At 67.0% G+C, this 57,198-nt stretch carries 52 protein-coding genes, 1 tRNA gene and 2 pseudogenes (1 of these 55 cut by a window edge); 9 read left to right on the top strand and 46 right to left on the bottom strand.

The features are described 5' to 3' along the window. The 21 genes from AB0I54_RS04070 to AB0I54_RS03970 all read right to left on the bottom strand — a co-directional run. A protein-coding gene (locus AB0I54_RS04070) for a F0F1 ATP synthase subunit delta (protein WP_363294276.1) crosses the window boundary here: on the bottom strand, nt 1-746 show its 5' portion. 70 nt of this gene lie to the left of the window's left edge; only the first 746 of its 816 coding nucleotides appear in the window; its start codon is at nt 744-746; the stop codon falls past the left edge of the window. After that, nucleotides 743-1,288, bottom strand: a complete 546-nt coding sequence (locus AB0I54_RS04065) for a F0F1 ATP synthase subunit B (protein WP_363294275.1) — start codon at nt 1,286-1,288, stop codon at nt 743-745. Before AB0I54_RS04065 ends, AB0I54_RS04070 begins: the two co-directional genes overlap by 4 nt. A gap of 42 nt (nt 1,289-1,330) precedes the next feature. Beyond that, nucleotides 1,331-1,564, bottom strand: coding sequence for an ATP synthase F0 subunit C (gene atpE / locus AB0I54_RS04060; RefSeq protein WP_031181218.1), 234 nt, complete (start codon nt 1,562-1,564; stop codon nt 1,331-1,333). Nucleotides 1,565-1,639: 75 nt separating this feature from the next. Continuing rightward, the gene (atpB, locus tag AB0I54_RS04055) at nt 1,640-2,461 is read right to left on the bottom strand and encodes a F0F1 ATP synthase subunit A (protein ID WP_363294274.1); all 822 of its coding nucleotides are present in this window, start codon (nt 2,459-2,461) and stop codon (nt 1,640-1,642) included. A 225-nt stretch (nt 2,462-2,686) separates the two neighbouring features. Beyond that, nucleotides 2,687-3,109 (bottom strand): hypothetical protein, encoded by a 423-nt coding sequence (locus AB0I54_RS04050; protein ID WP_363294273.1) that lies wholly within the window; start codon nt 3,107-3,109, stop codon nt 2,687-2,689. A gap of 315 nt (nt 3,110-3,424) precedes the next feature. Then, nucleotides 3,425-4,768 carry an MraY family glycosyltransferase gene (locus AB0I54_RS04045; protein WP_363294272.1) on the bottom strand — a complete coding sequence of 448 codons (1,344 nt, stop codon included), beginning with the start codon at nt 4,766-4,768 and terminating at the stop codon, nt 3,425-3,427. A 219-nt stretch (nt 4,769-4,987) separates the two neighbouring features. After that, the gene (gene glyA, locus AB0I54_RS04040) at nt 4,988-6,238 is read right to left on the bottom strand and encodes a serine hydroxymethyltransferase (protein ID WP_363294271.1); all 1,251 of its coding nucleotides are present in this window, start codon (nt 6,236-6,238) and stop codon (nt 4,988-4,990) included. Between the two features lie 840 nt (nt 6,239-7,078). Next, on the bottom strand, nt 7,079-7,759 hold the full coding sequence (locus AB0I54_RS04035) for a protein-tyrosine-phosphatase (protein ID WP_316748537.1): 681 nt from the start codon (nt 7,757-7,759) through the stop codon (nt 7,079-7,081). Then, nucleotides 7,756-8,403 carry an L-threonylcarbamoyladenylate synthase gene (locus AB0I54_RS04030; RefSeq protein ID WP_363294270.1) on the bottom strand — a complete coding sequence of 216 codons (648 nt, stop codon included), beginning with the start codon at nt 8,401-8,403 and terminating at the stop codon, nt 7,756-7,758. The genes AB0I54_RS04035 and AB0I54_RS04030 overlap by 4 nt, the downstream gene beginning before the upstream one ends. 52 nt (nt 8,404-8,455) lie before the next feature. Further along, a complete protein-coding gene (gene prmC / locus AB0I54_RS04025; protein WP_363294269.1) occupies nt 8,456-9,295 on the bottom strand; it encodes a peptide chain release factor N(5)-glutamine methyltransferase in 840 nt (279 codons plus the stop codon). A gap of 79 nt (nt 9,296-9,374) precedes the next feature. Beyond that, the gene (prfA, locus tag AB0I54_RS04020; protein WP_363294268.1) at nt 9,375-10,442 is read right to left on the bottom strand and encodes a peptide chain release factor 1; all 1,068 of its coding nucleotides are present in this window, start codon (nt 10,440-10,442) and stop codon (nt 9,375-9,377) included. Between the two features lie 109 nt (nt 10,443-10,551). Beyond that, the gene (gene rpmE / locus AB0I54_RS04015) at nt 10,552-10,776 is read right to left on the bottom strand and encodes a 50S ribosomal protein L31 (RefSeq protein WP_014675000.1); all 225 of its coding nucleotides are present in this window, start codon (nt 10,774-10,776) and stop codon (nt 10,552-10,554) included. 191 nt (nt 10,777-10,967) lie between these two features. Next, the gene (locus tag AB0I54_RS04010; protein WP_363294267.1) at nt 10,968-12,194 is read right to left on the bottom strand and encodes an LCP family protein; all 1,227 of its coding nucleotides are present in this window, start codon (nt 12,192-12,194) and stop codon (nt 10,968-10,970) included. A gap of 207 nt (nt 12,195-12,401) precedes the next feature. Continuing rightward, nucleotides 12,402-14,123, bottom strand: a complete 1,722-nt coding sequence (locus AB0I54_RS04005; protein ID WP_363294369.1) for a trypsin-like serine protease — start codon at nt 14,121-14,123, stop codon at nt 12,402-12,404. A 233-nt stretch (nt 14,124-14,356) separates the two neighbouring features. After that, a complete protein-coding gene (gene rho, locus AB0I54_RS04000; protein WP_363294266.1) occupies nt 14,357-16,390 on the bottom strand; it encodes a transcription termination factor Rho in 2,034 nt (677 codons plus the stop codon). A 406-nt stretch (nt 16,391-16,796) separates the two neighbouring features. Continuing rightward, on the bottom strand, nt 16,797-17,714 hold the full coding sequence (gene thrB, locus AB0I54_RS03995; protein WP_263212677.1) for a homoserine kinase: 918 nt from the start codon (nt 17,712-17,714) through the stop codon (nt 16,797-16,799). A 331-nt stretch (nt 17,715-18,045) separates the two neighbouring features. Continuing rightward, nucleotides 18,046-19,104, bottom strand: coding sequence for a threonine synthase (thrC, locus tag AB0I54_RS03990; RefSeq protein WP_363294265.1), 1,059 nt, complete (start codon nt 19,102-19,104; stop codon nt 18,046-18,048). Between the two features lie 6 nt (nt 19,105-19,110). Next, complete coding sequence (locus AB0I54_RS03985; protein WP_363294368.1) at nt 19,111-20,400, bottom strand: homoserine dehydrogenase; 1,290 nt, start codon at nt 20,398-20,400, stop codon at nt 19,111-19,113. A gap of 216 nt (nt 20,401-20,616) precedes the next feature. Continuing rightward, a complete protein-coding gene (lysA, locus tag AB0I54_RS03980) occupies nt 20,617-22,008 on the bottom strand; it encodes a diaminopimelate decarboxylase (RefSeq protein WP_363294264.1) in 1,392 nt (463 codons plus the stop codon). An 80-nt stretch (nt 22,009-22,088) separates the two neighbouring features. After that, a complete protein-coding gene (gene nrtL / locus AB0I54_RS03975) occupies nt 22,089-23,105 on the bottom strand; it encodes an ArgS-related anticodon-binding protein NrtL (protein ID WP_363294263.1) in 1,017 nt (338 codons plus the stop codon). A 275-nt stretch (nt 23,106-23,380) separates the two neighbouring features. Then, the gene (locus AB0I54_RS03970; protein WP_363294262.1) at nt 23,381-23,857 is read right to left on the bottom strand and encodes a response regulator; all 477 of its coding nucleotides are present in this window, start codon (nt 23,855-23,857) and stop codon (nt 23,381-23,383) included. Between the two features lie 185 nt (nt 23,858-24,042). On the opposite strand from AB0I54_RS03970, the gene AB0I54_RS03965 reads away from it, so the two are divergent. Next, nucleotides 24,043-24,114 (top strand) — tRNA-Arg (locus tag AB0I54_RS03965). Between the two features lie 275 nt (nt 24,115-24,389). On the opposite strand, the gene AB0I54_RS03960 is transcribed toward AB0I54_RS03965, so the two are convergent. The 15 genes from AB0I54_RS03960 to AB0I54_RS03890 all read right to left on the bottom strand — a co-directional run bounded on the left by AB0I54_RS03960 (nt 24,390) and on the right by AB0I54_RS03890 (nt 33,088). Beyond that, on the bottom strand, nt 24,390-25,244 hold the full coding sequence (locus AB0I54_RS03960; RefSeq protein ID WP_363294261.1) for a nuclease-related domain-containing protein: 855 nt from the start codon (nt 25,242-25,244) through the stop codon (nt 24,390-24,392). 187 nt (nt 25,245-25,431) lie between these two features. Next, on the bottom strand, nt 25,432-26,805 hold the full coding sequence (locus tag AB0I54_RS03955) for a site-specific integrase (RefSeq protein WP_363294260.1): 1,374 nt from the start codon (nt 26,803-26,805) through the stop codon (nt 25,432-25,434). Then, nucleotides 26,802-26,972: a helix-turn-helix domain-containing protein gene (locus tag AB0I54_RS03950; RefSeq protein WP_360973688.1), complete on the bottom strand. Its 171-nt coding sequence runs from the start codon at nt 26,970-26,972 to the stop codon at nt 26,802-26,804. Before AB0I54_RS03950 ends, AB0I54_RS03955 begins: the two co-directional genes overlap by 4 nt. Nucleotides 26,973-26,988: 16 nt before the next feature. Next, nucleotides 26,989-28,365, bottom strand: coding sequence for a replication initiator protein RepSA (repSA, locus tag AB0I54_RS03945; protein ID WP_363294259.1), 1,377 nt, complete (start codon nt 28,363-28,365; stop codon nt 26,989-26,991). Beyond that, a complete protein-coding gene (locus tag AB0I54_RS03940) occupies nt 28,362-29,021 on the bottom strand; it encodes an SAM-dependent methyltransferase (protein WP_363294258.1) in 660 nt (219 codons plus the stop codon). Before AB0I54_RS03940 ends, repSA begins: the two co-directional genes overlap by 4 nt. 5 nt (nt 29,022-29,026) lie before the next feature. Next, nucleotides 29,027-29,209: a hypothetical protein gene (locus AB0I54_RS03935; protein WP_363294257.1), complete on the bottom strand. Its 183-nt coding sequence runs from the start codon at nt 29,207-29,209 to the stop codon at nt 29,027-29,029. An 88-nt stretch (nt 29,210-29,297) separates the two neighbouring features. Further along, nucleotides 29,298-29,615, bottom strand: coding sequence for a SpdD-like protein (locus AB0I54_RS03930; protein ID WP_363294256.1), 318 nt, complete (start codon nt 29,613-29,615; stop codon nt 29,298-29,300). 24 nt (nt 29,616-29,639) lie between these two features. Continuing rightward, the gene (locus AB0I54_RS03925; protein ID WP_363294255.1) at nt 29,640-29,795 is read right to left on the bottom strand and encodes a hypothetical protein; all 156 of its coding nucleotides are present in this window, start codon (nt 29,793-29,795) and stop codon (nt 29,640-29,642) included. 12 nt (nt 29,796-29,807) lie between these two features. Then, nucleotides 29,808-29,999, bottom strand: a complete 192-nt coding sequence (locus AB0I54_RS03920) for a mobile element transfer protein (RefSeq protein WP_363294254.1) — start codon at nt 29,997-29,999, stop codon at nt 29,808-29,810. Between the two features lie 14 nt (nt 30,000-30,013). After that, complete coding sequence (locus AB0I54_RS03915; protein ID WP_363294253.1) at nt 30,014-30,691, bottom strand: DUF2637 domain-containing protein; 678 nt, start codon at nt 30,689-30,691, stop codon at nt 30,014-30,016. Between the two features lie 78 nt (nt 30,692-30,769). Beyond that, nucleotides 30,770-30,955 (bottom strand): hypothetical protein, encoded by a 186-nt coding sequence (locus AB0I54_RS03910; RefSeq protein WP_363294252.1) that lies wholly within the window; start codon nt 30,953-30,955, stop codon nt 30,770-30,772. A gap of 2 nt (nt 30,956-30,957) precedes the next feature. Further along, nucleotides 30,958-31,164 carry a hypothetical protein gene (locus AB0I54_RS03905; protein ID WP_363294251.1) on the bottom strand — a complete coding sequence of 69 codons (207 nt, stop codon included), beginning with the start codon at nt 31,162-31,164 and terminating at the stop codon, nt 30,958-30,960. 5 nt (nt 31,165-31,169) lie between these two features. Continuing rightward, nucleotides 31,170-31,292 (bottom strand): hypothetical protein, encoded by a 123-nt coding sequence (locus AB0I54_RS03900; protein ID WP_363294250.1) that lies wholly within the window; start codon nt 31,290-31,292, stop codon nt 31,170-31,172. Nucleotides 31,293-31,373: 81 nt separating this feature from the next. Next, the gene (locus tag AB0I54_RS03895) at nt 31,374-32,729 is read right to left on the bottom strand and encodes an FtsK/SpoIIIE domain-containing protein (RefSeq protein ID WP_363294249.1); all 1,356 of its coding nucleotides are present in this window, start codon (nt 32,727-32,729) and stop codon (nt 31,374-31,376) included. A gap of 2 nt (nt 32,730-32,731) precedes the next feature. Then, nucleotides 32,732-33,088, bottom strand: a complete 357-nt coding sequence (locus AB0I54_RS03890) for a hypothetical protein (RefSeq protein WP_363294248.1) — start codon at nt 33,086-33,088, stop codon at nt 32,732-32,734. 192 nt (nt 33,089-33,280) lie between these two features. Here AB0I54_RS03890 and AB0I54_RS03885 point away from each other — a divergent pair, with 192 nt between their 5' ends. Next, nucleotides 33,281-33,601 (top strand): putative quinol monooxygenase, encoded by a 321-nt coding sequence (locus AB0I54_RS03885; RefSeq protein WP_363294247.1) that lies wholly within the window; start codon nt 33,281-33,283, stop codon nt 33,599-33,601. Next, complete coding sequence (locus AB0I54_RS03880) at nt 33,598-34,836, top strand: helix-turn-helix transcriptional regulator (RefSeq protein WP_363294246.1); 1,239 nt, start codon at nt 33,598-33,600, stop codon at nt 34,834-34,836. Before AB0I54_RS03885 ends, AB0I54_RS03880 begins: the two co-directional genes overlap by 4 nt. A 472-nt stretch (nt 34,837-35,308) precedes the next feature. On the opposite strand, the gene AB0I54_RS03875 is transcribed toward AB0I54_RS03880, so the two are convergent. Then, nucleotides 35,309-36,802: a hypothetical protein gene (locus AB0I54_RS03875; RefSeq protein WP_363294245.1), complete on the bottom strand. Its 1,494-nt coding sequence runs from the start codon at nt 36,800-36,802 to the stop codon at nt 35,309-35,311. A 589-nt stretch (nt 36,803-37,391) separates the two neighbouring features. On the opposite strand from AB0I54_RS03875, the gene AB0I54_RS03870 reads away from it, so the two are divergent. From AB0I54_RS03870 to AB0I54_RS03860, 3 genes are all read left to right on the top strand, one after another. Further along, the gene (locus tag AB0I54_RS03870) at nt 37,392-38,447 is read left to right on the top strand and encodes an HNH endonuclease (RefSeq protein WP_363294244.1); all 1,056 of its coding nucleotides are present in this window, start codon (nt 37,392-37,394) and stop codon (nt 38,445-38,447) included. Nucleotides 38,448-38,670: 223 nt separating this feature from the next. After that, nucleotides 38,671-40,623, top strand: coding sequence for an ATP-binding protein (locus AB0I54_RS03865; protein WP_363294243.1), 1,953 nt, complete (start codon nt 38,671-38,673; stop codon nt 40,621-40,623). After that, nucleotides 40,616-41,812: a hypothetical protein gene (locus tag AB0I54_RS03860; RefSeq protein ID WP_363294242.1), complete on the top strand. Its 1,197-nt coding sequence runs from the start codon at nt 40,616-40,618 to the stop codon at nt 41,810-41,812. Before AB0I54_RS03865 ends, AB0I54_RS03860 begins: the two co-directional genes overlap by 8 nt. 1,182 nt (nt 41,813-42,994) lie before the next feature. On the opposite strand, the gene AB0I54_RS03855 is transcribed toward AB0I54_RS03860, so the two are convergent. From AB0I54_RS03855 to AB0I54_RS03840, 4 genes are all read right to left on the bottom strand, one after another. Then, on the bottom strand, nt 42,995-43,666 hold the full coding sequence (locus tag AB0I54_RS03855; protein WP_363294241.1) for a hypothetical protein: 672 nt from the start codon (nt 43,664-43,666) through the stop codon (nt 42,995-42,997). A 3,209-nt stretch (nt 43,667-46,875) separates the two neighbouring features. Beyond that, a complete protein-coding gene (locus tag AB0I54_RS03850; protein ID WP_363294240.1) occupies nt 46,876-47,406 on the bottom strand; it encodes a hypothetical protein in 531 nt (176 codons plus the stop codon). A 353-nt stretch (nt 47,407-47,759) separates the two neighbouring features. After that, complete coding sequence (locus tag AB0I54_RS03845; protein ID WP_363294239.1) at nt 47,760-48,086, bottom strand: hypothetical protein; 327 nt, start codon at nt 48,084-48,086, stop codon at nt 47,760-47,762. A 4-nt stretch (nt 48,087-48,090) separates the two neighbouring features. After that, nucleotides 48,091-48,402: a hypothetical protein gene (locus tag AB0I54_RS03840; protein WP_363294238.1), complete on the bottom strand. Its 312-nt coding sequence runs from the start codon at nt 48,400-48,402 to the stop codon at nt 48,091-48,093. A gap of 953 nt (nt 48,403-49,355) precedes the next feature. Here AB0I54_RS03840 and AB0I54_RS03835 point away from each other — a divergent pair. Next, a complete protein-coding gene (locus AB0I54_RS03835; protein WP_363294237.1) occupies nt 49,356-50,603 on the top strand; it encodes a hypothetical protein in 1,248 nt (415 codons plus the stop codon). A gap of 22 nt (nt 50,604-50,625) precedes the next feature. On the opposite strand, the gene AB0I54_RS03830 is transcribed toward AB0I54_RS03835, so the two are convergent. Then, the gene (locus AB0I54_RS03830) at nt 50,626-51,555 is read right to left on the bottom strand and encodes an aminoglycoside phosphotransferase family protein (protein ID WP_363294236.1); all 930 of its coding nucleotides are present in this window, start codon (nt 51,553-51,555) and stop codon (nt 50,626-50,628) included. Between the two features lie 531 nt (nt 51,556-52,086). Here AB0I54_RS03830 and AB0I54_RS03825 point away from each other — a divergent pair. Continuing rightward, on the top strand, nt 52,087-52,542 hold the full coding sequence (locus tag AB0I54_RS03825; RefSeq protein WP_363294235.1) for a GNAT family N-acetyltransferase: 456 nt from the start codon (nt 52,087-52,089) through the stop codon (nt 52,540-52,542). A 112-nt stretch (nt 52,543-52,654) separates the two neighbouring features. Here the strand turns inward: AB0I54_RS03825 and AB0I54_RS03820 are convergent, their stop codons facing one another. The 3 genes and pseudogenes from AB0I54_RS03820 to AB0I54_RS03810 all read right to left on the bottom strand — a co-directional run bounded on the left by AB0I54_RS03820 (nt 52,655) and on the right by AB0I54_RS03810 (nt 54,883). Then, complete coding sequence (locus AB0I54_RS03820) at nt 52,655-53,038, bottom strand: DUF6083 domain-containing protein (protein WP_363294234.1); 384 nt, start codon at nt 53,036-53,038, stop codon at nt 52,655-52,657. Between the two features lie 194 nt (nt 53,039-53,232). After that, nucleotides 53,233-53,739 (bottom strand): annotated as a pseudogene (locus tag AB0I54_RS03815) (site-specific integrase); the annotation flags it as partial. Nucleotides 53,740-53,770: 31 nt separating this feature from the next. Next, nucleotides 53,771-54,883, bottom strand: a complete 1,113-nt coding sequence (locus tag AB0I54_RS03810) for an AAA domain-containing protein (RefSeq protein ID WP_363294233.1) — start codon at nt 54,881-54,883, stop codon at nt 53,771-53,773. 20 nt (nt 54,884-54,903) lie between these two features. Between AB0I54_RS03810 and AB0I54_RS03805 the strand changes: the two genes are divergently transcribed. Next, a complete protein-coding gene (locus AB0I54_RS03805) occupies nt 54,904-55,119 on the top strand; it encodes a hypothetical protein (protein ID WP_363294232.1) in 216 nt (71 codons plus the stop codon). Between the two features lie 138 nt (nt 55,120-55,257). Here AB0I54_RS03805 and AB0I54_RS03800 read toward each other — a convergent pair. Beyond that, nucleotides 55,258-56,673 (bottom strand): annotated as a pseudogene (locus tag AB0I54_RS03800) (AAA domain-containing protein); the annotation flags it as partial. Nucleotides 56,674-57,198 lie beyond the last annotated feature (525 nt).

Genomic DNA, 57,198 nt, shown 5'->3' with positions numbered 1-57,198 from the left:
ACCTGCACCCGGATCCCGCCGACGACCTCGGGGTCGACGTCGAGGTTGAGGTGCATCTTGCGGCCGTAGAGCTTCGCGAGGGCGGCGCCCAGGCGCTGCTTCTGCGTGTCACTAAGCGGCACCGCCGAGGTGACGACGGCGACCATGCGGTCCCGGCGCTCGGCGGCGAGCTTGGACAGGGACTCCAGTCCCGCTTCCAGGCTACGTCCCCGCGGCACGGTCACAAGACGCGTCACCAGACGCTCGGTGGCCGGCTTGGCACGGCCGCCGAGCAGCCGGTGCAGCAGCTCGATCTTGGCCGCCGTGCCGGCCTTGCGGTCGGTCAGCGCGGCGCGCAGCTCGGTGTTCGAGGCGATGATCCGGCCGAACCGGAACAGCTCGTCCTCGACGTCGTCGAGCGTGTGCGCCTTCTCCGCCGCCGTGAGGTCGGCGACGTCCGCCAGCACCTCCAGCGCGTCCACCAGGTCGCGAGGCTGCGACCAGCGGGAACGGACCAGGCCGGACACCAGGTCGGCGGCCTCGCCGCTGACCTGGCCGCCGATCAGACGGCGCACCAGCTCGGCCTTGGCCTCGCCGGCCTGCGCCGGGTCGGTGAGGACCCGACGCAGCGACGCCTCGCGGTCGAGCAGCGCGGTGACGGCCGCCAGCTCGTCGGCGAGCTGCGCCGCGTCCACGGACGTGGTGTCCGTCAGCGCGTCGAGACGCTCACGTGCGGCTGCCAGTGCCTCGCGGCTCGCTCCGTTCATCGCGTGGCCTCGGCCTTCTCCTCAAGCTCGTCGAGGAAGCGGTCGATCACACGGCTCTGGCGGGCGTGGTCCTCGAGGGACTCGCCGACGAGCTTGCCGGCCAGTTCGGTGGCGAGCTTGCCGACGTCCTGACGCAGCGCGGCGGAAGCGGTCTTGCGGTCGGCGTCGATCTGGGCGTGACCGGCGGCGACGATCTCCTCGCGCTGCCGCTGGCCTTCGGCCCGCATCTCGGCGATGAGCGTGGCGCCCTGCTCCTGCGCCTCCTGGCGCAGGCGCGCGGCCTCGTGCCGGGCCTCGGCGAGCTGAGCCTTGTACTGCTCAAGCACGCTCTGAGCCTCGGTCTGCGCGGCCTCGGCCTTCTCGATACCGCCCTCGATGGCCTCGCGACGCTGCTCCAGAACCTTGTTGATGTTCGGAAGGAGCTTCCAGGCGAGGAAGCCGAAGACGATGACGAAGGCGAGCAGGCCGATGACGAGCTCGGGGATCGGCGGGAGGAGAGGGTTCTCCGTCTCCTCGGCCGCCAGAATGAGCAGCTGGCTCATGTCAGTGCCTTTCGTCTAGTCGGCTGGTCGTTGATCGTTAGATCACTTGCCGTAGACGAACGGCATGACCAGACCGATGAGGGCGAGCGCCTCACAGAAGGCGAAGCCGAGGATCTGGTTGGCACGGATCAGGCCGGCGGCCTCGGGCTGGCGGGCGAGCGCCTGGGTGCCGTTACCGAAGATGATGCCGACGCCGACGCCGGGGCCGATGGCGGCGAGGCCGTAACCGATGGAGCCGAGCGAGCCGGAAACAGCGGCAGCAAGGGTCTGGGACATGCCAGTTCTTCCTTCTTCTTTACGGACCGGTGGGGGTTGGCCACCGGACGATCGGGGGGTGGAGAGGCGGGGCGCTCAGTGGTGCTCGGCGAGGGCGCCCTGGATGTAGGTGCACGTGAGGAGAACGAAGACGTACGCCTGCAGTGCCTGGATGAAGAGCTCGAAGGCCGTCATCACGATGGTCATGATGAAGCTGACGCCGGCGTAGGCGATGCCGACGCCGTTCAGCAGGTACCAGCTGGCGATCGTGAAGAGCAGCAGCAGGGTGTGGCCCGCGAACATGTTCGCGAACAGTCGCACCGCGTGGGTGAAGGGCCGCACCAGCAGGTTCGAGAAGAACTCGATGAGCATGGCGAGCGGCAGCACCGCGCCGAGCGACTTGTCGTAGCCCGTGACGTTCTTGAAGAAACCGACGAACCCGTGGCGCTTGAAGGTCAGCGAGACCCACAGGACGTAGACGATCAGCGCGAGAACGAGCGGGTACGAGATGATCGCCGTCACGGGGAACTGGGCGACCGGAATGATCGACCAGAGGTTCATCATCCACACGAAGAAGAACAGCGAGACGACCAGTGGAACGTACTTCTCGCCCTCCTTCTTGCCGATGGTCTCGTAGACGACACCCCGCCGGATGAAGTCGTAGCCGGCCTCGGCGACCATCTGCATCTTCCCCGGGACGACCTTGGGCCTGCGGAAGGCCGCCCAGAAGAAGCCGACGATGATGATCGAACCGAGCAGCGCCAGCAGCATCGTCTTGTTGAAGTAGACGCTGCTGTCGGCGTCGCCCCACAGGGGCTTGAACAGGAACGAGTGCAGGCCGGGAGCCGGGAAGCCACAGCCGTCGAAGATGTGGCAATCGGTCTCGAAGGCGAGCACCTGCGTCGGGTCAGCACTCACCGCGGGCTCCTTCAGCGTGGCGCATAGGTACGGCAACCTCGTTGTGTCGGCGCGGCGCAGGGCCGCGGTTCGGCACGGGACTGGTGTTACGGATGTGGGGGCGGCTGTGGGGCATCTCGCCTCGCGATTGAGCAGGCGTCAGCTCGGATGCCCGCGCCCGCGATGCCGCAGTTGGCACCGGACGATAGCAGGATCTCTCATGCGCCTTTATCCCGGCCCTACCTCTCACGACGAGCGCCCGGTCTTTTCGGACTTCTCGGGCTCGACGTAGAGGATCTTGGCCTTCATGTGCGCACGCGTCTGCGCGGCGATCCAGGTGAGGGTGCCGACCACGAGCGTGATGGCGAAGGCCTTGGGGTTGAACAGCGTGGTGTTCTTGAAGGCGGCGACGAAGACGAACAGCAACAGCAGCTGCGCTGTGTACAGCATGAGCCCCATGGCCTGGAACAGGTGCGGAAGCGATTTGGCAGTGCGCTGCAGGACGTAGAGGCCGATCCCCATGAAGAGGATCACCACCAGCGTCGCGACGACGGCCCCGAGCGCCCCCTTGCCGCCCGCGACCACAGCGCTGACGACGGCGGCGAGCGCGCCGACGGCAGCCGTGGGTACGGCGGCCTGGGCCAGGATCCGGACGTCATTGGACGGCATGGCGGCAACTCCGCTTTCACAGGGGGCAGGGTGTCGTCATGGACGAGCGTAGTCCCGGTCAGAGAGTCCTAGACCTCAGGCCATTGGACCGTCGTACTCGGGTCCTTCGGCTCTATCCGGGGTTCTCGTGAACCGTATCACAAACTATTTGATGAGGTCTTTACCTGGTACGTGTGCTTGCTGTCACACATGAGAGTGACCCTGCGCGTCTGTGCAGAAACCGGGGTGAGATGTCTGATATTGGGGAGCTTTGCTCCCCCACGAGTTGGCAATGCTCTAGTCAGATTCTTACCTTGCGGGCTTACCGGGAGAACGTCAGCGCGACGAGCCCGCCTTGCGCCCGTCCAGGAACCGCGAACGGGGACCGATGGCGGTCGCGCCGTTGACCCCGGTCAGACCGGCGGGCACCGGGGCGGGCTGCTCCTTGCCGGCCGGGGCAGCCTCGAAGGCCGCGGCGGGGGCGGGGGCTTCGGCGTGGGCCTCGACCGCGCGGCCACGGCGGTAGCGCGGCGGCACGAAGCGCTCGGCCCAGCGCGGGGCCCGCGGGGTGAACCGCGGCAGCAGGAGCAGCAGGAGGCCGATCGCGCTGAAGAACACGACGCCGAGCACGATCCACATCGACGCGGAGTTCACCGAGTAGGCCAGTGCGCCGAAGCCGATCAGCGCCGACCAGAAGTACATGATCAGCACGGCCCTGCTGTGCGAGTGGCCGACTTCCAGCAGCCGGTGATGCAGATGCCCGCGATCCGCCGCGAACGGCGACTGGCCGCGCCAGGTGCGCCGCACGATCGCCAGCACCAGGTCGGCGGCCGGCACCGCGATGATGGTCAGCGGCAGCAGCAGCGGGATGTAGACCGGCACCATCTGGTGGACGGTGTTGCGCTCGGAGTTGGTGAACAGGTTCATGACGTCCGGGTCGACCTGGCCCGTGACCGAGATCGCACCGCCGGCCAGCACCAGGCCGATCAGCATCGAGCCTGAGTCGCCCATGAAGATCCGCGCCGGGTGCATGTTGTGCGGCAGGAAGCCCAGGCACATGCCCATCAGGATCGCGGAGAACAGGGTGGCCGGGGCGGCGGCCTCGATGCCGTACGAGTACCAGATCCGGTAGGCGTACATGAAGAACGCCGCGGCCGCGATGCACACCATGCCGGAGGCCAGGCCGTCCAGGCCGTCGACGAAGTTCACCGCGTTGATGGTGATGACGACCAGGGCCACCGTCAGCAGGGTGCCCTGCCACTGGGTCAGCGCCACCGTGCCGACGGTCGGGATGGGCAGCCAAAGGATCGTCAGACCCTGCATGACCATGACGCCGGCGGCGATCATCTGGCCGCCGAGCTTGATCAGGGCGTCGATCTCGAACTTGTCGTCCAGGACGCCGATCAGCCAGATGAGCGCTGCTCCGGACAGCAGCGCCCGTGGCTCGTTGGACTTCTCGAAGACCTCGCTGAGGTTGGTCAGATGGTCGGCGACCAGCAGACCCGCGCACAGGCCGAAGAACATCGCGATACCGCCGAGGCGCGGAGTGGGCTCCCGGTGCACGTCACGTGCCCGGATCTCCGGCATGGCTCCGGCCACGATCGCGAACTTACGTACCGGCCCTGTCAGCAGATACGTCACCGCGGCCGTGACACAGAGCGTCAGCAGGTATTCACGCACAGGCTTCCCCACATGTCTCGCTGGCCATCACAGCCCCACAGCCTAGCGACGTAGGCATATCAGTGGGGACTTCCGGGTAGCGACGATGGTTGCACCGTGGCCGTCATCGCGGGTGCACAGGGACGCGTCCACGTCGGCGCGTACCCCTTTTCACGCGGCATACGCCGCAAAGCGGGAGGGCCGGGCCCGGAGGTACCGGAGTTTGGACACAGACAGGGGTCAAGATCTCGGACCGCCGGGATACGGCGGAAATCTACCGGCCAGTTCCCGCACCTCGTCACGCGCCCCGGTGGGGTCGATCTCACTTCGCAGCACCCCCGCCATCAGCACGGCGATCCGCGCCATCTCCGGCTCCCCCATGCCCTGGGTGGTCAGCGCCGCCGTGCCCAGGCGCAGCCCGCGTGCGTCGCCGTGCGGCAGGGCGCAGCAGTCCAGCACCATCCCGGCGGCCGCCAGCCGGCCGCGTGCGGCGCGTCCGTCGACGCCGAGCGGCGACGGGTCGGCGGTGATCAGATGGGTGTCGGTGCCGCCGGTGGTGACGGCGAGACCCTCGTCGGCCAGCTCGGAGGCCAGGACCTTCGCGTTGGCGACGACCTGATGCGCGTACGCGGAGAACGCCGCCGTCGCCGCCTCGCCGAACGCGACGGCCTTGGCGGCGATGGTGTGCATCTGCGCGCCGCCCTGGGTGAACGGGAACACGGCCCGGTCGACGCGCTCGGCCAGCTCGCCGCCGCACAGGATCATCCCGCCGCGCGGCCCGCGCAGCACCTTGTGCGTGGTCGCGCACACGATGTCGGCGTACGGCACCGGGTTGGGCGCCGCTCCCCCGGCAACGAGCCCGATCGGATGCGCGGCGTCCGCGATCAGATACGCCCCCACCTCGTCGGCGACCTCACGGAAGAAGGCGTAGTCGATGTGGCGGGGGTAGGCGATGGAGCCGCACACGACGGCCTTGGGCCGGTGGTTGCGGGCGAGGTGGCGCACCTGGTCGTGGTCGATGAGCCCGGTCTCCGCGTCGACCCCGTACCCCACGAAGTCGAACCAGCGGCCGGAGAAGTTGGCCGGGGAGCCATGGGTGAGGTGCCCGCCGTAGGGCAGCCCGAGGGCGAGGACGGTGTCACCGGGCTGCAGCAGGGCCGCGTAGGCGGCCAGTACGGCCGACGAGCCGGAGTGCGGCTGGACGTTGGCGTGCTCGGCCCCGAACAGCGCCCTGGCCCGCTCGATCGCGATGCGCTCGGCGACGTCCACGATCTCGCAGCCGCCGTGGTAGCGGGCCCCGGGATAGCCCTCGGCGTACTTGTTGGCGAGCGGTGAGCCCAGCGCGGCCAGCACGGCCGGGGAGGTGAAGTTCTCGGCCGCGATCAGCTGCAGCGTCGTCGACTGCCGGTCGACTTCCCCCAGCAGGATCTCGGCCAGCTCGGGGTCCTGCCGCCGCAGGACATCGGCCTCAAGGGTATGGGTGACCGACATGGCGGGCTCCCGGGCGGTCGACGGTGACGTAGGTCCAATGTAGGCCTGGCCAGGACGGGGTGCGCGATGTCCGCGGCCACCGGTGGCTCCGCCGGAAATGCCGCGATGCGCCGCCGGTCGTCCGCGGGACCGTCGTGGCCTGTCGCGCCCACGCGGCGGAGCCGCATATCGACACGGTCCCACGCCCCATCGGGGACGCCGCCCAACCGCATCCGCCGGAACCAGCGATGGAACCGCGGGGAACCTGAAGTCGACCACCACCCCCTGCGAGACCGGCGGCAGCCGCCAAGCGCTCCACCGGAAATGCCGCGATGCGCCGCCGGTCGTCCGCGGGACCATCGTGGCTCGTCGCGCCCACGCGGCGGAGCCGCATATCGACACGGTCCCACGCCCCTTCGCGGGCGCCCCCCAACCACATCCGCCGGAACCAGCGATGGAACCGCGGGCAATCTGAAGTCGACCACCACCCCTGCGAGACCGGCGGCAGCCGCCAAGCGCTCCACCGGAAATGCCGCGATGCGCCGCCGGTCGTCCGCGGGACCATCGTGGCCTGTCGCGCCCACGCGGCGAAGCCGCATATCGACACGGTCCCACGCCCCTTCGCGGGCGCCCCCCAACCACATCCGCCGAATCCAGCGGTGGAACCGCGGGGAACGCGCAGTCGACCGTCACCCGTGTGAGGGCGGCGGGAGCCGCTCAGCGCTCCGGCGGCAGTGCCGCGATGCGCCGCCGGTCGTCCGCGGGACCATCGTGGCTCGTCGCGCCCACGCGGCGGAGCCGCATATCGACGCGGTCCCGTGCTCCTTTGGGGCGCTGCCGAACCGCATTCGACTGATGCGCTCAGGTGCGTGCCGGCACCCCGGTGAGGGCCGTGACCACCGGGTCCAGGGCCTCGTGTATTTCGTCGCCGATCGAACGGAAGAACGTCAGCGGCGCCCCGTACGGGTCGTAGACCTCGTCCGCCTCCGCCGTCGGGGCCAGCAGCCATCCGCGCAGCGCCGCCGCGGCGCGGACCAGGGCGCGCGCACGGGCGACCAGGCCGTCCTCCAGGGGCGGCAGCGTCGCCGGGTCTATCGCGCGGACGAGACGGGTGAACTCCTTCAGCGTGAAGGTGCGCAGGCCCGCAGAGTGGCCCATGGAGATGACCTGGGCGCGGTGGTCGCGGGTCGCTGTCAGCACCAGGTCGGCCATGATGACGTGTTCGTCCAGCAGCTCCCGGCCGGTGAAGCCGGAGGCGTCCGCGCCGAACTCGGCCAGCACGGCCTCCGCGTTGGCCTCCATGGGCGCGCCCTCATGACCCCAGGTGCCCGCGCTCTCCACGATCAGCCCGCCGCCCAGGACGCCGAGCCGCTGTTTCACGAAATGCCGGGTCAGCCGCTCGGTGATCGGCGAGCGGCACACGTTGCCGGTGCTGACGTGGAGGATGCGGAAACTGTCGCGCGGAAGCCCGACGAAGGTGGTCGTAATCTCCGCTGCACGTTCCCCGTTGCCTATGCCACGCCCCGCTTCAGGGGCTGTCAATTCGCCACCTCGAGGTCGGGTACGACCTTGCGCAGCTCCTCCGCCGAGATCGCGCCCGCGCGCAGCAGCACCGGCACGTCGCCGGTGACGTCGACGATCGACGAGGGCACGTTGCCGGGGGTCGGGCCGCCGTCGAGGTAGACCGAGACGGAGTCGCCGAGCATCTGCTGGGCCGCGTCGCAGTCCTCCGGCGCCGGGTGGCCGGTGATGTTCGCGGACGACACGGCCATCGGGCCGACGTCGGTGAGCAGTTCGATGGCGACCGGGTGCAGCGGCATGCGCACGGCAACGGTGCCACGGGTGTCGCCGAGGTCCCACTGCAGGGACGGCTGGTGCTTGGCGACGAGCGTGAGGCCACCCGGCCAGAACGCGTCGACCAGTTCCCAGGCCAGCTCGGAGAAGTCGGTGACCAGACCGTGAAGCGTGTTCGGCGAGCCGATCAGGACGGGGGTGGGCATGCTGCGGCCCCGGCCCTTGGCCTCCAGCAGATCGGCCACGGCCTCCGAGGAGAACGCGTCGGCGCCGATGCCGTACAGCGTGTCGGTCGGCAGCACCACGAGTTCGCCCCGGCGGACGGCGGACGCGGCCTCACGCAGACCCGTCGCGCGGTCGGTCGCGTCGTTGGTGTCGTATCGCCGTGCCATGTCTAGCTGGCCTCCTCGTACACGTACTGCTGGCTTGAAGTCCGGGGCGTGCTCACGGCAGCGCCCGGCGGGCGGTCGCGAAGCGCGGGCGGTTGTTGAGGTCCGGGTGGTCGGCCGCGTCGGCCCAGCCCCGCTCCTCGGTGAAGATCCATGGCACCTGGCCCCCCTGGGTGTCGGCGTGCTCGATCACGACGACGCCACCGGGGCGCAACAGCCGGTGCGCGGTGCGTTCCAGGCCCCGGATGAGGTCGAGACCGTCCTCGCCCGAGAACAACGCCAGGTCGGGGTCGTAGTCACGGGCCTCGGGGGCGACGTACTCCCACTCGGTGAGCGGGATGTACGGCGGGTTGGAGATGACCAGGTCGACCTGGCCGTCGAGGTCGTGGAAGGCGTCCAGGGCGTTGCCCTGCCGCAGGTCGACCCGGGAGCCCTCCATGTTCTTGCGGGTCCACTGGAGGGCTTCCTCGGACAGCTCCACGGCGTGCACGCGCGAGCGCGGGACCTCCTGGGCGAGGGCGAGCGCGATGGCGCCGGAGCCGGTGCACAGGTCGACGATGAGCGGTTCGACCACGTCCATGGCCCGCACGGCGTCTATGGCCCAGCCGACCACCGACTCGGTCTCCGGCCGCGGCACGAAGACACCCGGCCCGACCTGGAGCTCCAGGTACCGGAAGTAGGCCCGCCCGGTGATGTGCTGGAGCGGCTCGCGCTGCTCGCGCCGGGCGATGACCTCCCAGTAGCGGGCGTCGAAGTCGGAGTCCTTCACGGAGTGCAGTTGGCCCCGCTTCACGCCGTGCACGAACGCGGCGAGCTCCTCCGCGTCGTTGCGCGGCGAGGGCACGCCGGCGTCGGCCAGCCGCTGCGCGGCCTGGGCCACCTCCGCGAGCAGCACGCTGCGGGGGCTTGGGGGTCGCCCCCCAAAATCTTGCTGCACGCTCGTCCTCCGGGTATTCGGTACTTCGTGACTCGCCTTACGCGGCCGCGAGCTTGGCCGCCGAGTCCGCGTCGACGCACGCCTGGATCACCGCGTCGAGGTCGCCGTCCAGGACCTGGTCAAGGTTGTACGCCTTGAAGCCGACGCGGTGGTCCGAAATGCGATTCTCCGGGAAGTTGTACGTACGGATCTTCTCGGAGCGGTCGACGGTGCGGACCTGGCTGCGGCGGGCGTCGGCGGCCTCCCTCTCGGCCTCCTCCTGCGCCGCCGCGAGCAGCCTGGAGCGCAGGATACGCAGAGCCTGCTCCTTGTTCTGCAGCTGGCTCTTCTCGTTCTGGCAGGAGGCGACGACTCCGGTGGGAATGTGCGTGATGCGCACCGCGGAGTCGGTGGTGTTGACGGACTGGCCGCCGGGCCCGGAGGACCGGTAGACGTCGATGCGGAGGTCGTTCGGATTGATCTCGACGTCGACCTCCTCGGCCTCGGGGGTGACGAGGACACCGGCGGCGGAGGTGTGGATACGGCCCTGGGACTCGGTGGCCGGCACCCGCTGCACGCGGTGCACTCCGCCCTCGTACTTCAGCCGGGCCCACACGCCCTGGCCGGGTTCGGTCTGGCCGCGGGTCTTCACCGCGACCTGGACGTCCTTGTAGCCGCCGAGCTCGGACTCGGTGGAGTCGATGATCTCGGTCTTCCAGCCGACGCGCTCGGCGTAGCGCAGGTACATGCGCAGCAGGTCTCCCGCGAACAGCGCGGACTCGTCGCCGCCGGCGCCCGCCTTGATCTCCAGAATGACGTCCTTGTCGTCACTCGGGTCACGCGGTACGAGCAGGAGGCGCAGCTTCTCGGTGAGTTCCTCGCGCTGCTTGTCCAGCTCCTTGACCTCGGCGGCGAAGTCGGGGTCGTCGGCGGCGAGTTCGCGTGCGGTCTCGATGTCGTCGCCGGTCTGCTTCCAGGAGCGGTACGTGGCGACGATCGGGGTGAGCTCGGCGTAGCGCTTGTTCAGCTTGCGCGCGTTGGCCTGGTCGGCGTGGACCGACGGGTCGGCGAGCTTCGTCTCCAGGTCGGCGTGCTCACCGACGAGTTCCTCGACGGCCTCGAACATCTTGGGGCTCCTGTACTGCTCGGAAAGGGGGAAGGCGGGCGACCAAAAACGCCGGTCCCGGCGCATCCCGAAGGCGGGACACAGCCGTGGACCGGCGAAATGGGGCTCGCTACTTCTTGGAGCCGGCGGCAGCCTTGCCGAAGCGGGCCTCGAAGCGGGCCACACGGCCACCGGTGTCGAGGATCTTCTGCTTGCCCGTGTAGAACGGGTGGCACTCGGAGCAGACCTCGGCCCGGATGGTGCCGGACTCGATGGTGCTACGGGTGGTGAACGACGCGCCACAGGTGCAGCTGACCTGCGTCTCGACGTACGCGGGGTGGATGTCGCGCTTCAAGGTGTCTCCTAGGTTCGGGAGGGCACCGGGTCGCAACCGCGGGCTGCGGAGGCGTGAACCGGGGCCGACGTACCAGTCTGCCAGGACTGGCCGCATCCCCCAAAACCGGGGGGCCGAGCGTTCTATTCCCGGGGGTCCGGGAGCGGGGAGCGGGGAGCCGGGACGAGCTACGGGCTGGGCGCCCTCGCGCCCTACGACGCCGTCACCACGCCCTTGGCCCCGCCCGTGGCCGTGCCCTTCGTCGCGCTCGGCGGGATCGGGAGGTCGTTGCTCAGGGCGGTCCAGACCTGCTTGGCCTTGGCCTCGGCGACGACGACCCGGTTGGGGTTCGTGGGGTCGTACTGCACCGGCATCGTGACCATCTTCATGTGCGACGAACCGATGCCCTTCAGACCGTTCGCGAAGTCCATCAGGGAGTTCACCGAGCCCAGGTCGGAGTCGGTGGTGACGGCCTTGGTCGCGGTGTCGGCGAGGTCGAACAGCTTCTTGGGGCTGGTCAGGACGCCGACCTGCCCGACCTGGTCGACCAGGGCCTTGATGAAGGCCTGCTGGAGCTGGATGCGGCCGAGGTCGGAGCCGTCGCCGACGCCGTGCCGGGTGCGGACCAGGCCGAGGGCCTGCTTGCCGGTCAGGGTGTGCGTGCCGGCCTTGAGGTGCAGATGGCTCTCGGCGTCCTCGATGTTCCTGGTCGTGGTGACCGTGACCCCGCCGAGGTCGTCGATGAGTTTCTGGAAGCCGGAGAAGTCGACCTCCAGATAGTGGTCCATGCGGATGCCGGTGAGGGACTCGACCGTCTTCACCGCGCAGGCCGCTCCGCCGGTGGAGTAGGCGGAGTTGAACATCACGCCGGAGGCGGCGGCGTGCCTGGTGCCGTTGGTGTCGGTGCACGCGGGGCGGTCGACGAGGGTGTCGCGCGGGATGGAGACCACGCTCGCCTTCTTGTGGCCCTCGTACACGTGGACGACCATCGCCGTGTCGGAGCGGGCGCTGCCGTCGTCGGTGCCGCCGCCCAGCTCCTTGTTGGAGCCGGAGCGGGTGTCCGAGCCGAGGACCAGGATGTTCTGGGAGCCGTTGTCGACCTTCATCGGGCGCTCGCTGCCGAGGGCCTGGTTGATGTCGACGCTCTTGAGGTTGCCGTTGAGCTTGAAGTACACGTACCCGGCGCCGGTGCCCCCCAGCACCAGGATGCCCGCGGCCGTCCAGGCCGTGACGAGCAGCGCCTTGCTGCGGCCGCTGCGGGGCTTGCGACGGCAGCCCCGGCCACCGCGGCCCCGCGGCCGGCTCGTGCCGGGCTCGGCGCCCGTCCCGGTGCCGGCCGTCTCGGTGCTGCCCGTCCCGGTGCTGCCGGGCTCGCTGCTGCCGGGCTCGCTGCTGCCGGGCTCGGGTATGCCGGCCTGCGGCATGCTCTCGGCGGACATGTGCTCCTCGGTTCTCGTCCCGGTCGGTGTACCCCCTGCTTTCGCGGACGGGCCGGGTCGTAGTGACCCATACCGCACCATCGTCACTCCATCGGGTCAGACGGAGAAACTCGGGAAAGGGTTGCACAAAGCAGGGTGCCCACCGCGTGGAGCGATGGGCACCCTGTGTAGCCGAGCAAACGGGATCAAACCCGCTCACCTGCAATTTCAGCCGAAAATGTCGTACTGCTTGAAGTCGGTACCGACGGAGATCCGTGTGGCGAAGATCTCGCTGGTCGCCTTGCCGGTGCCCTTGTAGAGGTAGAGCGTGCCGCCGGGCGTACGGGCCAGGAAGTCGGCCTTGCCGTCGCCGCTGATGTCACCGACCGCGTCGAAGGCGTTGTATCCGGTCCAGGCGCTGCGCACCTTGACGCGGGTGGAGAACGCGCCGGTGCCGGACTTGCCGGTGCCCTTGTACAGGTACAGGTCGCCGTTGCTGCTCTTGCGAGCGAGCAGGTCGGCCTTGCCGTCGCCGTTGAAGTCGCCGTGGCCGCGCACCATGTTGTACTGGTTCCAGCCCGTGCCGACCTTCACCCGGGTGGCGAAGGTGCCGTTGCCCTTGCCCGGGTAGATCCACAGCGTGCCGGAGGAGTCGACGGACAGCAGGTCGGGCAGGTAGTCGCCGGTGACATCGCCGGGGGCGATGATGCGCAGGCGGGTCTTCCAGCCGGTGAAGATCTTGGTCTGTGACCAGGAGCCGGTCGCCAGGACGTAGTGCATCCAGTAGACGTCACCGGTGCCGCTGTCGCGGACCACGAGGTCCTCGATGCCGTCCCGGTTGAGGTCGGCCTGCAGGACGACGTTCACGCCGTTCCAGTTGCCCCAGGAGATCCGGGCGCCGAACGACGTGCCCTTGGAGTCCTTCTCGTAGCCGGTCTTGGTGGAGGCGTTGCGCACCCACAGGTCGGCCTTGCCGTCGGTGTAGCTCAGGTTGCCGTCGTCGACCTGCGCGTAGGCGGCACCGACGTACGTGCTCACCTTGGTGAAGACGCTGTACGCGCCCTTCGCCACACAGTTCTCGACGCCCCAGGAGACGACGCCGACGATCCGGCCGTTCACCACGAGCGGGCCACCAGAGTCGCCGTTGCAGGCGGAGGTGGTGCCGGTGTCGCTGCCGGTGGCGGGCTTGCCCGCGCAGACCATGTGGCCCTTGACGAAGTCCGTGCCGTAGAAGCCGGAGCACGTGGTGTCCGACTGGATCGGCAGCGTGGCCGTCTTCAGCGTCTCGGAGATGTCCTGCGTGGTGGAGCTGGTACGGCCCCAGCCGTAGACCTTTGCGCTGGTGTTCGCCGCGTACGAGGCCGTGTCGCCGGACGTCGTCATCCGGATCGGCGTGGCCTTGACCGGGTTGTCCAGGGTGAGGACGGCGATGTCGTTGTTGATGGTCGTCGCGCTGTACGACGGGTGGTTCCACTGGCGCAGCACGGCGGTCGCGGTGCCGCCGTGCAGGTCGGAGCCACCCGCGCCGTCGTCGGTCGGCAGCTGCGAGGTGCCCGTGACGACGGCGCCGTTGGCGTACCAGTTGTAGCCCTTGACGCAGTGCGCGGCGGTGAGGATCTTCGTCGGCGAGACGACCGAGCCGCCGCAGAAGAAGCCGATGTCGTCGCTCTCGTCGGTGGTGCCCTTGTCGTCGTAGTACCAGAGCTGGGCCATCCACGGCGCGCTGGTGATGGTGGTCTGAGTGCCACCGATGATCTTCGGGTCGACCGTGGCGGTGCTGGTGCCGGTGCTCGCGCTCAGGGACGACTTCTTGGTCGTCTGTCCCGCGGTGTCGTCACCGGCGAGGGCGCCCGCGACGCGCTTCTCCAGCGTGGCGAGCGACGGCGAGGAGAGGGCCGGTTTGACGGTCGGGGTCGGCACGGAGGTGGCCGCCCCCGCGGACGAGGTCATCAACGCCGCGGTCACGGCCGCGGCGACACCGGCGGCGGCGAGGGGCAGGGCGAGGCGTATCCGGCGTCTGTGACGACCGCCGCCGGACGGAGCTGTGGACAAGAAAGTCCCCCCAGAGATGCATGAGTCGGAAGGGGCACGAGGTGCGCCCACTTCTCTCAGCGCCAAAAGGCCGACCCCTGTCACTCAGGTGACAGGGGTCGGCCTCAACAGCCCAGGGGGTTCGACCGTGACTAGTCTCCGTTGCCGGGCATCGGAGTCGTCTTCTGGATCTGCAGCAGGAACTCGGCGTTCGACTTGGTCTGCTTCATCTTGTCGAGGAGCAGCTCGATCGCCTGCTGCTGGTCGAGCGCGTGCAGCACCCGGCGCAGCTTCCATACGATGGCGAGCTCGTCGGAGCCGAGCAGGATCTCTTCCTTACGGGTACCGGACGCGTCGACGTCCACCGCCGGGAAGATGCGCTTGTCGGCGAGCTTCCGGTCGAGCTTGAGCTCGGCGTTGCCGGTGCCCTTGAACTCCTCGAAGATCACCTCGTCCATGCGGGACCCGGTGTCGACGAGCGCGGTGGCCAGGATGGTGAGCGAGCCGCCGTCCTCGATGTTCCGCGCGGCACCGAAGAACCGCTTCGGCGGGTACAGGGCGGTCGAGTCGACACCACCGGACAGGATGCGGCCGGAGGCCGGGGCGGCGAGGTTGTACGCACGGCCCAGACGCGTGATCGAGTCGAGCAGTACGACGACGTCGTGACCCAGCTCCACCAGACGCTTGGCGCGCTCGATGGCGAGCTCGGCGACCGTGGTGTGGTCCTCGGCCGGGCGGTCGAAGGTCGAGGAGATGACCTCGCCCTTGACCGACCGCTGCATGTCGGTGACCTCTTCCGGACGCTCGTCGACGAGGACGACCATCAGGTGGCACTCGGGGTTGTTGTGGGTGATCGCGTTGGCGATCGCCTGCATGATCATGGTCTTGCCGGTCTTCGGCGGGGCCACGATCAGACCGCGCTGGCCCTTACCGATCGGCGCGACGAGGTCGATGATGCGGGTGGTCAGCACGCCCGGGTCCGTCTCCAGGCGGAGGCGGTCCTGCGGGTACAGCGGCGTCAGCTTGTTGAACTCCGGGCGGCCACGGCCGTGTTCGGGCGCCATGCCGTTGACGGAGTCGAGGCGGACCAGCGCATTGAACTTCTCGCGGCGCTCGCCCTCCTTGGGCTGACGGACCGCACCGGTGACGTGGTCACCCTTGCGCAGGCCGTTCTTGCGGACCTGGGCGAGGGAGACGTACACGTCGTTGGGACCCGGCAGGTAGCCCGACGTACGGATGAAGGCGTAGTTGTCGAGGATGTCCAGGATGCCCGCGACAGGGATCAGGACGTCGTCCTCGGCGAGCTGCGGCTCGTTGCCGGCGAACTCGTCACGGCCACGGCGGCCACGGCGGTCGCGGTAGCGGCCGCGACGGCCACGGCGGCCGCCCTCGAAGTCGTCGTCGTCCTGCTGGCCCCGGTCCTGACGGCCGCCGCCCTGCTGCTGGCCCTGCTGCTGGCGCTGGCCGCCCTGGCCCTGCTGCTCGTCGCCCTTGTTGCGGCGGTCCCGGTCACGGTCGCGGCCGCGCTCACGGCGGTCCCGGCGGCCACGGCCATCGCCGTCACCGGCTTCGCCCTTGGCCTCGCCCTGCGCCTGCGGGGCCGGCGTCTCGGCCTTGGCCTCGCTCTTCGCCTCGGCGGCGATCGTCTCGGTGCTGCCCGCCTGAGCAGCCGTCGGGCTGCCCGCCTCGGCGGTGGCACGGCGACGGCGACGCTCGGTCGGGGCGTCGTCTCCCCCACGCTCGGCCTCGCCCGCGCGGGCGGTGCCGCCGGCCGGCTGGCCGGGGATCTCGATCTGCTGCTGCGCCACGGCCTTCTCGGCGGGCGCCTCGGACTTGGCCTCCGCCTTCTTCTCCGCCTCCTCGCCCGTACGGGCCCGGGAGGTGGTGCGGCGCTTCGGCTTGGTCTCGGCAGCGTCCCCGGCAGGAGCCGCGGCCTTGGGGGCGGCTCCGCCGCCGGCCTGCGCCTCCTTGATGACCTCGATCAGCTGGCTCTTGCGCATACGCGCGGTGCCCCTGATGCCGAGGCCGGATGCGACCTGCTGCAGCTCGGCCAGCACCATGCCCTCGAGGCCGGTACCGCGGCGCCGCCGGGAGCCGGCACCGGTGGCAGGCGCGGAGGCGTCCGTGGCGGGCGCGGCAGCGGTCTCCTCGACACGTGCGCCCATCAGATCGGTGGTGTCGCTCACGAAGGGTCCTTCCCTGGAGCGGACGTCGGCCTGTCTGGCTCGGCGACCGGTTGTGCTGTCCGGCATCGGTTCTGTCTCTTGTGAACCAAGCCGGGGCGGTGGTCCGCCAATGCGGCGGAAGAGATATCTGGTGATGGCGCTTCCCCGACGGGCCGTGGCACCGAGTGTCACGCGGCGCGGTCGCACCGATTCCGGAGTGTGCCCAGCGGCCCGCTCAGTGCCCGCGTACGGCGTACTGCCCAGGTACGGCGTACGGAACACAGAGTGGCTTGGGAGACTCCCGGAAGAATGTCTGTCCCGGACGGGGACACGAGGCACCTCGCCATGGTGGGGTCGGGTGCAGACTTGAGGTTAACACTACCGGATCCAACAAACATTCCCCCTCTCCAAATCCGGCAACCGTGTGTCAGGTCGCAAGCGGCAGCACGCTCGCTCCCTGGACATCCAGGCTCAGCCGGTTGGCGGCCCAGTCCACGCCGGCCAGGGCCTCCACCTTGTCGGCGGTCCCGGCGTCGGCCAGTGCCATGACGGTGGGCCCGGCGCCCGAGATGACGGCCGGGATCCCGTCGGCGCGCAGCCGCTCCACCAGCGCGGCGCTCTCCGGCATGGCCGGGGCGCGGTACTCCTGGTGTAGGCGGTCCTCGGTGGCGGGCAGCAGCAGCTCGGGGCGCCTGGTCAGGGCCTCTACGAGCAGGGCGGCACGGCCCGCGTTGGCGGCGGCGTCGACGTGCGGCACGGTGCGCGGCAGCAGGCCGCGCGCGGTCTCGGTCAGGACCGGCTTTCCGGGCACGAAAACCACCGGAACGATGGAATCGTTGGGCTCCATCCTGATGGCCCGCGCGGCGCCGCCCTCCATCCAGGAGAGCGTGAAACCGCCGAGCAGACAGGCCGCGACGTTGTCGGGGTGGCCCTCGATCTCCGTGGCGAGTTCGAGCAGGGCCGTGTCGTCGAGCTTCGCCTCTCCGCCTATGGTCACGGCGCGGGCGGCGACGATGCCGGCGCAGATCGCGGCGGAGGAGGAGCCCAGGCCACGGCCGTGCGGAATGCGGTTGGCGCAGACGATTTCCAGGCCGCGGGGCTGTCCGCCCAGCAGATCGAAGGCGGTGCGCAGGGACCGTACGAGAAGGTGGCTCTCGTCTCGCGGCAGCGTCTCGCTGCCCTCACCCGCGATGTCGATGTGCAGCCCGGAGTCGGCCACCCGGACGACGACGTCGTCGTAGAGCCCCAGCGCGAGGCCGAGGGCGTCGAAGCCCGGGCCGAGGTTGGCGCTGGTGGCGGGGACGCGCACCCGGACGGCGGCGGCGCGGAACGCTGGACCGGCCATCGCTCGATGACTCTCCTTGAGCTGCGTGATTGTCGAATGACATTCGATAGGGATGTGAGGACCCTCGGGCCGCTGAAACGGCGCGGCGCCCTGCCTGATGCGCAGGCATATGCGGCGGGCGGGTTGACTACAGCCTATCGAAGGAAGGTTCTGTGGCGACATAGGGCGCACAGGAGGCGCACGATGCGTGTCGCAAGCCCCCTGTGCCCCCCTTCTAGGGACTTCCCAGGTTAAGACGCCACAAGCGGTTCTCAGGTTGCCCGGGGGCGTTCCCCGAGCGCACCCGGAGCAGGCCACGAGCGGGCCTGCCTCGGGCGTCGGACCTCAGACCTCAGGCAAGGCCCAGCCGCTCGGCCGCCGCCACCGCGTCGACCGGAACGGTGACCGGCTGCGGTGCGCCCGCGACGGCCCAGTCCGGGTCCTTGAGGCCGTTGCCGGTGACCGTGCACACGATCCGCTGGCCCGGGTCGACCCTGCCCTGCTCGGCGGCCTTCAGCAGACCGGCCACCGACGCGGCGGACGCGGGCTCCACGAAAACACCCTCCTGAGCGGCCAACAGCCGGTAGGCGCGCAGGATTTCACGGTCCGTCACCTCGTCGATGAGACCGCCAGACTCGTCCCGCGCCGCCAGTGCGTACTGCCAGGACGCCGGGTTGCCGATACGGATGGCGGTGGCGATGGTCGAGGGGTCCTTGACGACCTCGCCGCGCACGATCGGGGCGCTGCCGGAGGCCTGGAATCCCCACATGCGAGGAGTCCTGGCGGACACGCCGTCGGCGGCGTACTCCCGGTACCCCCTCCAGTACGCGGTGATGTTGCCCGCGTTGCCCACCGGCAGCACATGGATGTCCGGGGCGTCGCCCAGCATGTCCACGATCTCGAAGGCAGCCGTCTTCTGGCCCTCGATCCGCACCGGGTTCACCGAATTGACCAGCGCCACGGGGTAGTTGTCGCTCAGATTGCGGGCGAGCGTGAGGCAGTCGTCGAAGTTGCCGTCGACCTGGAGGATCTTCGCTCCGTGCACGAGGGCCTGGCCCATCTTGCCGAGCGCGATCTTCCCGCGGGGCACCAGCACGGCGGAGACCATCCCGGCACGCACGGCGTAGGCGGCGGCGGAGGCGGACGTATTGCCCGTGGAGGCGCAGATGACCGCCTTGGCCCCCTCCTCCTTGGCCTTGCTGATGGCCATGGTCATACCGCGGTCCTTGAAGGACCCGGTCGGATTCGCGCCCTCCACCTTGAGGTGGACCTCGCAGCCCGTGCGCTCGGAGAGCACCTGCGCGGGCACGAGGGGCGTGCCGCCCTCGCGGAGCGTCACGACCGGCGTGGTGTCGGATACCGGCAGCCGGTCCCGGTACTCCTCGATGATTCCGCGCCACTGGTGGGTCATTGCTGGTTACTCTCCTTCAACCCGCATGATGCTGGCGACACCCCGCACGGTGTCGAGCTTGCGCAGCGCCTCGACGGTCCCGGTCAGGGAGGCGTCGGACGCGCGGTGGGTGACGACGACGAGGGAGGCCTCGCCGTCCTTGCCCTGCTGCCGAACCGTATCGATCGACACCCCGTGCTCGGCGAAGACGGTCGCCACCTGGGCGAGAACACCCGGTTTGTCGGCGACGTCGAGGCTGATGTGGTAACGGGTCACGACCTCGCCCATGGGCGAGACGGGCAGCGCGGCATACGCCGACTCGCCGGGCCCCGTTGCCCCGCTGAGCCGGTTGCGGCAGACGGCGACGAGGTCGCCGAGAACGGCCGAGGCGGTGGGAGCGCCGCCCGCACCAGGGCCGTAGAACATGAGCTGCCCGGCGGCGTCGCTCTCCACGAAGACGGCGTTGTACGCGCCGCGCACGGAGGCGAGCGGGTGGCTCAGCGGAATCATCGCGGGGTGCACGCGCGCGGTGACCGAGCCCCCGTCCGCGGCCCGCTCACAGATGGCGAGCAGCTTGATGGTGCAGCCCATCTCCTTCGCCGAGGCGAAGTCGGCCGCGGTGACCTCGGTCATGCCCTCGCGGTAGACGTCGTCGAGGCGCACGCGCGTGTGGAAGGCGATACCGGCGAGGATCGCGGCCTTGGCGGCGGCGTCGAAGCCCTCGACGTCGGCGGTGGGGTCGGCTTCCGCGTACCCGAGCGCGGTGGCCTCGTCGAGCGCCTCCTGATACCCGGCGCCGGTGGAGTCCATCTTGTCGAGGATGAAGTTGGTCGTGCCGTTGACGATGCCGAGCACCCGGTTGACCTTGTCGCCGGCCAGGGACTCGCGCAGCGGCCGGATCAGCGGGATGGCACCGGCGACGGCGGCCTCGTAGTAGAGGTCCTTGCCGTTCGCCTCGGCGGCGGCGTGCAGGGCGGCCCCGTCCTGGGCCAGCAGCGCCTTGTTGGCGGAGACCACGGAGGCCCCGTGCTCGAAGGCGGTGGTGATGAGGCCCCGCGCGGGCTCGATGCCACCGATCACCTCGACCACGACGTCGATGTCGCCGCGTTTGACGAGCGCGGTCGCGTCGGTGGTGACGAGAGCCGGGTCGATGCCCTCGCGGACCTTGGACGGCCGCCGTACGGCGACGCCGGCCAGTTCCACCGGGGCACCGATCCGCGCGGCGAGGTCTTCGGCGTGCGTCGTCATGATGCGCGCCACCTCTGAGCCGACAACCCCACAGCCCAGCAGCGCCACCTTCAGCGGACGCGTACGCATCATCCGACCTCGTTTCCTCATACCGTCTACGGTTGCACCAGTCTCACTCACCGGACGGGAGTTTCTACCCTTCGTCCGGATCGTGAGATGTCTATTTCATTCTGCCGGGACAGGAAGACCGGAGATCTTCCGGTCCGGTTCTTCGCTGCTCAGCGGGTCCCGTTCTTATCTGCTTGTTCTCTGCTTGTTCTCTGCTTGTTCTCTGCTTGTTCTTGCTCAGCCGACGTCGAGACGCAGGAGGTCCTCCTCCGTCTCGCGGCGGACGATCACCCGGGCCTCGCCGTCGTTCACCGCGACGACGGGCGGCCGGAGCACATGGTTGTAGTTGCTGGCCATGGACCGGCAGTAGGCACCGGTGGCCGGGACCGCGATGAGGTCACCCGGTGCCAGGTCGGCCGGCAGGAACGAGTCCTTGACCACGATGTCCCCGCTCTCGCAGTGCTTGCCGACGACGCGCACGAGCATGGGCTCGGCGTCGGAGGTGCGGGAGGCGAGGGCGACGCTGTACTCGGCGTCGTACAGAGCGGTGCGGATGTTGTCCGACATGCCGCCGTCGACGGAGACGTACGTACGCAGCCCGTCGAGGGGCTTGATCGTGCCAACCTCGTAGAGCGTGAAGGCGGTGGGCCCGACGATGGCACGCCCGGGCTCGACGGAGATACGGGGAGTCCGCAGCCTGGCGGACTCGCACTCGCGGCTGACGATCTCGGTCAGCGCCTTGGCGATCTCATGGGGCTCACGCGGATCGTCGTCACTCGTGTACGCGATCCCGAGGCCGCCACCGAGGTCGATCTCAGGCAGCTCGACACCGTGCTCGTCCCGGATGTCCTTCAGCAGCCCCACCACGCGATGGGCGGCGACCTCGAACCCGGACATGTCGAAGATCTGCGACCCGATGTGCGAGTGGATCCCGATCAGCTCCAGCCCGTCGAGCCGAAGGGCACGCCGCACGGCTTCCGCCGCCTGCCCGCCGGCCAGCGGGATCCCGAACTTCTGGTCCTCATGGGCGGTGGCGATGAACTCATGCGTATGAGCCTCGACGCCGACGGTGATCCGGATCTGCACGCGCTGCCGCTTCCCGAGCGACTCGGCGACATGGGCGACGCGCACGATCTCCTGGAAGGAATCCAGGACGATCCGCCCCACACCCGCGTCGACGGCCCGCTCGATCTCGGCGAGGGACTTGTTGTTGCCGTGGAAGGCGATGCGGTCGGCGGGCATACCGGCGGAGAGGGCGGTGGCCAGCTCACCGCCGGAGCACACGTCGAGGTTGAGCCCCTCCTCGTGCAGCCACCGCACGACGGCACGCGAGAGGAACGCCTTCCCGGCGTAGAAGACATCGGCATCCTGCCCAAAGGCCGTACGCCACGCCCGGGCGCGAGCACGGAAGTCGGCCTCGTCGAGGACGTAGGCGGGCGTACCGAACTCCTCGGCGATCCGCTTGACGTCGATACCGCCGACGCTGACGACACCCTGCTGATCACGGGTGACGGTCTGGGCCCACACCTTGGCGTCGAGGGCGTTGAGGTCGGCGGGCGGGGCGGAGTAGTGCCCCTCGCTGAGGACGTCGGCGTGACGGGGCCCGGCGGGATGTGCGGAACGGCTCATTGTCTATGGCTCTCTTCTGGCTCTCTGGGCGTCGCTTCTGCTCTTCTGCTTGCGCTTCTGCTGCTCTTCGGCGGGCGCGCTCAGAGGTGGTCGGGTGCGTCGATGCCGAGCAGGGACAGGCCACCGGCCAGCACCGTCCCGGCGGCTTCGGCGAGGGCGAGCCGGGCACGGTGGGCGGCCGAGGGTTTCTCGTCCCCGTACGGAAGCACGGCAGGCAGAAAAGGCAGGGCGGCATCGGCGACGGTGACGAGATGCCGGGCAAGCCGGTCCGGGGCACGGTGGGTGGCGGCCGCGGTGACGATACGGGGGTAGTCGGCGAGGGCGTCGACGAGATCACGGACATCAATATCCGCGACGCCCGCCGTGTTGGGCATGCTCGCCATGTCCGCAATACCACCGGGTGCGGCGTCGAAGCCGAGCCGGGCGGCATTGCGGCTGAGGGCCCGAGTGCGGGCGTGGGCGTACCGGACGCGGAAGAGAGGATTCCCCTCGCGCTGTACGAGGTGATCGGCGGTGATCCGCGGCCGGTCGTGCGGCGCGGGGTGGAGCAGGGCCCAGCGGGCGGCATCGGGACCGAGCGGAGCGGGGTCCTCCGGGGCGGGGACGGGCCGCAGATTGACGGGCTCACGGTGATCGATCTCCACCCGCCCGCCCTGAGCGGCAACGATCCGCACGAGCACGTCGGCAACGACCTCGGCACGGGCTTCGTACGGCACACGCAACTCGACGACTTCCCCGGCAAGGGCATCGCCATGGCCGTACGCGTCCCCGCGCTCCCGGATCTCCCGAACCAGAGAGCCGACGGGATCGGCCTCACCCGCCAAACAGATGTTGATGAACCCGGGCCCGGTGACGACGACGTCACCGACCCCCTCGGCCCGCACGAGATGCGGCCGCAGAATCTCGGCGACGCGCAACGGCGGCTGTCCGGCGGGCCGGGCGAGCTGGAGCGCGATGTTGGTGGCGTAGTCACCACACCCCCCGGGCCCCGGCGGCGTAACCACGACCCGCTCCGGAACGGTCACACTCAGCTCCCCTTCATCAACAGCACGACGCACCGCGCGCAGCACGGTGCGGGAGAGCTCGACGGGGGTCACGGGACAAGCGTATGGGAGGAGGGGGGTGGGTATGCGAGTTGGTTTGGGGTGGGGTCCGGGATGTGGACGGGGTGGGGGCGGGCTTGGGGTTGGCTCGGGGGGCGGTCTTCGGGTTGGCCTGGGGGCGAGCTTGGGTTGGCTCTAGGGGTTGGCTTGGCTTGGTGGCCTGCCTGGTATCGGCAGGCGGCGATCGCTGCCTGCACCCGCGGGCAAGCTAACGCCCTCCCAGGACGTACAGACGCGAAACCGCACCCACCGGTGCACTGCGCGGCGGATCAGGCACCGGTGCGGCCGGCACGCTCCGTCGAAAGCTCGACCTCTTCCTCTCCGGAATCGAAGGAGCCACCAAGGACAGGCTCGCCCTCATCCCCTCCGACCGGCCTGCCGCACCCCCGGGGCCCCCTCTCGATCAACTGCCGTACGACGCTGACGAGTTCGGCGGGCTCGAACGGCTTGGCGAGAAAGGCGTCAACCCCGATGTCCAACCCGCCCTCGACCTCGTACTGGGTGCAGGCACTGACGATGGCGAGGGGAAGATCACGAGTCCGGGGGTCGGCGCGCAGCAGGGCGGCGGTCCGCAGGCCGTCCAGCCGGGGCATGACGACGTCCAAGGTCACGACATCGGGCCGCACCTCATGAACCACATCCAGACACTCGGCACCATCGGCCGCGGTCACGACCTCAAGCCCCTCCAGCTCAAGATTGACCCTGATCAGCTGCCGGATGACCTTGTTGTCGTCCACAACAAGCACCCGACCCGACGCGCCCGGCACAACTCAAGAGTAGGTCCGCACCGGCCACCGCGTCCGGCTTTTCCCCACTTCCACCCACGCGAGCGAGGGCCCCTCCCCGCCCAGCCGTAAACCCGTTCATGAACACCCCGAGGGAGCTGGTAGTGTTCTACCCGTCGCCAGGAGCAAACAGCTCCACAGCGGACGCCCCCGTAGCTCAGGGGATAGAGCAACGGCCTCCGGAGCCGTGTGCGCAGGTTCGAATCCTGCCGGGGGCACCTTGGATTAGGTGCCCAAAGACCCCGTCACCAGCGAGAACGCTGAGGCCGGGGTCTTCGCGTATGTGCAGCCGTATGCCGCCCGAAGCGGCCGTATGTCGGGGTCTGTGGACGAGGCGTGGACGGGATCTTGGAGCATCGCCGCAGGTGAGGTCCAGGAAGAGGCGAGGCCCGTACTTAACGCCAGGAGCCCTCGCTCGGCACCGAATCGTCAGGCCGCGAGGGCTATCACGGCCGCCCAGCAGGGCTGCCGGCACCTCACTGCGGCCACCAACTCAGGCCTGGGCCCACGCCTGACGATGACGAGCAACGCTGTACACCTGCGCCACCTGGTCGGCCGTGAGAACGCCGGAGAGCGGAGCGAGGGCCGATACCTGACGCTCTTGGTACACCCGGACATCGAGCTGCGTAGCGACCACCTTCAGCTCGGTGACACCGACGAAGACGAGCACCGGCTCCACCGGTACCGGGAAGTCGCAATAGCACTCAAGCACTCGGCCGACTCGCTTGGCCTCCGCCCGGCTCTTGCGTGCGTAGGGCGCCGGTTTCCCGTGATCGACTTTCACGGAATCGTCCCCGACCCATACGGCCCGCTTGTGGTGGTGCTTCGTATTGATGCTGAACACTCCACCAGGCCCGATCAGTAAGTGATCGATATCCACTTTGTTGGCTAAGGGGACGGAGTGCAGGACGCGCCAGCCGTGACGCCCCAAGCGGTTCAGCTCGGCGCCCACTCGCCGCTCCCCCGCCAATCCCTTTCGCCAGGAATCCCATTCTGAGGGCCGCCGCAGCAGCCGTGAGATGGCTCGCTCCATCAGCCCCGGGCCGGATTGGGCGAGCAGATCACGCAAGGACTCCCCAGGAGGGTTGCTGGCCAGGTCGTCGGCCGGCGTCAGAGGCGGCAGCACCGGACGCGCCTGAGTCTCCGGCGCCCGGTCTGGCGAGACAGGCTGGGTGAGGCTCTGTAAGTGCTTCGTGAGCACGGCGAGCACCTCGTCGCGGCACTCGGCCCGCAAGACCGTGATGTCCCCCGTCGTGACGTCCGCCCAACCGACCGCGGTGCCATCAGGCAGGTTGGCGTACAGACGATCATGCCCGTACCGCTTCCAGCGCGTGACGTGCAGCTCCACAAGGCCCCCCGGTGGTCTCGCATTGGCGTTGCCGACATGCCAGCAGGAAGCACAACGAGGCCACAAGACCGCAGGGCGCGCGGCGCAGCTCAGTTCGTTCCATCCGGGTGAAGCATCGCCCCAGTAGGCACGAAACGAGGGAGGCCCCCGGCGGCATGCCTGGGGCCTCGGGGTGGCACAGGTTGTCTCACTCGTACTCGCGGAGCAGGTCCTCGATACGGCGGTTGGCGACGTCCTGCCGACCGTCGAGGCACTTCGCGTATCGGGTCAGCAGGACTTCGACGCTGTTGCCGGCGCGCTCGGCAACTTCGGTGGGATCTACTCCCGCATTGAGCCAGGTCGACAGCGCCGAATGCCGAAGGTCGTACGGCCTACTCGCGAGCGGCGAGGCCGCGACGGCCGGCGGGAGCGCCAGGAGCCGAGCCTCCTGCCACACGCGGTAGTAGGTCGAGGACGGGACGACCGAGCCCTTCTCGCTGAAGAAGAGTCGCCCGTCCTCCGCCGTGCCGAAAGTGGTGAGGTGATCGCGGAGCACCGCAACGAGCTGAGGCGGAATGGGCACCGGCCGAACGTCCTCAGTCGGCCGATTCTTGAGCCCGCGGTCGTCGTGGGTCTGCCCCGAGTCGGTCCACTGCTTGCCGACCGAAGGGCGAGTCCGGTGAAGCAGCGCCGATCCCCAGCCCAGCTTGGGAAGAACAAGGTCAGTCTCCACCAGGCCGACCGCCTCAGCAGGACGGAGGCCGCCGAAGTACATCGCCGCGAACAGCCCGACGAGGCGCCGGCCGCGAGCACGCCGGTAGCCGCCCACGTAAGACACTGCCGCCAGGAGATTGCGAGCCTGCTCCGGGTTGGCGACAACGCGCGGATCGACCTGATTCGAGACCTTGGGCTTCTGCCAGCGAACCGCCGTGATCGGGTTCTCACGCAGCTCCCCCAAGTCAACCGCATAGTTCGCAGCGTTGACGAGCGTCCGGCGCTTACGCCTCACCGTTTCCGCCGCCGCGGCTGTGCCGTCGAGCTTGAGTTTCAGCGAGTCGAGCACTGCCCGTGCTGTGGCAGGTTCAGCGAGATCGGCGAGCGGCCGAGATGCCTTGGACACCCAGTGAAGAACGTTCCGCACGTCTTCGGGCACTTCCCGGTCGGCAGGCCCCGGCAACACGAAGGCCCAGTTGCGCAGCGCCTTGCGAATCGTCTCATCGGCCGGCCGACCCGCGCGCTCACCTAGGAGTTCTACCGTCACGCTGGTAAGCGACTCGTTGATGCCGTCTCGTGTATTGGGGGCGGCATGTGGCCATTTCATGGCGAGGTACCTGAGGGCGAAGTCGTACCACGACACGGCCGACTTCGTCTCCCCCATCGATGCCGGAAGGCCAGTCCCCGTGTCGAACTCCTCGCCATCGCGCATCGCACGCATGAGCTTCGTGCGGTAGTGGTCAGCGAGCGCCTTGGTGCGGAAAGACTCGGAGAAGACGTTACCGGCTACTGACCAGCGGACTCCGTAGGACGGTGTTTTGGTGTCCCGCTTACGAACGCCCCAGACCTTCACGTCGAGAGACTTCACGCGGCGGTCTCCAACTGCCGCAGCCAGGTCCGGAAGTCGCTCCGCCAAACCCGCAGTTCCCCGTTGGGGAGCTTGAAAGCGGCTGGCCCTTGCCCCAGCTCACGCCAGCGGTAGAACGTCCGCCGAGAAACTCCCCCGAGCTCATCGAGGATCTGCCGGACGGTCATCAGCTCGTCTTTCACCTCAGGCTCCTTCCAGGGCCAAGAGTTCTTCGCGGGCGGTTTGGCGGTTGAGCTGGAGATCCCGGGCGATGGTGGCGGCTAGCGCTGATTCGCCCGGGGTGTGGCCGTGGCCGGCGTACTGCCAGTCCGTGAGGACGAGGACGGTGTCCGGCTCGACGTCGTCCAGGCCGAGGGCGGCGCGTTCCTGTGCAGCGCGGAAGTCGGCGCGTGTCTGGCGGAGGGCGCCGAGCGTGGTCGAGTAGCGGCGGGACTTGGAGGAAAAGTGCCCGCGGAAGCCGAGCATGTGAGCCCAGGCCCACAGGCGCCGGTCGGGGTATAGCTCATCCAGGTCTCGGCAGGCGCTGATCAGGCGCCGAGCGTGGTCGGGAACGCCGTGGCGGTCGAGTTCAGAGAGTTCGCCGATGCGGCGGTCAAGGGTGCCGGTGTTCTCGGCGGCTTTCGTGGCGTACTTGGCCACGTAGGAGGCGACCGCCTGTTCGGTCAGGTGGGAGCCGTCGCCGAACGCCATGACCGGGCGGACGTCGAGCTGTTGGCCCCACTGGAAGGTGCGGGCGGGTTGGTCGCCGACGGACGGGACGCTGACGCGGCTGTAGGGGTGCGCGGCAGCGGCTCGGATGGCTTCGGTGAGCAGGCCGGTAGTTGCCCAGGACGGCGGAGCCGAGTCGGGACCGTCGGGCCCGTCGAGGCGGATCACGGCATGGAAGTGGACGGCGCCCCGCTTCTGGAACTCGGCGACCTTGCCGTACGACAGTCGGCAGGTCTCGGCGAGTTCGCGCTGTGTCAGCCCGGCACGCTTGGCGATCTCACGGCGGAGCCGGTTGATGGTGCGCATCCACAGCTCACCCGCGTGGTTGTTGAACAGCACAGCGCCGACGTAGTCGTACGTAACCGGGTCGAGTGCCGTGCCGAGGGCGGGGTCGTCGGCGGGGTGGCGGGTGCCACAGCGGCAGGCGCCACGGTCGGGCCGGTTGTGGACTGGGCCGAACGAGGGCGCGGTGAAGGTGGCGAACACCCGCGGGTGATCGCGGACGGTGCCGGGGATGTCCTTATCCGGGTCGCCAGCGAGCCCAGCGCGGATCAGGTGGTAGGTGTCACCGGCGTAGGTCCAGGCGCAGGCGGGGCAGCGGGAGGCCCGGCGGTTGCCGCAGGCGACACGGAGCCGTCCGCCGGGCTCGTTCTCGGTGCTGTAGCGGTGCAGGGTCTCGCCGGTGACCTTGTCCTTGTGGACGACCCAGCCGCGCAGGTGGATCGGGTCGGCGCAGCCGCCGGTGCGCTTGATCTGGTCCTGCCAGCGGTCGAAGCCGGGGAGCCCGGCCACCCGGAGGAGGTCCCCCAGGGTGACCGGGTCCAGGCCCGCGAAGGTCGCGGTGTCGGTCACGCGGCGACCTCCAGCAGGAAGGCATACAGCGTGGTGCCGATCCACTGGGTGTAGGCAGGCGGGATGCACTCGCGGATGCCATCGCGGTTCATCCAGGGCACGCCCATGTCGCCGCGGGCTTCCTGCACGCCGGAGAAGTTGCCGACGTAGTGGGCGAAGTGCCCCTCAGCGCGGGGGCGGCCCATCTTGGTCAGCGGTGCGACGTGCCGACGGTGGCGGGGCGCGATGAAGGTGAATCCCCCACCGGTCTCGAACAGCCGGTGCCGGTAGGTGCGCATGCCGAACACGGCTGCGCACAACGTGACCGGGTCCTGCAGCTCAGGTGCCGCTTCCTCCACGTTCTCGATCACCCACGGGCGGCAGGCGGCTTCAAGCGCGGCGCGGGTAGGAGCTATCAGGTCGGGGTGGTCGCGGTGCTGGATGCGCTGGGCGAGGGTGTAGCGCTGGCAGGGCGGGGAGGCGTGGATGAAGTCAAACTCTGCTCCGTGCTCGCGTACGAACTCGATCGCGTCGGCCTGGACGAACCGGAAGGGGTAGCGGGGCTGCGCATCCTTGTCGACGCCGGTTACCTCGAAGCCGGCGAGGTGGTAACCCCAGGCCGCGCCGCCTTGGCAGCAGTACAGATCCAGTACCCGCAAGCCGTTCAGGAGAGCCATGGCGGTCACCTCCCGGCACGGGCGAGGGCGGAGGCGAGGGCGGTGTGGCCGGTGCCCTTGCAGGTGGGGCAGTCGACGCAGAGGGTGACGCGGGTGCCGTCGGTGTGACGGGTGCCGGTGTCGATGGCGACGGAGGCGAAGCCGTCGCAGTCGCGGCAGATGCGCGAGGTCGGCGTGCTCTGGGGCATGATGGGCTTGCCTTTCGGGTCCGTTGGATCGAAGGGGAGGCGCCCGGAGCGGCGGAAGTTTGGCGACCGAGGCCGCTCCGGGGGCCGGTCAGCGCCGCTTGGCCTCGGAGGCGAGCAGCGAGCGCAGGACGACGGCGACCACGGCGACCGAGACGCCGGTGATGGCGACCGCCAGGAGCATGGAGACGAGGACGGCGCCGACGACCAGTACGACGGCGGTGCCGCCGCCAACGAGGGCGATCACGGTGCCGGGGGTGAGCTGCACCACCGGCCGGGACGGCGCCGGGGCCGTCGACGCGACCGGCGGGCTCTGAACACTGGGAACGATGGTGGTTGGCTCCACGGGGGCCGGCGGCGTGACGTGCCCGGTCGGAGTGGGCATGGTCGGGATCTTCGGGCGGAGCATGGTGGGACTCCCTTCCAAGGGGGTTTACTTGATCAGGCCGTTGATGGCCGGGGCCAGGACGCTGTCGGCGAAGAGGAAGCCGCCGAGAAGGAGCACGGCGATGAGCCAGGCCGGCGGACGGATGAGCTTGACGCCGAGGTAGCCGACGACGAGCAGCGCGAACCAGAGCGGGACCTGCATGGCGGTGGACTCCTAACGGACGCGGCAGCGGTGGGTGCGGGCGGCGAGCTGGGCGGCGGACTGGCTGGAGTAGTCAGCGGACCAACCGCAGTCGTCGGACGTGCACACGGCGGCGTGCTTGGTCTGACCGTGGCGGTCGCGATGGGTGCCGATCTGCACCGGGCCGATGCTCATTACGGAGTGGAAGAAGTCGCGGGCGGGCATGTGCTGACCTCCTGTCAGGCGAGTTGGGCGGCGATGGCGTCCGCCATCGGGGCGGGGACGCCGAGGCGGGCGCGCAGGGTGTCGGTGTCGATCGGGGAGCCGGTACGGGCCTCGTGGTCGGTGGCGACCTTCCGCGCGTGAGCGACCAGCGGAGCCGGAACCGCCACTTCGAGAGCGGGAGCCGAAGCAGGGGCGGGGGCCGGGTCGCCGGCGGGTAGCGCCAGGGTGTCGTTGGCGACGGTCACCCGCTCCGGAGCGGACTCCGGTTCGGTGTCGGGCTCGGGGTCCGGTTCGGTGGCCGGGGCAGGAGCCGCCGTTGCGGGTGCCGGGTCGCTGGCCGAGTGGGCGAGCAGGGTGCCGCCGAGGAAAGCCAGCGCGGGCCATCCGGCGATGCCGAGGCGGAGCAGCGCGGGCGGGTGGGCCAAGTCGAGGAAGCCGGCAGTGGCGACGTTGGCGCCGAGCGAGGCAAACAGGGCAATCAGGAACCAGCACCAGGCCAGCCGGGACGGCCCGGCATTGCGGAGCCGTCGCCAGGCGGCAACCAGGAGCAAGTCAACGCTGATCGGGTAGGCCCACGCTTTCCAGCCGGACTGTCCGGCAGCGGCGGCGAGGTCGTGCAGGTGGGCGAAGGACAGGGCCCCGGCGATCACGGCCTGTACGAGGACGGCGTCGAAGCGGATCGAGCGGGTCATGTCGGCACCTCCCTATGCAGGGGTTGGGCCAGGGGCTGGGCGGGGATCGAGGTCCGGCCGCCCAGCCCCGGCAGGGGTTCAGTCGGCGGGCGCCTCGCCGGATCCCCAGCAGGTCAGGCACATGGCGGTCTGCCGGTCATCGGTGGCACGGCCCTTGCGGACGCCGACCCGGACGGTTTCGGTGATCTCGCCGGCGCCGTTGCAGTCGGGGCACTTCTTCGGCCGGGGCTTGCGGCCGACGTCGGGCTTCTTCGTGGTCGGCACGGTCACCACCCCTCACCCGGGTACTCGGGGCCCTCGTTCGGGTCGTAGCCGGGCGGGAAGGTGCCGGTCGGCGGCTCGGGCAGCGACGCCGCCAGGCACGGGCCCACGGTGTCGATGAAGTCCTGGTCAGCGCCGATCCTGTCGGCGTACAGGGCCAGGTCGCCGAGCATCACCACGGTGCGGGTGAAGTCCTCGCAGTCGGGGCACATGAGGCTCACTCCTCCCCGTCGTCGGCGTCGTCCGGGTCGGCGTCGACCTCGTACCGGGGGCAGTCCCGTTCGTCGTGGTCGATGCCGGTGATACGGCCGTTGTCGTCGCCGCAGTGCTCGCAGAACATCCGGTGTCCTTCCTGGGATCAGGCATGGCTCGGGTAGGGCCCTGGCGCGATGCGGTCGCGCCGACCGTGGATCGGGAGGGATCAGGCTGTGGCCGGGATGGACTCGACGGCCGGAGCGTCGACGGGCTTCGGGACGCCGAGCACAGGTCGGAAAGGAGCCAGAGCGGGCAGGTCCGGGGCCAGGTCGGCATACCGGTTGCAGGTGTTCACGGCCTGCCGTAGCGAGGTGTGCGGGGCGCGGATACGAGCCCAACCGCCGGTCGAGTCGCCGGTGATGGCGACGCCGGGCATGTCGGTCGGGATCTGGATCGCGGCGAGGACGGCGTCCGGGGCGATGTCCCCGAAGGCCATGTTCGCCGAGGACTCGTCGTTGACGCGGTGGGCGGTACGGCCGGTGAGCTGGGCACGGAGCATGGTGATGCCCTTGCCGAGTTCGGAGCCGAAACGCTGCCCGCAGATCTCCAGGTAGACGCCGGCGGCACGGCCGAGCTGGGCGAGCCGGGCGAGAGCGGTGATGATCCGGTCCCGGCGCTTCTCCTGCTCCTTGTTAGCGAACAGCGCGAGTTCGGCGACCTCGTCGACCAGGACCACGACCGGAACCGGTCGCAGGTTGTCGGGCAAGTCCCAGATGTCCGCGGCTATCTCCGCATCCGGCACATTAGCGGTGATGCGTTGTTCCGCGCGGATGAGTTGGTAGACGTCCTCCATGTGGGAGACGAGGGCATCGAGGAGTTCGGCGGCGGTGTCCGGGTTGTCGGCCAGCCCGGAGAACCGGCGAGCCAGCGGAAACAGTTCCACACCCTGCTTGCAGTCGATCCCGACCAGGGCGACCCGCTGTGAAGCGAGTGCCGCCACGAGGTTGCGCTGATAGACGGACTTGCCAGACTCCGTGGCACCGAGCGTGAGCGCGTGTGGGACGGCCCGGTAGTCGCGGTAGTGGACGGCGCCGTCCTCGCGCAGGGCGACCGGGACCCGCATCGGCCGGGTGTCGGTCTTGGCCGACATCTGCACCCGCTTGAGCACGTCGTAGCCAGTCATCCGCACTTCCACGACGCCGGAGCGCAGTTCTCGCGAGGTGACGCCGTACATGGCGAACGAGTGCCGCAGCCGATCACACGAGGCCGACACGTCGAAGGCATCCTGACCGGGACGGAGCTTGAGCCGCAGCACCAGGCCCGTCCGAGTGGGCCGCAGACGCAGGATGCGCGGGGCCCGGGGACCGGGAACCGGCCGGCTCGTGGCCCGAGCCAGGGCGAGGCGCCAGCGCGAGGGCGGAACCGTCAGCCCGCAGGCGTCCATCACGGACCCGTACCGGAACAGGACCCGCAGGCTCGCCAGCGCGACACCGAAGGTGAGCCAGTACCAGGCGGGGCGCCGCCACCGCAGGAAACCCGCAGCGGCAACGACCAGCACCAGTGTGACCGTTAACCCGGTCATGGTCAGGCCGCCTTCGGCTTCGAGGCAGCGGCGGCGAGTGAGGTGACGGCGACCGCGCGGAACGCGATGCCGTGGCGCTTCTGGCCGTTGAAGTCGTTCTCCCACGGGCGGGCGATCAGCCCGGTGAGCGCGACCGGGGTGCCCATGGCCAGCTCGCCGGTGATGCCGGGCTCGGGGACGGTGATGGACAGGATCTCGACCTCGTCGTTCGCCGCGAACATCACGTCGACCGTCATCAGCTGCGCGCCGGTCTCGGCGTCGGTGGCGATCTCACCGGTACGGCGGTCCTTGACCTTGGGCTGCGGGGGCTTGGCGACCATCACGGTCGCGGCGGAGGTGTCGACGGGGATCTGACGCATGATGGAGTCTCCCTTTTTGGGATGAGCCCCGGGCTGCTTTGTGATCTTGGCGGATGGCACGCAGACCGGGGCAGCTTGTTGTTGCGACACTCCCGAAGCTACTCGCAGAAAAACTGCGAGTCAACAGAAAAACTGCGAGTAGTAGAAGAACTCCGAGTCTGCAACACTGAGTGCGACAAGAAGGAGGCTGAAATGGCCAACTACGGGCTTTTTGTTCGCTTCACGGTGCGCGACGGTGCAGGCGAGGCGTTTGACGCGCTGATCCGGGAGACGGCCGAAGGGATCCGGGCGCACGAGCCGGGCACGCTGGTCTATGCGTGCCATGAGGTCGAGGGCGCACCCAATGAGCGGATCTTCTTCGAGCTGTACGCCGATCGCGCCGCCTTCGAGGAGCACGAGCGTCAGCCGCACACGCGTCGCTTCCTGGCCGAGCGCTCCAAGTACGTTGAGAAGACCGAGGTTGACCGCCTTCAGCCGTACGCCGGCAAGTACCCCACCGGAGCTGAGAAGTGACGGCTTCCAACATCAAGACTGTCGGCCAAAGAGTAAGGGAACTGCGCCGCGCCGCAGGCATGTCACAGAGCGACCTTGCCGTCGCCATGGGGCGCTCCGAGAGTTGGGTCTCGCAGGTCGAAAGAGGCGTACAGCCCGTCGAGCGGCTGTCGGTCCTTCAAGCTCTCGCCGATGCGCTCAATGTGCCCGTGAGCGATCTACGTCCGGATGCCGCCCCAGCCGCGGAGGAAGCCGAGCCAGAGGAGCAGACGAAGAGCAACGACCTAGACGGTCTGCGGGTAGCCCTTACTGGTCATCCCGCGCTGGGCAGTCTCTTCCAACAGCCCCCGGCCGAACCGACTCCTTCTCTTGCCGACTTCCGTCAGCAAGTAGAAGAGGCATGGACTCTCGTGCACGCATCGAGCTACGCGGCACTGAGCGAACATCTCACCAAGCTTCTCCCAAGCATTGAAACCGCAGTCCGCCACGCGCCGGCAAGCGAACGCGCAGAGCTTCACGGCCTACGCGCCAAGGCGTACCAGGTAGCTGCGGCCAGCTTCACCCGGCAAGATCAGGCGGACGCCGCGTGGATCGCGGCCGACCGAGCGCTACAGGCAGCGGAACTTGCTGGGAAGCCGTTGGAAGTCGTCGCGAGTCTGTTCCGAATGGCGCACGCCTTCATGCGGCAGCAGCATATGGACCAGGCCGAGCAGGCAGCGCAATCCGCTGTGGCCGTCATGGGCCCGAGGGCAGAGGCCCCGGCGTGCCCGCCGGAAGAGCTATCGCTGCTCGGTGCCATGAACCTCGTCCTTGCAGTGATCAACGCCCGGGAGGGCAACCGAGGACGGACCCACGAGCACATCGAGCGAGCCCGTGGAATCGCGGCGCGGCTGGGCGGCGACCGCAACGACTTCGACACGGAATTCGGGCCGACGAACGTCGAGATCCACGCCGTAAGTACGGCAGTGGAGCTGGGAGACGCGGGGCTTGCTCTAGAGGTAGCCCAGCGTGTTGACGCATCCGGTCTCTCGCCCGAGCGGCAGTCACGTTTCCTGCTTGACGTGGCGCGAGCACACGCGCAGCGGCGACACGTCGGCGAGGCCACAGCCGCACTCCTGGAGGCCGAGGCTCTGGCTCCCGAGCAGGTCCACGATCACCACTTGGCCCGCGAGGTCATCCGCGATTTGATCCAACTCTCGGACCCTCGCATCCCCGAATCGCTGCGCAACTTGGCCGAGCGGAGCGCCGTCATCTAGGCACCCCGAGGCCCTGAAGCCCGTGCGGTGGAAGTTTCCCTACGTCATCAAGCCGGCTGCGCTCCGCTCCGCCGGGCGCGCTCCCGGCTCCGCGCCGGGCGCCGCTCCTGCCTTCGGCCCGCTCCGCCCGCGCTGCGCCGACGCGCGCCCACGCGACGAGAGCCGGGACGTGAGTCGATCGCTGTAGGGGAGCAGCCACGGTCAGAACGAGCCTCCGGCGGGGGCGCTCAGGCTCCGAGATGGCGGGGGCGCCGTTCGCGAGTGCCGGCGGACAGTGGCGTGCGCGCGGTGCTCTCATCCCGTCTGCCATCGACCCAGGCAGAGCCGAGCAGGCGCGGCCCATGGCGTCCAGGTCGTTCGTACAGTGGCGCGCTCCACCTGGACGCCATGAACCACGCCCGCTCCACGGTGTGTGGGCCGACGGCAGACGGGATGAGAGCTAGGGAAGTTAGGGGTACTGGAGGACGGCGGCTTAGCCGTGCAGTTGCTTGAGCCGCTCATGGAGCAGCGGATAGTCAGACACGGGACGGATAGGCTCAGGTTCGGAATCGTCCAGGTCGACGGGTGCAGGCTTTGTGGCAGCCAAGACGTCTGCTACGAGCCTTTTGAGATCATCGTCATCGAGGGCAATGACGTAACCGCGCCCGTCCCTGGCAGTGTCACGACAGCGGCTGAGGAAAAGGTCCTTATCTTTAAATGACCGGCAAGCCAGGATACCGAACTGGCCGCGGAACATCGAAAATCGAGAGGAGAGTTGATCGAGCTCCGGATTGGTAACGTCCTTGCCGTAATTCTTGCACTCGACAAATACGTAACGGCTTTGAATCCGGTGCCGAATGAGGTATTTAAAGAAGCCGTCCCTCGCCGTGTTTGTGTATGAAATGTCGATCCGCTTGCGCCCGTCGTGGATCTCAGTCTCCTTATCCGACATGGAGAGCGAAGGGTAGAAGATGGCGGTCAGGAGAGACTCGACGGCGTTGTGGTAGCGCGTTGCATCCTGCTTGCCGGGCGGAACGTCTAGAACCGCTTGCAGCAGTTGCTCGTAATCGGGCATCGGCGTATCCGCCGTGTCAGAAAGTTCCCGGTGGGACAGCGGTTGAGGGGCAACCTGCCTCTTAATGGCCCGGTAGTGCTCGTACACGGACGGCCGTTTGAGTGTCTCGCGCGTGACGTCGGGCTTTGTGCTGCCGTATTTCTGCTTGATCTGCTTCTTGGTGACCACGACTTTGCTACGGGAACGGACCGTATCTGCAAGTCCCCTCAGAGCGATCTTAGCCTCCTCATCCTGAAGAACGGGTACCAGATGGTTCCGGTAGTACTCGCTGCGGGACATGTGCATGGAGCGGCGTACGATCATCTTGGGCACCAGGAGCAGCTTATTTCCGTCAGGGGTTGGCAGTTCCGTAAAGCCGTTCTCCCACTCCAGAGTGTCGGGGTTCCAAACTGGTCCGCTCACGACATCCTCTTCCAAGGGGATATCGAAGAGTTCTGCCATCTGCTGGGTGTAGAGGATGAGGGGGCCGCGGATGATATTTGTCGTGATGTCGGAAACGATGTCCATGTCGACACCGTCGATGAAGAACGCAGTGTCTTCAAGGTCTTGGATTAGTCCCGTTTTTGCGGCTTCACTTTCCGCAAGCTTCTCCGCGAAGGCGGCCCCCATTTTGCTTCCGAAACCCCTACCTGCGCTCGGCCCTCGCGAGATGCCCAGGTGTGTCTCATTAGGTTCACGAAGTTGGCTAAGTAGTGAAACCGTTCGTCGCTTATCGTTTGAGCGAACGGCATCAAGTACGCTATCGAAGAAGGTTTCAAGCATTTTCAGGCATTGCTTGCCCCAGTCGTCCTCAAGATAGCGGATCAAACCAGGGTCCACGTACACTCGAATGTCATTTACGGTGTCTACGTCTACAAAATCCAACGTGCCCTGGGTTCGCCCCAGCCTGTAGTACTCGGAGACGCGCGCCATGACTTCCCCCTGCTTTGTTTGGACTACCCACCCTTGTGCATTTTCTCTTGGTCGCCCTCAGCTGTAAAGCATGCGTCTGCTACGTGCATCTGTCTGCGGCAGGGGCACCGTCAAGAGATGCTACGGCCCGCCACTGACAACGGGTCTGGGGTCGCCATGGAAATAGATCATGTGTTTGATTTAGTCCTGTCGCTACCTCTGCATGCAGCCCGCATATATGCGACTGAGCAGTGGGGCCCGGGCTCTGGCGCAGCAGCTCGAAACATGCTGAGGGCCCCTTATGAACGCTCCAGGACGGCCTACGCCGGGCCGTCTGTGGGCCGTCCGAGGGGGATCGGCGACGACAGATGACGACTGCCAGTGACAGGCGCCCAGACCGTGAGCCGCAGGTCACCCAAGTGGATCGCGACACTGGTACCACGTCACCACTCTGACGGGGTCCCGCGTTGCGCAGCTTGCGGCAATCTGCCTCACGCCCCAGTTGACCACCGATGGGGAACCGTGACGAACGGCCACCGACGCCCACCAACGTGTCCCGGGGTCAACAGACTTGGAGCTGCGCTATCAGTCTCGCACGTAGGCTTGCGGGATGCGCAAAGGTGCGATCACGCGTGATGCCGTCCTCAAGGCCATCGCTGAGTACGACGAACTAGGCCGAGCGCGGTTCCTGGCCAAGTACCGCTTCAGCGAGGCCCGCTCGTACCTCCTCCTACACGAGGGACGGGAGTACGACTCGAAAGCCATTGCAGGGGTGGCGCACAGGTGGGACTACGGACGTGCGCTGCTGCCGGAAGAGTTCAGCGGCGGGAAGGAGCACGCCGCAGCCTGGCTGAAGCGAGCCGGGTTCGAGGTCAGGGCAGTGAAGAACCCCGACTGGACCCGAGATGAGATCATCCTGGCCTGTCACCTCGTGATGACCAACGGGTGGAAGGGCCTGGACGCCAATGATCCGCGCGTCATCGAGCTGTCCGGTCTTCTGCAACTCATGCCGATCCATGCTGAGGCCGACCGCAACGAGAAGTTCCGCAACCCCAACGGGGTGGCCCGCAAGACGTTCGACATCGCCACGCGTCACCCGGACTACCGGGGCAAGCCCACCAACGGCGGTGCCCTCGATGTTGAGGTGCTGCACGAGTTCCTGGCCCGGCCGGCTGAGATGACCGAGGCAGCCCGGCTCATCCTTCAGGGCATCTCTACGGGGGACCTCCAGACGCTGCCGCTGGAAGACGACGGGGACCTGGACAACTACAGCGCGCCCGAAGGTCGGCTGCTGATGAGTCGGCACAGGCGCCGGGAGCGGAACAAGGGCCTGCGGAAGAAGAAGATCGACGCGGTGCTCAAGGAAGGCGGAACGCTGGCCTGCGAGGCATGCGGCTTCGACTTCGAAGAGGTCTACGGCGACCGCGGCAGCGGCTACATCGAGTGCCACCACGTTGTACCCCTGCACGAGGCCGGCGAAGGCCGGACCAAGCTCAGCGACCTTGCACTCATTTGCGCGAACTGTCACCGCGTGATCCACCGCTGCGCGCCCTGGCCGACTCCGAAGGAACTGCGGCACCTCATCCAGACCCGCCGGGGCACAGTGGCTCGCATCCCCGACCAGCAGGGCGCGGAGGCCACCCGCCCTGCCGCGGACGGGGGATGACCGCCTTAGCCGTGTCCAGCAGCGGGCAGCCAAAGCGCGCCCGACACAGAAGCTCCAGATACACAGTTCAGCTTCTGGCATTTTCCATCGCACCACGTCACCAGGCACCTACACTAAGTTCGTTCAGCTCAGTCTCGACTGAGAACCCGACGCGGGGGCGAAATTGGGTCAGCGTGGGCCGAAACGAAGGTTGACTCTGCAGAGAGGGAACTAAGAATCAGCGATGAATCCTCCAAGCAGTAACCTAGATCAGCAGTTTGCCAATGAACTCCGCGAGTCAATTGGACAGTCAGATCCAGTCGAGAATGCACTGACCACCAACGACCGTGTCATTGCTCGCGTAACGGATGGAATCTATCGTCAACCTGGATCCGCCGTCAGGGAGCTAATCGCAAACGCGTACGACGCGGATGCTACTTGGGTCTCAGTTAAAACTGACGCGCCGAAATTCAGCCGCATGACGGTGGAAGATAATGGCACTGGCATGACTCCCGAAGCAGTCATTCACTTGCTTCACAACATTGGCGGTAGCGCCAAACGGACGAAGCAAGGGCAAGAACTCGGAATTACCTCATCACGAGACTCCAACATCAGCCCCAAAGGTCGCAAGCTGATTGGCAAGTTGGGCATCGGAATCTTCTCCGTGTCCCAGCTTACCCACAGTTTCCAGATAATCACCAAGACTGCGGGTGATCCATACCGCACGATTGTTCTAGTGAATCTGCGCCAATTTGCTGACGGCCCGACTGGGACCGAAGGAAGTACGTTCAAAGCGGGCAGTTACCAGGCGTGGCGAGAACCGACTAACGACGTCGGTGCACATGGCACAACGATCGTGCTCACCGCTATTCGCCCTCAAACACGGGACAGTCTTCGCAGCGAGCAGCTGTGGGGCGCGATCACGCATTCCCTAAGCGACGAAGCTGAGGCGAAGGCTCGTTCCTCCATCCCGACATACCATATTGGCCACCTTGACGCGCACGGGCTCCATATCAAGGATCCGAAGAATCAAGAGCGTAGCCTTCCGTGGGATGAGAGAGATAGCGCTAATGCGGCGTTCCCTAAAATGGTGAAAAGCGTCTGGGAGTCCGCGCAGGGGCGCACAACTGTGAAGCTTACGGAGATGTTCGATACCTATCTCCAGATGCTTTGGAATCTTGCCCTAGCGCTCCCCCTTCCATACGTGGAAAAGAGCGTCCTAGACGAAAGTGTCTCGGATGAGTGGGCTTATTTCTATAAGCTCGCCAACGATTCTAGAGGTTCAGCGCAGGAACTTGTAAGCAACGACCCCAAGGTCACAGTCCGAGAACTTGCGAAACTCCCTCTCCCTGAGAACTCTCACAGCGATTTCAAAGTTACCATCGACGGCGTGCAACTCAGTCGGCCGATCAAATTCCGTGATCTGCCAACAACGCAGCACGTGCTGAAGAAGCCGATGGTGTTCGTCGGATCGCTTCGACAAGAATTCAAGGGCCTAGATCGAGACATCAGTGCTGGCCCTCTCGAGTTCGAAGGATACCTCGTTTGGACACCTAGAGTTGCACCCACTGAGCATCAAGGGGTTCTCGTTCGCATTCACGGAGCAAGCGGAACCCTATTTGACTCGACGTTTTTCAACTACCAAGTCGCAGAGTTGACTCGTCTGCGGCAGATCACTTGCGAACTCTTCGTAAAGCAGGGCCTAGAAGCTGCACTAAACATCGACCGTGAGAGCTTCAACACCGCTCACCCGCACACAGTGATTCTTACACGTTGGCTGCACAATTCCTTGCGTCAGCTCGCAACAACACAGAAGCGCAAAGCGCAGCAACTACGTCAGGAGGCTCGGGGGTCAGCAACACGTGAAGCAGAAGACCGCATCAGCCGTATCGTAAGCTCCGCCAACTCGCTGCGGACCGACGGCGAGGGAGTGGTTCCAGAGATTCACTTCGCGCGCCCCACGCAGCACGTGGTAGCAAACAGCGGGAGTGTCATTCAGACGTTTGACCTCGACCGCATCTTTAGCGAAATTCCGGACAAGCCGCTTACTGATTTGAGTCCCAAGAGCCTCCGCAAGCTGGAAGCTATTACCAAGGTGCTGTCCGTATACGGGGTTCTTGAGCAGCTAACCCCGAAGGAGCAAGACAACCTGCTTGGATCCATCCTTGGCATCATGGAAGCTGAGAACCTTGGCTGAAGAAGTGACAAGCTCCGAAGAAGATGACCTCCGCGCCCTACTTGGCGAAGGCCCGGTCCCCTTTCCGGCAAAGGTGGAGCGCGCTTTCAAGCCGTGGCACCGACCCCGCAAGCAGTACGTGCGCGACGCCCAATGGTCCCGGGAGATCGGTATTCTGGCACGCGATCTCAAGCTTAGCGGCAGTGAGTTTCGTTATCTCACTTTGCCAGGCAACGATCTACTCGACATTCGCCATATAGCAGAGACTGTCTGCTCACCACGTCAAGTCAAGCTGCGATACCTTGGGTTCAATACCGCTGTTACCTCGCAGGATGCTCAGCAACCCGAACTGAACTCCGCTGAATTCTCCGTTATCAGGATGGACTGCATCCATTCTGATTCTGAGGTGTACTCGGCCGATTTCCGCTCAGTCGGCCAGAGCCGTTCGCCTGAGTGGCACCGCGTCAAGCGAGACGCACCCTTCCATGCCATCAATATTGACCTCTGTGGTGGATTTGCAGGGGTAGAGAAGTCCAGCGGTGTACCCAATTACTTCGCAGCCTTGCAAGCGATTCTTCAGCATCAGATGCATTCCGATGAAGATTTCCTTCTCTTCATCACGACCCGGATGGATGACAACAGCGTAGACGACACAGCGAAAGAGGCTCTGGTCCACCTAGCCCAGCAGATCCACGACACTTGCAAGGCATACGCGTCAGATTTCGCTACGGCCTGGGGCCTGCAGGACTGTGCCTCGCCCATACGTGTAGCCGATCTCGTAGACACCAGCGAAGCCTTCATGCTGGGCTTGACTCAATGGATTATCTCGCGTGGTGTGGAGCTTGGACTGAAAGCTTCCGTGCGTAGCTTCATGACATACCGTACAGGACACGGTGCCGGCGACGACGACATCGTCTCCCTAGCGATTCGCTTCAAGCCCGACCCGGTAGTTCAGCCAGATCCGCACGGTCTAGTCAGAGTAGTCAATCCTCCCCCAGCTCCCGCTGACAAAATCTGCGCTCAATCGCGCACGATACCCCGTCGGGTAAACAATCGCGCCAGAGTGGACGAATTGCTTCGCACTCAGGCCGAAGAATTCGAAAGGTGCATCCAAGCGTCCTCCAAACTCCTTGATGCTGCTGGGTACGATGCAAGCCGCTATCGGGATTGGGCCATGCAGGAGTACGACGAGAGCAAAGCTGCCCAGTGAATGATTACCTGCCGAGATTTGTCACTAGCCTTAATGGGCTATCAGCTCTCGTATACCAAGTGCGCTGACATCAGCCCCTGCCTTGGCAGCTCGGTCCATCGAACGACCCGACTGCACAGCTACTAAGACCACAGGGCCCCGAGGCTGTGGACCAGTTGTGGACAGGTCGCTTGCGGCACGGCGTCTGCGCACTGCTGACCAGGATGAACGCGCCCAGACTAAACGGCCTCCGGAGCCGTGTGCGCGGGTTCAAACCTTGCTGGGGCATGCCGCGTGAGGGTGCCCGAAGGCCCCGTCGCTAGCAGGAATCGGTGAGGACGGGGTCTTCGTACCAGCGTGGTTGCAGTCGGTTCTAACTGGCCTTCCGCAGCGCCCAGTTAGGCCATACTCAGGATATGCCGGTGAGCACTCCCCTCTCCCTTCCGTTCCCTCCTCTCGCGCCTATCCCTGTACCGCCGCGCAGGGTGGTTCTGATCAAAAACCCTCGCACAGTCGCTCGTCGGCTAATGCGCAACGCTGGGGACGGTCCTTTGCCGGCTCTGGCGATGCGCGTACAGGACCGAGCTCGAGAGGAGGTTCGGGCGTTCCTCAGCGAAGACGGATTCCGTGAGCATCGCCTCTATGTCCTGGAGATCGCCGGCAGCCACCCTCACATCAAGATCGGTTATAGCTCCGATCCGTGGGTTCGACTGACCCAGCACATCGGGGAGATGAACCGCTGGTACCACACGTTGATCAGGGCCCATGTCTCTGAGCCACTGAGTGACAAGCACAGCGGAAGGCAGGCCGAGGACCGAGCACACAGCTTTATGCGAAGGCTCTACCCTGTGGCGGCTCCGAGTTCCCGTGAGACGTTCATGGGCACAGACTTCAACGCTGGCACGGCCTGCGTGGATGTCGCTGTCTCCTTGACGAAGTACCCCACCTGTGCCTGAGCCAGGGACCAGTGGGTCGGGAAGCGCCTCGCTAGCCCATACCCTCATCCAGCCCAACGAAGTCCTGCGCGACAGCCAGCCCAGCACCCAGGTAAGCAGGAAGGGATGCCGTGCCATTAGCGTGCCAGATACTGCGGGGACTCACAGGGAACAGCAGGGAAGCTGCTGCAGGCCCACATGGGCTGACGCGCTCGCACACCGCAGGTCAGTGCGGTAGTCGACGCCAGAGAACCCAAGCTTCCCAAGCTCAGGTCTCGCTTACGTGACCGTTCAGATGGAAGAGGAGCCATTCAAGCCAGTCCGGTGTGACACCAAGCTCCGAGGCCCAGACGTGCACGGCACTGACGTAAGTGGTGTATCGGGTGGGCCAATGGCGGGTGCCCGCCGCCTTCCAGCTCGACCACCCGAGGGCGTTCAGCGAACGAAAGACGCGGTCGTCGAGGATCAAGGCCCGTTCACAGGTGGCTTCACCATCGTCCACGGCCGCGAACCACTTGGTGAAGAAGGATCGTCCCACTCCACTAAGGACGAACTGCCGGTAGGCCCCGCTCAGGTCTCCGCTTCGGACGGCATGGCGCGTGGTCCGAAGGACTCTGGGCAGGCGCGGGTCGGACAGGGCCGCTTCGGTGTACCGCGGCCCGCGTCCGTTGGTGGTGCCTGAGCCCCAGACCATGACAGCTATGAACAGGTCACGCAGGCCATCGGGGTCATCACCAGCGAGGTCACGGAGACGGGCCAAGTCGCCCCGCTCGATGAGACGGTCACCGGCCGGCTTACCCGGGGATTCAACGCCGATATCGAGTACATGCGCTGCCCCGTGCGACGCCAACCGCGGGTGCCATGTTCCTGGACGGAAGCGCACAGGCTTCTGTACACATTCGCCGTAGCGGACAACGAGCCTCTGAAGCTGCTCCACCATGCTCCCCCTGGCCATGACGGCGGCATGCCGTGCGCCGTAGCGTATGGGAAGTCGACCATGAGCGCAGATGATTGGCCTCGTCCACCGCCTCCTGGAGCACCCACCGAACACTGAACGCTTGTATGCGCGACGGGCTGTACCTACTCGCGCGCGCACGGAGCTTTCACACCGTTGACTGTGCGCCCTACACAGTGCTTGCACGGCGCTGCACGCTGAGTGCCGGCCGAGTCTTCAAGCGGACTACCCGGGGGGAACGGTGGGCGAGTGGAAGCAGAGCAAGTGCGGCTGGCCGACGGCATCTGGAGGGCGTTGCCAGAACAAGACACTGAAAGGCACCTCACGCTGCTACCGACACCAAGGCGACTGGACGAAGCGCGGCCAGGCCGAGCTGAAGAAGAAGGTCAGCAAGCGTCGCAACAAGTAGGACGCGGTCGGGGATGAGTGTCTAACTGCGTGACAACGCCGACGGACAACGGCGAACGAGCGCGGACACGGACGGACCATCGACGCAGGTGAGGAGCACACCATCCCCAGGCGCAGCCCCTGCCGCTCCGCGCCTTGAACATTCCCAGTGTGAGCACGGGAGCCGCCTCCCAGAAGGCTTCGGCATCACGCGAGATGAGCTGAAACGGAGACAGCGAGCAGGACTCAGTGGCACGCTCGTGGTCTGGGCTTGAACGCGACGGGGGAAGACGTGGGGCGGCGTAAGAATGCGGTGGCTTTAGCGAGAACTAGCGAGCTTATTGCAGAGTTCACGAGAGCAATCGAAAAGCTGGGGGTGGCGCCCCCGCCCCTACGCGTATTCGTTGCGATTCGCCGATGGATTTGGGCGAGAGACAATACCGCCTCTCCACTGGTGTTCATGTCTGCCGTCTTTGCCGCCTTGATTGCTCTCGCTATTCGAATTGACCAGCACCCACCAAAAGTCCCGCCACCTCCTGAACGCCCACACAACTCCTGGCTTGACCAGTGGATTCTTGACGTATCCCAACATGCCGCAAATAATCCAATGCTCTTTGCTGCGATCATCTTCGCGCTCGTGCTCTGTTTTGGGCACATCTTTCGCCCGCGGCCATATAGCAAACAATCCATTGAAGAAGTTACCCGACCGAGCCCCGTACGCGCCATGACGCGAAAGTATAATGTAGCGTCACGGAATTCCTTGGTGGGGCACATCTTCGAGGCCACTCTATGGGCCGATAGACTTTACTCTCAAGGTTTTTCCTATCGGGCATATAATATCTATCGAATGCTTAGTGAAACGAAGATCGTCAAGCGACAGATCCACAGGCGGTATCTAGTCGCTGGGTTACTTCCGTTTTCGGGGCGGAGTCGCAGACTGAGGCGCCACGCGCGCCTGGTGGTGGCAGCGGTAGAAAATGCAGAAGCAAAGCTAGACGAGGCGCCTCTGGAAGCACTGACCTCGCTAGTGAATCTGCTTATGGAGATTGCAGCCCGACACACTCAAGGTCTGAATGGGGCTCTCCTCCCAGTCGAAGACCTGGAAGGCCTGGCGCCCGCCCCTGATTGGGAGCCGGTACGTATGGTGCTCGCCGCCTTGTTCATGGGCGGGGCTGCAGTGGCGGTCTCACTCTTCAAAATGCCTGACCCGGCAATTACAACCCTGCTAGGCGCTGCAGGAGTGCTAATTACTTCAATTCTTTACGGAAGGCGTGTCTTGGAAAAGGCGGGAGATATCGTGAATCTGATGCGAGGCTAGGAAATCCAACTTGGCTAATGTATTCGAACGCCGCTTCCCATCTTCCTGGTGAAGCTGCTCTGGGTAGCTGTCGCGGACCGAATGGAGCCTGTCGCATGGATCAAGTCGTGGACCAGCGGCGAGCCGGAGCCAGTGGACGCCCTTTGCCGCGTAGGCAGCGTTCGTGAGCGAAGTCCGCGAGCGGGAGCCAGAACCAGGATTCCGCCGCTGCGAGAGCCAGCAGAAGGCCGCTGAAGAGCAGCAGGAAGCCGATGACGTCCATCAGGTCAAGGCGCGCCTTGGAGCGCACCGACGAGTCGGACTCGCGCAGCCGCGAAGGACGCGAACCAGGTCTGGAACGCTGCGGGTCAATACACCTAGGCGATCCATGGGGGCACGCTAGCGGTCCCTCCGACACGGCTGCCAAGGGGTTTCCAGGCGAGGCGCCCATGCGCAAGCCGCGGGGCCCCCGTCTCATTTCCCGTCTTATTCAGGTCCGTTCACGGCAGTTCAGACAGGACCCAGAGCCGTCTTCGCAGCAGCGATCAGCCACCCATGAACCCAGGCGAACGAGCCCGAAGCCCGACCGTTGGTTAGGTCCCAAGTCGTACCCGGGCGACCCCCAACAGAGCCGGGGATGCAGCTGCTCTGCAGAGCTGGACACCTCGGAAGCCGACCGCGCGTCAGAGGCCCTAGCCATGCGCACTGACAGCGCGCCCCACGAGCTTTACCTTCGGCGTGTGCGGCTCGCACCACAAGCGCACCAGATCGTGCGGGGAACAGCGGGGAATCACGGGGAACGCAGACAGGCTCAACGGGGCCGCAGCATGGCCGTTGGATACAGGTCAGCGCACCAACCCGCTGCAGACGCCAGCAGCTTGCCAAGCTGATCGCCGTTGGCGTAGGGCTGGACAACTGGCACCCCCAAAGGGGCAAACTGGCCGCCCTGCTTCCCCTGGCCACGTCAGAATCGGTTCATGGGGCGTTGCGCTGGTGTGACACGGCAAGGGCAAGCATGCCGCAATTCTGCGGGCTGGAACGGCTTCTGCCACCTACACGGCGGTGGCGGGCGAAGTCGGGCGCCCAGGCTCGGCCGGCCTTCGGCACCCGCAGGTGTGACGCACGGTTTGGGGCCTCGGCGCCTGAGGCGGCGGAGAGGCTGGTGGTGGAGGCTGCGGTATCTCTTCGTGAGCTGGTTCGAAGTGCTGTGCAGCGCTATCGGTCGGCGCCGGCGACGTTAGAGAGACTGGGGTGGAGCTTCGGCGGCTGGGCCGTCCCTGGGCCGTCCGAGGCCGCTCGACAGTGGCCAATGACGACCAACGACGACCACCAGGCGCACGTGCCCACCGCCTCTGAGCAGCGAAAACGCAGGTCCCCGAGATCCCCGGCAAGACCCAGGGCAAGAAGAAATATCTGCGCGATCAAGGCCCCTGCCTGAGGTCCCCACGGGTAGGGGAGCACCCGGAGGGTTCGGGCAATCGCTGGGCGGTGTGGCGCGTCATCTGCGAGCTCACTCTGACCATGGGGGCGGTTGCGGTGGACTACGGTGAAGGCGCAGCTCAGCGTGTACGCGGATCTGTGGCCTTACTCGGGCTCGGTGCGCCAGATCTTCGAAGTAGATCATCGCCTTCGTCGTCAGCTCGCGCTCTCGATATATATAGGGCGCCAACACGTTCCACATGTTGATGATGTTCGGACCATAAGAACCAATGATCAACCGCTCATCCACTACGCCATGAGCGACGAGTTTTCCTACGTCGTCATAGAAAAGGCTCACGCGGCGGACGTGCCGAAGCGGTTCATCTGGCAAGCGCCTGTACCCGAACTCGGGCGAATGCTCTCGCGCCAGGTCCGACTTGATGTATTCGATGGCGCGGGAGAAGTCGGGCTGTCTCGTCTCACGAAACAGCTCCACCACCACAGGCAGCAAGTTCGAGTTGTTCGCGAGCTGCAGCTGTCGCGCAGACACGAAGGAGGACACCACGAGCGATAGGACTGATATGGCCAGTGCCAACACAGTCGACGCCACAGAGAGGCTCATGGACGGAGGCTATCCCCCGGTTAATCTCCATCAACATGCTTTGCTTGACCGGACTTGGGTCCCGCCGACCGAGACGCTCTGCCAGGGCCATGACGCTCTCGTCCGGATCGCTGGAGCGAAGATGTGTGCCAGATCGTGCCGGCAACCCCACATGTTGGTCTGCCGTTCGTCCGGGCTGCGGCGCTGGGGCGCCGGTCCCGGCCGAGCGGCAGACCGACGAACGGAGAGGCATGACGCGCAGCAGAAGGCCCCGCACATCGACCGCCGGGGGAGCGACGACGTGCGGGGGCGGACCGGCCGGTCGCGGGAGCCTGCTCAAACCGCAACCGGCCGGGGTCTCTGAGGCGAAGTGGTCAGGCAGCCGACGCGTTGGGGCGAGTGCTCGCCGCCTCTTGCGGCCTCCCGGCGGGCGTCGGCATCTCCGCTGCGAGGCCCGACACAATCAGCTCGGCCAGCATCAGGGCCGCTTCGGGCCGCACAATGCCGAGGCGTACCAGGCCGTCGCCCGAGACATTCACGTCGGCCGTGAGGCCGGGGAAGTCAGGCTCCAGGCCCAGGGCGGTCAGTTGTGCGGCCAAGGTGTCGGCGCCGCGGCGCGCCCGTGCCCAGCCGCGGACGTAGGGCACGCCAGGCATCAGGTTCTCGGCGCGCTTGTCGACGACTCCCCGTCGGTCGGTCATGGCGTTAGTCCTTTCCTGCATCGTGTTCGGCGGCACCGCCACCGGACTCTTCAAGGCGCTGCATTTCCGAGGCCAACGCCAGCCGCAGCAGTTCCGCCAGACGCTCCGCAGTGGCCGGCGACACCCGGCCGAGCTCGACGAAGCCATGCCCGAAGGCGTTCAAGTCGGCGCGCAGGTAAGGGAAGTCCTTCTCCAGACCGGCACGGACCAGAGCGTCCCGAAGGGCGGTGGTGGCATCCCGCGCGGCGTACCAGTCGTCGCTGACAAGGGGCGACCAGGTGGCAGTGTCTTCCCGCTGGGTGGCGTCATCCCGCATCGGTCGTGGTCCCCTCAAGAGCGGAGAACGTGACGGCCGCCGCGGACGGGTAACGCTCGCTGTACCGGTCCACGCGGGCGAGCAACTCGGTAGAGGCGATCAGCATGGTCGCCAGGGCCACCGGGCGGAGCGGGTTGGCAATGGGACGCCGAGTCGGAGCCCGAAGCCACTGGTAACGGTCGCCGGTCATGGGCATGGGGCCGGGGACGACGACCACCGAGCTTCGGCCGAGGTAGCGGTACGGGGGTGGGGTTCCTGCTTCCTGGGCGAGGTAGTGAACGAAGGTCCCTCACTGCGCGAACCGAGGAAGAATCCCACTCGGCGAGCCTTGTGATCGAGTACCACCGGGCCGAACGGAAGCCCCCGATGCAGAAGTTGATCGAAGGTCTCGATGCCGACCCGCTGGTCTACCGTCACCACGTCAAAGAAGCGGCCGGCCCCCAGCGCGTACGGTGCGCGTGGGTCGTCCGCCCACGTCTCCCGGCAACCGGCCGGATCGTCTGCCGCCGCGGAGAGCCATTCGACACCCCTGGTGGTCATCCTCTGCACGTCATCTCACCTCGGTCAGGCTCAGAATCGCGGCCGCTGCCGCTCTGCCTCCAGCCTCAAGGCCACCACCCTGGTCAGGGGAGATGACGAGAGGTGACGGGGGATGACGCGTCGCACGTGGACGTGTCATCCCCCGTCATGGGTCAATCGCTGCCGATCTGCGACTACTTGGAGCGCCCGGCGGAGAACGACGCGTACATTCGGTCGTAAGGTCAGGAAGCTGTGAGCCGCAGCCTTCACACCGGAGCAGGCGTGGGGAGGGAACGATCACGTCCTCGATGGAGCCCACCAGCATCCGCTTACGACAAACCCGTGCGGGCCGAGGCTGGAGTCAGCCGCGGTTGGTGCGCGAGTTACGCCAGGCTGCGGCCCGCCGTGGTCACCAACTCCCGTCGGACGCCAGCGTGAAGCGTCGTATCGCCAGTTGGGAGAACGGGCACAGCGCTCCGGACGACTTCTACGGTCCGTTGCTGTGCGAGGTGTACGGACTCAGTGCCGCCGAACTCGGGCTGATCCACGAAGGCGTGCGCGACACGGGGCTGCTGGACGCCAGCTATCCAGAAAGCCCCGAGGGCGCGATCGAAACAGTCGGCCAACTGTGGCGCGCCGATCTCAACCAGTACGAGCCCCTGTTACAGGCAGAGCCGTCCGAACCGGCATGGAACGAAGCTTCGCTCCGGTGGCTGGTCGCACCCAACCCAGGCGTTCCCCGGCAGCGTCAGGACGGAATGCGCGTCGGTCTCGGAGACGTAGCCGCTATCAAGACGACCGCGGACATGTTCTCCGAATTGGACGACCGTTTCGGTGGTGATCACGCGCGACACGCGGCCATCCAGTACCTCAGTACCGAAGTAATGCCGCTCCTGCGCGGTCAGTACACCGAACGGGTCGGCCGAACCTTGTTCTCCACCGTGGCCGAGGCAACGCTTCTGGCCGGTTGGATGTCCTACGACGCATGCCGCCACGGCTTGGCACAGCGGTACTTCCTTCAGGCTCTTCGGTTAGCGCAGGACGCCAATGACCGCCGACTCGCCGGAAGCATCCTGTCCGCCATGAGCCACCAGGCAACGTTCCTGGGCCGCTATACGCAGGCCGCGACGCTCGCTCGCGCGGCGCTCATGGGCATCTCCCCCGTGGCCACCCCGACCCTGCGCGCCCAGTTTCACGTCATGGAAGCCCGTGCCCTTGCCCGAACCGGCGACGTAGGGGCCTGCGAGGCCGCCCTGGGCGCGGCCACGAGAGCGCTGGAGAGCCGGAACAGCGACGACGAGCCCGAATGGATCAGCTATTTCGACGAAACCGAACTCGCCGCGGAGGCCGCCCACTGCTTCCGCGACGTCAACAGCGCACGGCAGGCCGTTGCCCACGCTGAGAACGCCATGAGCGGCAACCATGTGCGTAGCGACTTCTTCGCGACCATGGTTCTCGCCGACGCCCACCTACGCGCCGGCGACGTCGAGGAGGCGTGCCGCGTGGCCCTCGATGCGCTCGATCTTGGCGAACAGCTGAAGTCAGCTCGATGCGTCAGCTACCTCGCCGAGTTCCGGCAGGACCTCGCAGCCGTCGGCGACAGCGCAGTCGCGCGCGCTTTCACTGGGCAAGTCAGAGAACACAGGCTTTGGGTTGCCTCCGACGCTCGCGTCGCTGTCTGACGCCAGGACGTGAACTCTGCGCTCAGAACGGGCCCCACTCGTCTCGGCCCTGCCCTGTGCGAAGAGACCTCACTCGCCGAGCGAATTCGGCGGCAGACCGCTCACTCGTCGTGACCTGGTGGCCCAGCCAGGCAACCATCATCAGCTCACGTAGGTCAGCGAGCGTTTCGTAGCCCGGCCAGTTCATCAGGTCGAAGCCGTACCGGTGCACGAACTCGCCGTACTCCACCTTTGTGTGCCAGCCGTACCTTTCGTAGAAGATCGCCGTCTGGATCAGGTCCCACTCGCGTGGGGCGAGGGCGAAGCCGTCCAGGTCGATGAGCACAGCGTGCCCGTCCCGATGGCGGAGGATGTTCCCGATGCTGGCGTCACCGTGGATCAGGCCGAAGGGAAGGACGAAGTCCAGCCGGTCGTGGTCCTTGGCGAGTCTCGCCGCTCGTTCCTCCAGGAACGTCCGGTCCTCCCCCGGGATGCCGTCCAGCCCTTCGAGGGACGCCGCCAGCTTGGCCAGCGGATCGAAGTACGGGAGGCCCAGGGATTCAGGTTCTTCGAGCCAGTGCAAGCGGCGCAGAAGGTCGGCCAGCTCGCCAACCGTCGCGTACTCCTCGTTCTCCTGGACGCTCTCCCAGAAGGTGACCACCAGGCCGCCGACGAGGAGCGGCTGAGCCACCGAGGCCGGCGCGCGCATGGCAGGGAAGTCCTGCGACTCAAGCCAGCGGGCTACGCCCACGGCCCGTTCCATCTCTGTAAGAACCGCCGGATCACGCGCGATGCGGACGATGACGGGTAACGACGTGAGGCGGTAGACCGCGTTCGATCCGAGCCGCAGCAACTCGGCGCCGCGGTAGTCGAGTCCGGCCGTCGCGCATGCCTCCTGGAGGACGGGCGCCAGCCCCTCCGCCGTGAACTCCGCGCCGCTGCCGTCCTGTCCCCCGCCGCTGCCCGAGATCATGCTTCGACCATACGGGCCGGACCGACCGCCCGACAGGCCGCCCGCGTAATAGGGGCGTAATGATCTTGCTCCATGCCCACTCGGCTGAAACCTTCGCCGCAGGTCAGGGGCCCAATGCCCTCACGGTCTCACCTGGGCTCCGGAGCCGTGTGCGCAGGTTCGAATCCTGCCGGGGGCACCCTGTATGAGGTGCCCAAAGACCCCGCCACCAGCGAGAACGCTGAGGGCGGGGTCTTCGCGTATGTGCAGCCATATGCAGCGCTGAGCGGCCCTAGGACGGGGTCCGTGGACTCTTTTGACAGGATCTTGGAGCGTCTGCCCAGGTCAAAGCAGCTACCTCCGAGCGGACACAGCCCGGCGTGCCAGTCCCGCTCCAGAGCCACTGCGCCGAATACGCTGCGAAGACGTTCAACCTGACGTCCTTGACATTGCGTGCACGCAACGGACTCACGCACGGCGGCGGCTCTTCGCGTCGGCCCGGATGGCGCAGCAGCCGGATGCAGGAAGGGGTGTGGCATGAGGTCTCCAGGCGTGCACCTGCGGGAGATCACCGACGTCAACCGGGATGCCGTTCGTGCCCTCCGCGTCCGACGTGACCAGAAGCAGTTCGTCGCCTCCGTGTCCAAGTCACTCAAGGAGGCGGCAAAGAAACCAGAGGCCAATCCCTGGTACCGCGCCGTGTACCGCGGCGACGAGCCGGTCGGCTTCGTGATGCTGTCGTGGAAGCCGCCGGCTGGTCCTTACAAAGGGCGGCACTTCATCTGGCGCCTCCTCGTCGACAAGCGGCACCAGAGGCGAGGAATCGGCCGAGAGACGCTCACGCAGATCGCCGCCCTGGTTCGCGCGGACGGCGCCACCGAGTTGCTGACCAGCTACGATCCCGGCGACGGCGAACCGTGGCCCTTCTATCAAAAGTTCGGGTTCGAGCCTACGGGCGAGATCGACGACGGCGAGATCGTTCTGCGACTGACCTTCCCCGCTCGGTGAGCTCATACGGGTAGCGGCGGACGGTTTTGGCCTCCGTTGGTCAGATGACGAAGAAGCCGGTGCGCTCCTGGAAGTCGATGCCCCTCAGCATCATGTCTGCCTCAAGCGACCGTTACCCCGCATCCGGCCATTGCTCCGGAGGCTCTGGCGGCTCCGGGTCAGCCTGCCGCTCCACTCGCCGCCCGTTCTCCGCTCGCAGCGTCGTCAACCACGGCCAAAGATCCGGCTGTGGTTGCGCCGAGCAGGCCAGCCGGTGCTCGATACGGCACCGTTGAAACGGATCCGGCGGACACACCCCATAGACGGTTACCCGACCGTCGGAGAGCTCGATCCACCGATGCTCCGCTGGCACCGTATGGGCCAGCGGAGTCATGTCCGGCTCAAGCAACACCCAGTCCTGCTCCAGCGTCGCCACGCGATCCGCCGGCAGGCCGCAGTACAGGCAGCGCGACTGCCCACCTCCCAGCCTGCGCGGTCCCTCTTCTAAAACCCCCATACCGCGAGAGTCGGCAGCCCGCCGACGTATGCGTAGACCGCGAACTGGACGGGACGCCTGCGACAGTCGTCCATCCGTGAAATGGGACGCGACCCGGCAGGTGCGACTAGCAACCAACGGCCGAAAGCACACGGCCGAGACACGACGAAGCCACCGGCCAATGCGGGCTGGGGGCTAAAGACCCATGTGCGAGATCACTCGTATTCGCGCAACAACTCTTCGATCTTGCGGTTGGCAATCTCCTGGCGTCCATCGATGCATTTCGCATAGCGGCCCAACATGACCTCAACACTGTTGCCCGCCCGTTCGGCAACCTCGGTCGGGTCCACCCCGGAGTTAAGCCAGGTCGACAGGGCCGAGTGTCGGAGGTCGTACGGCCGAGCGGCGAGCGGAGAGGCGACCGCGGCCGGCGGGAGCGCCAGCACCCGAGCCTCCTGCCACACGCGGTAGTAGGTCGAGGAACCGACCACTCCCCCACGTTCGTTCGTGAACAGTCGCCCGTCCTCCGCACTACCGAACGTGTCGAGGTGCTGCCGAAGGATGGCAACAAGCTGGGGCGGGATGGGCACGAGCCGCACCTCTTCGGCCGGCCGGTTCTTCAGTCCGCGGTCATCGTGGGTCTCCCCCGAGTCGGTCCACTGCTTGCCGACCGAAGGACGAGTCCGGTGGAGCAGCGCCGACCCCCAGCCCTGTTCCGGGAGAACAAGCAGACCGACCGGGCCGAGACAGGGTTCAACGCCGACGCCCCGACCCGAAGCGCACTGGCGCTTCCCACGCCCGGGAGCCCTGCCGTGCCGGGCACGCCCGGTTGAAACACCTCCAGTACCAAGAGCCGTCGCCTCGACGCCGCAGGTCCACATCGTCTTCCTGGCACGAACTGCACCGCGGCGGTTTCGCGAAGTCCTCCGCGTGTTCGTGGGTCAGGATCTTGCGGGCGAAGTGGCCGCCCTTGATGGTCAGCATCACCTCGCGGGAACGGCTCTGCGAGAGGGAGTTGAGGCTGCCCAGCAGAACCGTGTGTTGGTCGATGATGACGATCTTCTGATGCATGACGTTGACGGAGACGACGGTAGGGACCACGGTCCGCAGCTGCTTGACCAGGTGGGTCTGTTTCTTCTGGCCCGTGTCGTAGGGGTCACGGACGAAGACTGTCACGCGCACTCCACGGCGTACCGCGCCCTCCAGCACCGGGAGGAGACTGAGCAGGCGTTTCGCGGTCCAGGGGGACCAGATCCACAGGGAGGTGCGAGCCTCGGCCAAGCGGTCGGCGAACGTCTCGTAGAAGGAGATCTCGTCGTGGACGTCAGTGACCTCCACGTGGCGCGAGAGTACGTCGGCGAGGCGGGTGCTGAATGGGCCGAGAGGGATGTCGGACTGTCCGCCGGGGGCGACGAGCTGGGTCGCCGGGACCCATTTGGCGCGCCGGTCGTGGATGAGTGCGGCGAGCTTGCCCATGGCCGTCTGTTCGCCCGCGGCGAGGATGCGGCTGCGGCTTCCGATGACGTACAACCTGGTCTGTACGCGAGTGACGGCGACGTTGAAGAGCCGTACGCCGTTGCGGGCCCAGGCTGTCGCCTCGGGGGCCCGAGTGGCCCGGGACATCCAAAGGCCGTCGCCGTAGTCGTCCTCCACCGTGTCGAAGACGACCACGGGGAACTCACGGCCCTGGAAGCGGTGTGCGGTTCCGACTTCGGCGAGTAGGCCGCCGGTTGCCTCGTTGTCCCGGAGTGCCTCCAGGGTGGCTTCCGCCTGTACCGGGTACGGCGTGACGACACCGGTGTCTTCGCCGTCCTCGCGGTGCAGGTCGACCAGAGCCCTGGCAGCAGGGCGCCGGCCGGCCACCATCCCTTGCGGCGGCCTGTGCGGTGGGTCTGGGCGAGGCTCTGGAGTCCGTCGGTGTCGATGATCACGATTTCGGCATCGCCGGGTGCGCGCCGCGCGGCACGCTGCTCGACACCGGGGCCTGGTTTCAGAACGCCGTCGTACGCGAGGGCGTTCGCGAGGCTCATGACGTCGTGGCCGAAGCGGTGCTGGACGTCCAGGACGACACAGCCGGTGTGATTGACGGCAGCCGCTGGTGACTCGATGCCGAAGTGTTCGTACACCTCGCGCAGGATCCAGCGGGCGACATCGGGCCGTTTCCTGGCGTCGAGTTTCGGCAGGACAGGGCCGAGCTGCATGCAGTCTCCGAGCAGAACGGCCGTCGTCCTGGCCTTGCCCACGGCGAGGAGGACTTCAGGCAGGGTCGCGGCTCCTGCCTCGTCGACCAGGACGACGTCGTACTCTCCCTCGAACACCGCCTTGGTGGTGCGGAAGCGGGCGAGCGTGGTGGCCACGACCTTCGCGCCGCGGATGATCTCGCCCTGGGCGTCACGGGCGAGTTTGTCGTACTCCTCTTGGAGTTCACGGTGGCGGCGTTCGAGGGCCAGGTGGTTCTCCTGGTCCGCGGCGACTTGGGGTTTCAGGGTTGCCGCGAGGACGTGGCGCCTGGGGTGCCCGAGGCGGTCGGCATCCGCGACACGTGCCTCGGCGGTCTGCGAGAGGCCGAGTTCTCGGACGACGGGAGCCCAGCGGGCGGCGAGAACCTTGTGGGTGCGGTAGGCCTGCTCCAGGTCGTTCGCCACCGTGCGAAGTGTCGTCTGCCGGAGCGTGATCTCCTGCTTGCTGAACGGGATCCGCGCGCGGACCTCCATGAGCCGCGCCGTTACAGATTCCTCTTGACCGGCGAGGACAGATCGTGCCGCTGAGGCTTTCCTCTTGGCTTCCTGGGCCTTCATGCGTGCCGTCTCCAGGTCGGCGCGCGCCGCTTCCCGGTCACGCTTGGTCCGGCGCCTTGAGAAACCCGTCAACTGTTCAAGGCCGTCCAGACGGTCCTGAGCCGACGCATACTCGCTGTCGGCGAGCAGGGCTTTCGCCTCCAGGTCGGAGACCGCCGTGCGCAGCTGGGTGAGGCGTTCCTGATACTCGTCGTGCGCCTTCCAGTCTGCCTGGGCCTGCTCCGTAGTCCTCAGCGCTTCGACCGCAGACTGGCGTTCGTTCTCCAGCCGTGCGACGGTCTCCGCCGCCGCCCGGGCATCACGCTGCGCCTGATCTCGCGCCCTCTCCAAAGTCTTGGAAGTACGGGCGGGGTCGTCGAGCCGGGTGCGGTCCGCCGCGTATTCCACTGCGTCGAAGTCCGTGAGGCTGCGCTCCAGATCCTCCAACTGACGTGCCCGCTCCCGGGCTTCGACCATCTGGGCAGCGACGACGCGACGTCGTTCATCGGTTTCGGCCAGCCGCTCGCGCACCATCAGGGTGAGACAGACACTCGCGTCCTCCGCGACCTCGCGCAAGTGGGGCGGTCCCACTCGGACGATCTCGCCGTCTGCGTGCCGACGCTCCTTCACCACACCCCACAGGGCGTTGTCCACGGCGATGTTGGTGGCCGAGACCAGCAGAACCCGCTTCCCCCGGGCGATCAGGTCGCCGATGGCCCGCTTGAGGACCGTGGTCTTGCCGGTGCCCGGCGGGCCCCACACCAGCCACAGTCCCTCGCCCGTGCAGGCACGGTAAGCGAGGTCCTGAGCCGGCAGGAGCACGTCCGACGGCGGTCCGGTCGGGGCCAGTCGACCGGTGCCCGCCTCGCCCCGGGCCATGAGGTGGGCAAGTGGAGCATCAGTGAGGGCGGCCAGGCCCTCACGCAGAGCCTTCACGAGGAATCCGGTGGGCTGCGGTTTCATCCACAGAACCGGGTCGGTGGGATCCGCGAACTCCGGCACCCGCACCCGAAGGGCGTTGCCGTCCTTGAACACGTCGAGGACGGAGTGGCCCGCGTCGACGCCGTTTTCGTCCGGCCCGGCCAGTCTCAGGCTGTCACCTTGGAGCTGGTCCGTCCCGATGTCGGAGCCGCGCACATCGACGACGTACTCCCCAGGTTTTCGACCCCGTACCGCTCGCCCGAGAGAACGCCACCGTGGCTCCCGCGCAGGTACGCCCTCATGGGCCACCCAGGCGTCCAGCGCCGAGACGACTTCTTCCTGCCAGCCCACGTTCCCCCGCTATCACCGTGCCGCCCGGATCTTGATCCCGTGGTACCAAGACAGCCAGACGATGACCACTGACAATCTCGCCAACGTGAAGCAGCAACTCGTGCGCCCCGCTCAATCCAGTAGCATTCGCGG

This window comes from Streptomyces sp. NPDC050625 (assembly GCF_040654755.1).
In the GTDB taxonomy this organism is placed as follows: Bacteria; Actinomycetota; Actinomycetes; order Streptomycetales; family Streptomycetaceae; genus Streptomyces.
This window is presented reverse-complemented; position numbering and strand designations above follow the sequence as displayed.

Excerpts from the sequence above, each read along its gene's own strand:
- AB0I54_RS04065 (WP_363294275.1), bottom strand. The coding sequence starts at position 1,288 with ATGAGCCAGCTGCTCATTCTGGCGGCCGAGGAGACGGAGAACCCTCTC.
- atpE (WP_031181218.1), bottom strand. The coding sequence starts at position 1,564 with ATGTCCCAGACCCTTGCTGCCGCTGTTTCCGGCTCGCTCGGCTCCATC.
- AB0I54_RS04050 (WP_363294273.1), bottom strand. The coding sequence starts at position 3,109 with ATGCCGTCCAATGACGTCCGGATCCTGGCCCAGGCCGCCGTACCCACG.
- glyA (WP_363294271.1), bottom strand. The coding sequence starts at position 6,238 with ATGTCGGTCACCCATACCCTTGAGGCCGATGTCCTGCGGCGGCAGGAC.
- AB0I54_RS04030 (WP_363294270.1), bottom strand. The coding sequence starts at position 8,403 with ATGGCACGGCGATACGACACCAACGACGCGACCGACCGCGCGACGGGT.
- prfA (WP_363294268.1), bottom strand. The coding sequence starts at position 10,442 with ATGTTCGAGGCCGTCGAGGAACTCGTCGGTGAGCACGCCGACCTGGAG.
- AB0I54_RS04010 (WP_363294267.1), bottom strand. The coding sequence starts at position 12,194 with ATGTCCGCCGAGAGCATGCCGCAGGCCGGCATACCCGAGCCCGGCAGC.
- AB0I54_RS04005 (WP_363294369.1), bottom strand. The coding sequence starts at position 14,123 with ATGACCTCGTCCGCGGGGGCGGCCACCTCCGTGCCGACCCCGACCGTC.
- thrB (WP_263212677.1), bottom strand. The coding sequence starts at position 17,714 with ATGGCCGGTCCAGCGTTCCGCGCCGCCGCCGTCCGGGTGCGCGTCCCC.
- thrC (WP_363294265.1), bottom strand. The coding sequence starts at position 19,104 with ATGACCCACCAGTGGCGCGGAATCATCGAGGAGTACCGGGACCGGCTG.
- AB0I54_RS03985 (WP_363294368.1), bottom strand. The coding sequence starts at position 20,400 with ATGCGTACGCGTCCGCTGAAGGTGGCGCTGCTGGGCTGTGGGGTTGTC.
- lysA (WP_363294264.1), bottom strand. The coding sequence starts at position 22,008 with ATGAGCCGTTCCGCACATCCCGCCGGGCCCCGTCACGCCGACGTCCTC.
- AB0I54_RS03950 (WP_360973688.1), bottom strand. The coding sequence starts at position 26,972 with ATGACCGTCCGGCAGATCCTCGATGAGCTCGGGGGAGTTTCTCGGCGG.
- AB0I54_RS03940 (WP_363294258.1), bottom strand. The coding sequence starts at position 29,021 with ATGGCTCTCCTGAACGGCTTGCGGGTACTGGATCTGTACTGCTGCCAA.
- AB0I54_RS03935 (WP_363294257.1), bottom strand. The coding sequence starts at position 29,209 with ATGCCCCAGAGCACGCCGACCTCGCGCATCTGCCGCGACTGCGACGGC.
- AB0I54_RS03930 (WP_363294256.1), bottom strand. The coding sequence starts at position 29,615 with ATGCTCCGCCCGAAGATCCCGACCATGCCCACTCCGACCGGGCACGTC.
- AB0I54_RS03925 (WP_363294255.1), bottom strand. The coding sequence starts at position 29,795 with ATGCAGGTCCCGCTCTGGTTCGCGCTGCTCGTCGTCGGCTACCTCGGC.
- AB0I54_RS03920 (WP_363294254.1), bottom strand. The coding sequence starts at position 29,999 with ATGCCCGCCCGCGACTTCTTCCACTCCGTAATGAGCATCGGCCCGGTG.
- AB0I54_RS03915 (WP_363294253.1), bottom strand. The coding sequence starts at position 30,691 with ATGACCCGCTCGATCCGCTTCGACGCCGTCCTCGTACAGGCCGTGATC.
- AB0I54_RS03905 (WP_363294251.1), bottom strand. The coding sequence starts at position 31,164 with ATGTGCCCCGACTGCGAGGACTTCACCCGCACCGTGGTGATGCTCGGC.
- AB0I54_RS03900 (WP_363294250.1), bottom strand. The coding sequence starts at position 31,292 with ATGTTCTGCGAGCACTGCGGCGACGACAACGGCCGTATCACCGGCATC.
- AB0I54_RS03895 (WP_363294249.1), bottom strand. The coding sequence starts at position 32,729 with ATGACCGGGTTAACGGTCACACTGGTGCTGGTCGTTGCCGCTGCGGGT.
- AB0I54_RS03890 (WP_363294248.1), bottom strand. The coding sequence starts at position 33,088 with ATGCGTCAGATCCCCGTCGACACCTCCGCCGCGACCGTGATGGTCGCC.
- AB0I54_RS03885 (WP_363294247.1), top strand. The coding sequence starts at position 33,281 with ATGGCCAACTACGGGCTTTTTGTTCGCTTCACGGTGCGCGACGGTGCA.
- AB0I54_RS03875 (WP_363294245.1), bottom strand. The coding sequence starts at position 36,802 with ATGGCGCGCGTCTCCGAGTACTACAGGCTGGGGCGAACCCAGGGCACG.
- AB0I54_RS03870 (WP_363294244.1), top strand. The coding sequence starts at position 37,392 with ATGCGCAAAGGTGCGATCACGCGTGATGCCGTCCTCAAGGCCATCGCT.
- AB0I54_RS03865 (WP_363294243.1), top strand. The coding sequence starts at position 38,671 with ATGAATCCTCCAAGCAGTAACCTAGATCAGCAGTTTGCCAATGAACTC.
- AB0I54_RS03855 (WP_363294241.1), bottom strand. The coding sequence starts at position 43,666 with ATGGTGGAGCAGCTTCAGAGGCTCGTTGTCCGCTACGGCGAATGTGTA.
- AB0I54_RS03850 (WP_363294240.1), bottom strand. The coding sequence starts at position 47,406 with ATGAGCCTCTCTGTGGCGTCGACTGTGTTGGCACTGGCCATATCAGTC.
- AB0I54_RS03845 (WP_363294239.1), bottom strand. The coding sequence starts at position 48,086 with ATGACCGACCGACGGGGAGTCGTCGACAAGCGCGCCGAGAACCTGATG.
- AB0I54_RS03840 (WP_363294238.1), bottom strand. The coding sequence starts at position 48,402 with ATGCGGGATGACGCCACCCAGCGGGAAGACACTGCCACCTGGTCGCCC.
- AB0I54_RS03830 (WP_363294236.1), bottom strand. The coding sequence starts at position 51,555 with ATGATCTCGGGCAGCGGCGGGGGACAGGACGGCAGCGGCGCGGAGTTC.
- AB0I54_RS03820 (WP_363294234.1), bottom strand. The coding sequence starts at position 53,038 with ATGGGGGTTTTAGAAGAGGGACCGCGCAGGCTGGGAGGTGGGCAGTCG.
- AB0I54_RS03810 (WP_363294233.1), bottom strand. The coding sequence starts at position 54,883 with ATGGTGGCCGGCCGGCGCCCTGCTGCCAGGGCTCTGGTCGACCTGCAC.